The following is a 57671-nucleotide window of genomic DNA, read 5'->3' as shown; positions in this document are numbered from 1 at the left end:
AAACAAAAAAGCCTGCAAATGTTTAATTTGCAGGCTTTTGTATGTTTTGACTTTTAGATGTGTAGCCCGTAGGGGAATCGAACCCCTGTTTCAAGAATGAAAATCTTGCGTCCTAACCCCTAGACGAACGGGCCGCTTTCTGTTTCGGTGTGCAAATATAGAAAGTTTTCTAAATCTGTCAAAATTTTATCGGAATTTTTATTCATTTTTTTCCAAATAGATCGCAAAACTCTCTAAAATAGCTATATTTAGACTCATTGAAAAAGTAACCAACATGACTAATTTAAAAAAAATTAAAAATCCATTACTCTATGCAGGCCTTGGCATGGCTCTTTTTAGCCAAGCAGCATATGCTCAAAAATCGAGCTCAATTGCAGATCAGCTGCAACTCACCTGGCAAGTCAAGGAGGGCCAAAATATCCGTAAAAACCCTGTCTCAACAATCATTCTGAAAAATATGGGCAAAAGCGCAATACAGCTTAACGATTGGAGCCTCTGGTTTAATTTTATCCGATCTATTGATCCTGATAAAGTAGATAATAGATTTGCCATTGACCACAGGAATGGCGACCTATTTCAGGTTAGTTTTAAGAAAAACAATTTTTTATTAAATGCACAGGACACCATCCATATTGATTTTACAACAACGGGATTAGTCAATTATACCGACGGACCAATCGGTTTATACATAAAAAATAGCAAAACCGGGATTTCAACAGATATTCGGAACTATACAGCAGTGAAAACCGCTCCTCAATCCGAGGCCGAAAAAAATAATTACTGGTCCTATAAATATGACCTAAACCAACTTACCAAGGGGGTCGAAGCACAGCGCATTATCCCCCTACCAAGTCATATTAACATCAACGATAACACAAAATTTAATGTAGCGGCCGGTACAAAAATATTTGTTGCCAGCGAATTTTCTTCAGAAGGGAATTTTCTGACAGATTTTCTGAACAATTACACGGGAATCAAGCTGTCCCCTTCCTCGGCAAAAGAGGATGGAATTGTTATCTTCAAAGCAAATGATCTAAAACCTGAATCCTATCGGTTAAATGTTAATACAAAGGGTATACACATAGAGGCATCGGATAAAGCCGGTGCATTTTATGCCATACAATCGTTAAAATCACTGATCAATCATCAACAATGGAGTAAAACCACGAAATCAATTGCCTTACCACATGCGAGCATAGAAGATAGCCCGCGCTATGGATACCGTGGTTTTATGCTGGATGCGGCCCGTAATTTTCATAGCAAGGCAGAAGTTTTACGTATTTTGGATCTGATGGCAGCCTACAAATTGAATAAGTTCCATTTCCACTTTATCGATGACGAAGGTTGGCGACTGGAAATCCCTTCTTTGCCCGAACTAACCGCTGTAGGAGCAAACCGTACTGCTAATTTTGAGGATGGTAAAGGAATTCAACCTGCCTACGGTTCTGGGGCAACGGCAAAAGCGCATCAATTCTACACCGTAGCTGATTATATCGAAATCTTACAATATGCACAGGCAAGACATATTGACGTAATTCCTGAAGTTGAAACTCCGGGGCATGCCCGCGCGGCGATCAAAGCGATGCGTGCCCGTTATGCTCACTACACCAAAGCGGGTGACAAACAGAAAGCTGAAGAGTTCCTATTGGATGATGCAGACGACAAATCGGTTTATAACTCTGCGCAGAACTGGAATGATAATGTGATGAACCCAGCCCTGCCTTCAACGTATCATTTCCTGAGCAAAGTAGTCGATGAAATCAAAGCTATCCATGAAAAAGCCGGAGTCCCGTTGAAAATGATCGATTTGGGAGGTGATGAAACACCGAGTGGTGTCTGGGAAAAATCACCCAAAATCCTTGCTTTCATGAAAGAGAATAATATCAGTAATGTCCTGGATGTATGGCCACTATACATTGCCAAAATAAATCAACTTGTCCAAAGTAAAGATCTGACTATGTCGGGATGGGAAGAGATGGGTATGCGTAACAAAGGGAAAGGAATGGAAGTTAACGCTGAATTGGGTAAATCCGGCATCCATCTCAATGTATGGAATAACCTTCCGGGACAGGGACAGGAAGATTTAGCTTACCGCTTAGCAAATGCAGGTTATAAAGTTGTGTATACAAGTGCGGCTAACAACTACCTGGATATGTCATGGGATCGTGATTTTGCGGATCCGGGTCATAGCTGGGTGGGTACTGTAAACTTGAACAGAACCTATTCTTTCTCACCGGAAAACTTCTTCATCAACCTTCGTAAAGATGACACCGGAAAAGATCTCGTAAAAGAAGCTTATACCAACAAGGAGCAACTCACGGCTGAAGGAAAGAAAAACCTGCTCGGCATTAAGGGTGCACTCTGGGCAGAAAAAGTATCGACAGATCAACGGCTTGAGGAGATGATATTCCCTCGGCTTATCGCCATTGCCGATCGTGCCTGGGCGCAGGAACAAGCTTGGGAAAAAGGCAATGCTTATGATGAAGCAACCTATCGTAAGTCGTATACAGCCTTTATTAAGAAATTAGGCGAGGATGAATTAAAGAAACTGGATATTATTAATGGGGGTTATACCTATCGCCTTCCGAAGCTTGGAATTAAAAAAGAGGGCAACCAGTTGTATATCAATACAGATTATCCCGGATTCAAAGTCTATTATACAGACAATGGAAGCACGCCGACATTGAAGTCAAAAGAAGTAAATGGCGCAATTCCTTTTCAAGTGGGCAAGAAATATCTATTCAAGGTCTTTGATGCCAAAGGTAGATCAGGAGACGTTATTGCATATTAAAAACTGGGCTGGATTATTAACAATAAAATAGTGATATCCAATTTACTTAAGCTCGTCGGTGAAATAGCACAGGCTGATAGCAGTTCTAAAACTGAAAAATGGATGATTTCTAATAGAAATCATCCATTTTTCAGTTTTAGTATGGAATACTATCCGCTTAAAACTTATAGCTTAACGAAACAGCCGCATTTCTCGGGTCAATCTGATTGATAAAACCGCCTCGGAAATACGAGTTCAAGCCAATCTCATTAGTGATATTGTTAACAAAAACTCTTGCATCAAACCTACGCCATTTATAACCTACCTGTGCATTTAAAGTTGTATAAGCTGGCATATTGAAAGGCCTTTCTCCATAATATTCACCGTGGCCCTGTGGTTTCAAACTGTATTCATTCACAGGACGGTCTCCAACATAGTAGACACCAGCACTTAAACTCAGGTTCCTCAAGGCGCCTTGGTTAAACACATACTGCACCCATGCATTGGCTGTATGCTTCGGTGCGTTCATTGGCGCTGACCCATTCATATAAGATGGAGAATTTTTATAACGAGCGTCCAAATATGCGTAACCTAACATCACTGTAAGATTTTCCAATACACGGCCGTTTAATTCTGCTTCAATACCATCCCTAATTAAATCTCCAGCTTTGAAATAAAGTCCCGTCGGTTGATTTTCAGTATTATACTCAGCATTCGTTAAATCGGACGTATAAATGTGAAAATAAGTCAAATTAAATCGTAGTCTGTTGCCTAGCCAATCAGACTTAATCCCGCCTTCAAATTGCTCTGTTTTAGATGCACCAGCTGTGGTGCCATCAACGAGCGGACTAGCTGCACTTCTTAAATTTGTCGCATTGGTATAAGATCCAAAGATATTGAAGTTTTCAAAAGGAGTCACAATCACTCCTGCCATTGGATTCCATGCAGATTCTCTTTTATTGCCGTTTGATGTAAAGTCTTGTGTTATTATTTCAGAATAGCGTAGACCTAAAACCGCTTTAATATATTTATTGAATTCTATCACGTCCTGTGCCATAAAACCAATGGATGAATAATAGTTTCTAACCGGTGTTTTGGCCTCAAAAGATACTTTCTTTCCTGTATGTTCATTTCCCAAAGAATCTGTATAAGTGACGTTGGTCAAATCGTTGGCCCAATCTCCATAAATATCAATAATATCAATAGTACCTGCTGCCAAGGCTGACTGGTCTGCTTTTTTTAGGAGAACTTTATCCTCCAACAGGCCCAGCTTCGTACCAAATGAAGTTGTTGTTGCATCAGCAATACGGTAATCAACCCCCGCCTGCACCAGATGCTTTACCTTACCGGTATAAAGATCTTTTCCGATCAGGTCAAATTGAAAAGTTTTGTTCTTGTCATCTCTCAAACTCTTACTCATCTTTCTAGAAAAAGTATCAAATTTTTTCGCATCATCTTCGATAAGTGTGGCTGAAGTCGTCAAGTTATCGACCTGATAAGATGATGTCGCAATTGAGGCGCGGATGCTCCAACGATCGCTCAATTCATGATTGATCTGCCCCATAAAGCTTTTCATTTCGGTATTTACATTATCAGAATTCATACCCAGGAATTTATTATTGGGTATGACGTACAGTGCGTTGATACTCTGCGAAGAGTTTAAGTTAACAGCCGAATTGACCGGTGTACGGTTATCATTAAAGTAATCTCCTTCTAAAGTAATCGTTGTTCTGTCTGTCGGTTTCCAAGCCAATGAGGGGTTTAGATACACACGGTTGGCCGAAAGTCCTTTTCTGAAACTATCACTTCTTTCATAGGCGCCGTCCATACGAAAAGCAACAGTCTCCTTTTTATCCAACACAGTCTGAAAATCAAATGTCGGACGGAATTGACCCCAGCTCCCTACGCGTACTCCAACTTCGCCAGCGTTGGTAAAATTAGGCGTTTTGGTCACCACATTGATCACCCCTCCGGCATTCCCAAGGTCAGTAATAACACCCTGTGTTACCGCTGCGGATCCTTTGATCATCTGGATAGACTCTACCCCCTGCATGTCCACAACGCCGGAAGCGGTCTGAAACTGAGAATCCATACGTACCCCATTTTTCAAAACTGGCACACCTCTGAAACCCCGTGTAGATAGCGATTCTTTAACGCCGCCGTATGAACCGAAAAGCGTAACACCCGGAATATTTCTTACAGCATCTGTCAACGTTAATATCCCCTGATCTTGAATTACTTTATTTGATATCACCGATATACTCTGAATCTGATCGGAAGGTTTTAAAGGCATACGGGTGATCATCTCAAGTCCCTTTGGCTTTTTATTCCGCTCACCAAACACCTCCACTTCATCTATAGCCTGCTCATTGCTCACCAACACCACCGGTTTTATGACCCCCTCACGGCTAGTGGAGCTAAATACATAATCAACCGAAGTTGTTTGATATCCTAAATAGGTAAAACGGATTACCGCATTCTGATCGACACCCTGAAGTCTAAAATGACCTCTGTGATCTGTCCGTACGGTTTTATCGCCAATTGAAACGGTTACTGAGCTTAATGGATTGTTGTTTGCATCAACAACCTTTCCTTTTACGATCCCTGAAGTTTGACCATATACAGCGCTTCCGATTAAAAATGTAGAGGCAAGTGCAAGTAAGTGTTTGTCCATGTTAATAATTTTGGGTAATTATTTTTAATTATTCTAAATAATGAAGCAAAGATATAAAAACTTGTTTATTTAGAATAATTAAAAACAAAAAACTCTGAACCACTTATGATTCAGAGCTTTCCTAATATTAACTCAGATTATTTAGTCAAATTTCCATCGTACAAAAGCTTCTATCGCTTCGTAGTTAGCCAGACCTAATCTATCATATAACGACGCGGTATCACTCGTACGGTCTTCTGCACGTACCCAAAATTCACGTGGGTCATCACCCGGGAATACAGGTAGATCTTTTTGGGATTGGTGTTTGAAGATCGCTAAGCGCTTGCGGTACACCTCTTGTGGTGATAGGGGAACGGCCATTTCAATCTCATGGATTGGGTATTCATGCCATGCGCCTCTGTACAACCATAACCAACAGTCTTTTGTCCACTCGTCAGTTTTGCTCAATCTTTTCAAAGCTTCGAACAAAATATCGAAACATACTTTATGTGTACCATGTGGGTCGGCAAAATCTCCCGCTGCAAATACTTGGTGCGGTTTTACCTGACGTAACAATTCCATTGTTTGTTGAATATCATCTTCAAACGATACTTCCTTCGCAAATTTTTGTCTATCATAGAATGGAAGATCCTGGAAGTGAATATTTTCATCTGGCAATCCGACTAAACGAGCTCCGGCAATGGCTTCTCCTTTACGGATCAATGCCTTTATTTTGCGAACAAGTTCGGTATCGATCTGATTTGGTTTTTTCGTTGCAAAGATTGCTCTTTCTTCATCATAAATCTGATTGATCTGAGCGGCCTCCGCTTTCGCACCGATTTGATTTGCCAGATCCTCCGCAAACTCCAGGTAACGTACTACATCATCATCCCATACAGCCGTATTACCACAAGTCTGATATGCAACATGCACATTGTGCCCTTGATCTGCCAAACGGATAAATGTTCCGCCCATGGAGATGACATCGTCATCTGGGTGTGGAGAAAATACAATCACATTCTTCTTAGCCGGATTGGCACGCTCCGGACGTTGTGAATCATCTACGTTAGGTTTACCACCCGGCCATCCTGTAATCGTGTGCTGAAGTTCATTAAAAATACGGATATTGATGTTATAAGCAGGACCGGTTTCAGTCACCAGTTTTGCCATGCCATGGGCATTATAGTCTTCGTCAGTAAGTTTCAAAATCGGCTTATTGATCTCTAAGGCCAACCAAACAACTGCCTTTTTAATTAAAGACGGTGTCCAGGTAACATCTTCGGCTAACCATGGAAGATCAAAACGTGTCAGCAACGACGCTGCTGCCTCATCCAAAATGAACTCGACATTATCCGACAGTTGAAGATATGTAGCCGGAATCTCTGCTGAAATCTCGCCTTCAACAGCTTTTTTGATGATCTCCGCTTTTGTTTCAGTCCATGCCATCAGAATGATCTCACGTGCTTTGAAAATTGTACCTACCCCCATTGTAATGGCTTTTCTTGGCACATTTTCTTTTCCACCAAAAGCGCGAGAGGCATCACGACGTGTCAGATCATCTAAGGTTACAATACGAGTACCGGAGTTGGGCGCAGACCCCGGTTCGTTAAAACCAATGTGTCCGGTACGACCAATACCTAGCAATTGAATATCTAAACCTCCAGCAGCTGTAATCTTTTGCTCGTATCCCTCACAAAATGCATTGACTTGATCAGGTGCCAGGGTACCATCAGGAATATTTACATTCGCCTTATCAATATCCACGTGATCGAACAAGTTTTTGTTCATAAAGGTCACATAGCTCTGATCGGCGTCAGGTTGCATGGGGTAATATTCGTCAAGATTGAAGGTAATCACGTTCTTAAAGCTTAAACCTTCTTCTTTGTGCAAGCGAATCAGTTCTTGATAGACCTTCACCGGTGTGGCACCAGTGGCAAGACCCAGAACAGCTTTTTCACCTTTCTCTTGCTTTGCACGAATAATGTCAGCAATACGATTTGCAACGTTTTTCGAAGCTGAATTTTGATCTGGATAGACGCTTACGGGGACTTTCTCGAAGCGTGTTTCTTCCAATAAATTTAATCTAGCCATTTTATGGATTATTGATAAACGTGAATTACAAATTTATGAAATTAGTGAGTTAAGTTGAAGTAAAATTTTAATAAAGTACCTTGTTCTTAACAATATTTTAAATAAAACCTTTTAGCCTTAAATTTAGCATCTAAAACAGGCTAAATTTTATTCAAAATAGCTACTGCTTCCAATAAAGTAACGTCCTGTTTGGCGAAACAAACGCGCAAAACTTGTTGATCTGTAGCCTGTTTATAGAATGCGGAGAGCGGGATTGTCGCTATTTTATGATACGTTGTCAAATAACGGGCAAAATCAAATTCTTTCTCCTGGCTGATTGTACTATAATCCAGATTCAGAAAATAGGTACCTTCACAGGGCAGTACTTTAAAACGGGATTCCTTCAAACCATTTTTGAGCAAGTCTCTTTTTTTCTCAAAAAAACCAGCGAGACCTTCGACGTAGGCAATATCTTTTAAATATTCCGCAATCGCAATTTGCATTGGTGTATTGACGCTGAACACGTTAAACTGATGAATCTTTCGAAATTCTCGTGTCAGCATGGCCGGAGCTACACAGTACCCAATCTTCCAGCCTGTCGTATGCAACAGTTTTCCGAAAGAAGCAACAACAAAACTCCGTTCGCGCAAGGTCGGAATACTCAAAACTGATTGCGGCTCAACTCCATCAAAGACTAGATGTTCATAGACTTCATCGCTGAGCAGCAGCGTGTCCGTACCTTGCAGAAGTTTGCCAAGTTTATTCAATTCTTCATTTCCGAGAACTTTCCCTGTAGGATTATTCGGATTATTGATAATCACCAGTCGTGTTTTTTCGTTGATCAACGTAGCCACATAATCCCAGTCAATCTGAAAATCCGGTGCCAATAATCGAACCGGAATAACCTTACCTCCAAACAATTCGATCGTTGGGGCATAACTATCGTATGCCGGTTCGAATATAATCACTTCATCTCCAGCCCCGACCACTGTTGCTATCGCTGTAAAGATGGCCTGGGTTCCCCCGGCTGTTATCGTGAGTTCCTCCGAAGGATCTACATCCACATTATATACAGCCTTGTATTTATTTACGATCGCCTCTCGCAGACTTTGTGCACCGATCATCGGCGCGTACTGATTATGTCCTTTTTTCATCGCCGCAGCAACCAATTGGGTAAGCCTGGGATCCGTTTCAAAGTCCGGGAATCCCTGTGAAAGGTTCAGGGCCTGCTCCGCATTGGCAAGCGCGGTCATCTGGGTAAAGATCGATGTACCGACGTGTGGAAGTTTAGCTATTAGGTTGAAGTTCATTTTTTGACATTTTATTAATCTACCAAATTAGTGGATTTTCTTATATTTGTAAATATATAGAAGAATAGCAACATGATAAAATACATCACACTACTTTTTTTGGTTCTTCCCCTCTTTGGTTCAGCTCAGAAAAAAGAATTGACCAAACAGGAATACATTGCCCGTGTTAAAGCAGCACCTGATTCTATTTCAACCTTAGTTGATTTGCGTCGTGTAGGCGGCTACGATCCTGTTTATACGGAGCTGCAGGAGCTTTATAATACTTTGAGTGCCAATGTAAAAAACTCCAACGAAGGAAAAGAATTTCAGGAATATTTAAATGCGCTGGAGACGGTTCAGATCGGAAAAGTCGCACCTGCTTTTACGCAAAACGATACAACAGGCAATCCTGTACAGCTATCCGATTTTAAAGGCAAGTATGTACTGCTTGATTTCTGGGCTTCCTGGTGTCCCGATTGCCGCGTTGAAAGCCCGGATCTTGTTAAAACATACGAGCAGTTCAAAGGAGACAAGTTTGAAATCCTTGGCATATCTTTTGACAAGGACCACAACTCCTGGATCAAGGCCATTCACGCAGATAAACTACACTGGAGACATGTTTCTGACTTAAAACGCTGGCAAAATGATGTCGGCACATTATACGCAGTAAAGTCTATCCCTCAAAATGTACTGATTAACCCCAATGGAAAAATCATTGCAAAGAACTTGCATGGTGATGCTTTACGTGAAAAGCTAAAAGAAGTATTGAAGTAGGTTTTCGATATAGATGGTTACTGTCACCTTCAAAGTGAGCATCAGAAATGAGGCTATAGGGGAATAAGAGCCGTATCAAAAAAGAATAGGTGCCTGATTTTTGGGGACCTATTCTTTTTTTTCTAGGTTTTAGCAAATCAGCCAAATAAGGCGCTAAAAATATCCTCCAGTTTAGCTACTGGCCGAATGGCAATATTATATTTTTTGGCATCCAGTCCTTTGGTATTAAACTTGGAAATAAAGATTCCATCAAAACCCAGCTTCTCAGCTTCCTGGATACGTTGTTCAATCCGGTTGACGGCTCTGATTTCTCCCGACAAACCCACCTCGCCGGCAAAAGTCAGGTTGCTCCGTATCGGAATATCTTGCTGAGATGAGATAATCGCAACGACAACTGCCAGATCAATAGCGGGATCTTCGACCCGCAGCCCGCCGGCAATGTTCAAAAATACATCCTGTGCACTTAAACGAAAACCAAATCGCTTTTCCAATACTGCTAACAGCATGTTTAATCGCTTTGTATCGTAACCTGTAGACGAGCGTTGAGCTGTACCAAATGCCGAATTGCTCACCAAAGCCTGCACCTCGATCATCATAGGCCGCATCCCCTCAAGCATGGCCGCAATGGAAACTCCACTCACGGGCTCATCACGTTGTGAAATCATGATTTCGGACGGATTGGACACCTCCCGCAATCCGGAACCCTGCATTTCATATATACCCAATTCCGAAGCGGACCCAAACCTATTTTTGACAGCACGTAAAATACGATAAACATGATGACGATCGCCCTCAAATTGTAGTACGGTATCAACCATATGTTCCAATACTTTCGGTCCGGCTATAGAACCATCTTTGGTAATATGCCCTACAATAAATACGGGAGTACTGGTTTCTTTCGCGAACCGGAGTAATTCGGCGGTACATTCCCGTACCTGAGAAACCGACCCCGGTGCCGATTCAATCTGTGATGAATGCAGCGTTTGGATGGAATCGATGACAATAACATTAGGCTGTACGGTCTCAATCTGCTTGAAAATATTTTGTGTGGATGTTTCCGTCAGAATATAACAATTGGCTTTAGAGGACTGTGACAACCTTTCTGCACGCATCTTGATCTGTTGTTCGCTCTCCTCTCCGGAAATATAGAGCGTTTTGACCTGTGGAATGGACAAAGCGAGCTGCAACATCAAGGTGGACTTTCCTATTCCGGGCTCACCACCGATCAACACCAAGGAACCTGGAACTATGCCGCCGCCTAATACACGGTTGAACTCCTGATCGGGGGTAATAATACGGGATTCATCCTGATACACAATCTCATGGATGATTGCCGCCTTATTTGTCCTTTTTGTATTTCCGGTTGTTGTTGTGCTTCGCCATTCAGGAACTTTTGAGCTACTTTTTTCAACTACCTCCTCAACAAAACTATTCCATTGTTTGCACGAAGGACACTGTCCCATCCATTTGGGAGCCTCATAGCCACAGTTTTGACAGAAATATGCGGATTTTGTTTTTGCCATTCTACGAAATTACAAATTTCCATCCATTACCCTATTCTTCATTTTCTTTTAAAATCCGTAGGAAATTCAGTCCCATAATCTTCGCAACATCTCCTTTGTTGTATCCTCTTTCCAAAAGTCCCTTTGTCAATAAAGGAAATTTAGAAACATCTTCTAAGCCCTGAGGTGATGATTCGATGCCGTCAAAATCCGATCCAACTGCAACATGATCAATACCTACTTTCCTGACCAGGTAATCAATATGATCCAATAATTTGGATAATGGTGCGTCGGCTTCGTGCTTGGCTTCCTTTGACAACTGATCATACATGCTCCAGGTATTCTGCGTTGTATCCGCGTTCTTGCCAACTTGTCGCCCGTAGATCTGCTTCAATCTCTTCTCATAATCCGGATCTAAAAAACCAGAGTAAAAGTTCACACCGATCACACCGCCATTTTTCTTCAACGCTTCTAATTGTTCATCTTTCAGGTTTCGGAAATGTGGACATAAACGATAGGCATTACTATGCGACACCAATATCGGCTTACGGGAAACCGCAAGGACATCATAAAAAGTCTGCTCGCCACCGTGGGAGAGATCGACTAGCATGCCAAGTTCATTCATTTTTTTAATGATTGCTTTCCCATGATCCGTTAATCCTTTTGCCTTCGAATCCATCTTTTTGGACTCCATCGCAGCGCAGCTTGCCCAGGGTAGATTATAGTTCCAGGTCAAGGTCAGATATTTCGCGCCACGTTCATGGAACCTGACCAGATTATCAATACTGCCCTCAATCATATTACCGCCCTCCACACCGACAATTGCAGCAATTTTTCCAGTTTTTAGAATTGCGTCGATATCACCCACTGATTTAGCCAAGGCAATAGCTCCCGCATTAGCCGCTACCATTTTCTCCAGCGCATCTATCTGAGCATTGGCATGCTCGAATGCTCCGGTCTTCCATTTCGCATCATCGGACCAAACAGCAAATACTTGTACATCTACTCCACCTTCCTTTAGCCGTGGTAAATCCGTGGCACCGGAATTCAGACGCTGACCGATATCTTTTCCCGGAAAAATAGATTCATAGATCACATCATTATGCCCATCAACAACAACCATGTCTGCATGAATTTGCTTATAATCCTGACTATGGGCCAAGTGGTTTAAGGACAACATGCATAAGCCCATAAGCACTAATTTTTTTGTCATTTTTTCACCTCATTGATTGTTTCGTAAATCGCATCCTGAATCCGGCTGCGGATATTGAGATCCAACAATTTGGTACTGACCTGCGGGTGTACCCGATTGGATAGAAAGATATAGATCAGCTGGTTTTGCGGATCTATCCAGATACAGGTACCTGTGTACCCCGTGTGTCCGAAGACAGTGCTATTGGCTAATTTAGATGGATATTCATTTTTCGGATTTGGATCCCAGCGGTCGAACCCCAGTCCCCTCCGACTTGATGTGGACTGCTTACTGGTAAACTGATCTATCGTTTCAGTCTTAAAATAGCGTTCTCCGCCATATTCACCCCGATTCAGCAACAGCTGTCCATATATCGCCAGATCATTGGCGGTAGCAAATAACCCCGCATGCCCGGCGACTCCCTCCGCCATAGCTGCTCCTTGATCGTGCACATACCCTTCCAATAATGTCCTGCGAAATGAAGTATCCTGCTCCGTAGGTACAATCTGCTCTCTTGAAAATCGTTCCCTGGGAAGATACCCCGCGTGTGTCATTCCTAATGGTCGATAGAAATTTTCCTGAACATAATCCTGCAAGGGTACTGCCGTCTGATGTTCGGCAACTTCCTTCATCACATACATGCTTATGTCGCTATACACATAGTTTCCTGTTGGCTTAACTGGAGACTTTAACATTTCGGGCCACATCACTTCCCGATAGTAATGGTTGAGAATATAACTATTGTCAGCCATCTTAACCTGATGCTGTTGATCTGGACTGGCAACAACATCCCCAGCTTTCAAATATTTATAAAATGGGATAAATGGCGTAAAACCAGCTTCATGCAGCATTACGGAGCGCAATTTGATATCTTTTTTATTCGTATACTTCGCTTGCCACAGATAGTGCCCCATGGTGCTGTCCAGATTAATGATATTACGTTCAGTCAGACGCATAATAACAGGAGTAGTACCCGCGATTTTACTGACAGAGGCCAGATCAAAAATATCACTTGTTTTTGTTGCAATAGCCTTCAAATAGGTATGATAACCGTATGATTTTTCCAATAACACCTGCCCGTCTTTGATAACCATCACGACCGCGCCCGGAGTTGCCTGCTTCTCAATTGCTTCTTGTGCAATGGCATCAATTTTTTTGGTCAATTTACCCAAGTTCAGACTTGAGTTTTCACCAAAACTGTATTGAAGTCGCGTTTGAGCCGTCTTGGCGTTTCCTTCAGTAATGGCTGCTCCACCAAAAATTGACATCGCGGCATTGCGTTGACCGACAGCTGTAAAAGGTGCCAGTAGTTCAATCAAATCGGATTGTGGATGCTCAGACACAGCCTTTTTGCTGCGCTCATGCTCAAAGAAATGGCAGAGCACAACCTTTTTATTGTTCAGGACTGCCTGCTTAAGCTGCGCCAAACAATCTGCATCCAAATCATCTTCCTTGCCAGCTACAATAATCGTATTATAATACTTGATATCTTCGTCAAATTTACTGAAATCAAAAAGTGCTGTATTCGCATAACGCGTCAGCTGATTTATAAACGTAGCATATTTGTCTACATTTGGAACGACGACAGCAATACGCCGTTGATCCAACCCTGTGAGTGGCAGCAGCTGATCTACATTATTAAAAAGTATGGTTTCGTTCTTTATAGTCGACTTATATTGAGCGAACAGGGGGGCAATACAGAATAAACCTGCAAATAATACCCCGAAAAATCGTTTTTTCATTCTGTTTTTATCGTTTTTTAGGTTCTATCAAATAAAAATACGAATAAAATAAAAAAGCCAAGTTCATTCCTTTAAAAAAATCAATTTTGTTACGCTTGTTTTCTAAATCCCCCGGTTAGGGATTTTCGGGATGAGCAAGCATAAATCTTTTTTTTTCTGTAAATTTGGTTAATGCCGGAATTGATTCAAGATAAAACAATATTTTCCCTGTTAGAGGTGAGCAAAAGTATCCAAAAAACGCTTGCTGAGCGTTACAAGAGCTTATATTGGATCAAGGCGGAGATGAATAAACTCAACCACTATACACATTCCGGACATTGTTACCCCGAACTCGTTGAAAAACAGGATGGCAAAATCGTTGCAGAGATCAGATCAACTCTGTGGAAAGCAGATTTCACCCGGATCAACAACAATTTTCTGAAAATTGCCCAAGAACCCTTAAGGGAAGGCATTACGATGTTATTTCAGGCAAGTATTTCCTATGATCCGATGTATGGTTTAAGCTTAAGGATTGTTGATATTGATCCGACTTTTACCTTAGGGGAACTGGAGAAAGAAAAACTGGACAGCATTAGAAAGCTCAAAGAAGAGGGCATTTACGAGGCCAATAAATCTATTCCGTTCCCAATGCTTCCAAAAAGGCTAGCAATTATTTCGGTGGAGACGAGCAAAGGTCTTTCAGATTTTTACAAAATTATAAATCAAAACCCATGGGGCTACAAGTTGGAATGCACACTATTTCCAGCGCTCTTACAGGGTGATAAATCCATTCCCTCCATTATCAATCAACTCGCGGTGATCGCCGATAAAATAGCTGAATTTGACGTGGTCGCCATTATTCGTGGTGGTGGTGGTGAGGTTGGTCTATCAAGCTACAATAATTATTTATTGGCAAAGGCAATAGCGATCTTTCCCATTCCTGTATTGACCGGCATTGGCCATTCTACCAACTATACTGTGAGTGAGATGGTCGCCTATAAAAATGCGATCACACCGAGTGAGCTGGCTGATTTCCTTATTCAAAAATTCCATAATTTTTCTGTCCCAATCGAAAAGGCGGCAGAAGGGATCCAACAGCTGATCTTTACACGGTTTAAGGAGGAGAGAAACTTCCTGTCTCAAATGGCAACGCATATCCAATGGGTCGGAAAACGAGAACTTCAGACTGCGCGCACCAATATTCAGCATATGCAGCACGAGCTGGGTGCGTTGATCAAACTACGCTTTTATGAACATAAAACAGCGTTGGCGCACACCGAACGGATTATCCAGCTTTCTGATCCGCGGCGACTGCTCAAACGGGGGTTTTCCATCACAAAAGTCAATGGCAAGTTACTTCAATCTCTTGATCAGCTATCTCCGGGTGATCTGATCCAGACGATCGTGGAAGATGGCGAAATTATAAGTACTGTAACGGATAAGAAATCGTTTAGCGACAGTTCCGAAAACAGCTAACCGGAACTATATTAAACTGAAAAATTTAAAGAGATAGTATACAATGGAACAAAAATATACGTATACCGATGCCTTCAATGAATTACAAACGATTGTAAAAGAAATTGAAAACGGCACAACAAATATTGATGAGCTTGCTGAGAAAATCAAACGCGCATCCGAGCTTATTGAAGTATGCCGGGCAAAATTGACCGCAACCGAAGATGAAGTGAATCAGTTGTTGCAAAAGATCGCTCCGGCACAGGATGCAGATCCTGATTACCCCTCCTAATATTGATAAGCAACTACTTGTTTATCTCTTCGCAAAACCTCCATGAATTCTCGATGTTGTCTTGTGTTTCCAGTCAAGCCAGCTAAATCATAATAAGATATGCGCTGTATTAAAACATGGGAACTTCAATCAGTAGCAATTTTGCATTGTAATCTGCCGTGATCTCCATTTTTTCCGAATCGTAGATGCCGATAGCATCTCTTCGGGATAATGTTTCGCTGGCCACCTTTACCTTTCCTTCAAGCACAAAAAGGTACATACCATTTCTTTCCGAATGAACAGTATACGAAACTGTATTCCCTTCATCCAGGTCCGCAAGACTGAAATACGCATCCTGATGAATATGAACGGTGTCCGGATCAGAACTATCAGGAGATACAATGGTCGCAAACCTATTATGGCGATCTAAATGCAGGTAAGATTTTTGATCATAACCGGGTGTTAGATTCATTTCATTGGGTATAACCCATATTTGCAGAAATTTGACAAGATCTTTCTGATCACCATTAAACTCTGAGTGCTTCACCCCTTTACCCGCGGACATAATTTGGACTTCTCCTGTTTCAATATTACGGACATTGCCCATACTGTCCTGATGGGAAAGTATCCCCTCCAAAGGTATGCTCACGATTTCCATATTGTCATGGCCATGACGACCAAAACCCTGACCGCCCTCCACCTGATCATCGTTTAATACACGTAATGCTCCAAAGTTTATTTTTTCAGGATCAAAATATTGCCCAAAGCTAAATGAATGGGCACTTTTCAACCAACCAAAATCAACATGGCCGCGATCGTTTTCTCGGTGTATGATCTTTTGCATCTGTTTCTCCCTGTTACATAAATAACTACTAATCAGAGGACAAAACTCATACCAACAAGCTTTTTAGTAAAAAATCTGCCAATTTGACAAAAAAACACCATTAAAGTACTTTGAGTTTACCGGGAGCAACAGCCTGAATAAGTGCCCGGGCGAGGATCCGGTTGGGATCCACTACGGTCATTCCATTATGATCTCTTTCGGGAATGGCCAATGGCAATTCGGCACATCCCAAAATAATCACCTGTGCACCCTGTTTTTTCAAATCATCCATAGCCATTAACAAATCTTCTCTTGCCTTATTGGCTATTGGTGCTGGTTGTGCCTTAATCCCATATTCTTTATCGTAAATCGCATTGTTTACCTTTTCTTTTTGTGCACCTTCAGGTTCTACGATAGGAAATCCTTTTTTCATAAAAGCTTCCCGATACTGGCTGTAAGCCTGCTCACCTGCTGTCGATAGCACACCTATGGTACTCTCTGGATAATTTTCATGAACAAAGCGTACCGTCTCATGGACAATATGGAGCAACTTCAGTTCATTTCCTAAACGGGCCATTTCATCCTGAATAACTGAAAAAATCGGTTCTGCATGCGCTGTATTCGACGGAATTGCCGCAATCGTTGCGCCAGCCTGCTCCAGTTGTTTTAAAACCACGGCTATTGCCTTTCCGGGATTCTCCTTCGATTTATTCAATAAATATGCGGAACGATCCGGAATCAAATTAGGGCAGGAAAACAACAACAGTGGCAAGTGTTCCTGATCGGAACTTGCCACTGTCTCATCTATAATTTTCTTGGCTATATCCAAGCCTGCATAAGGACCAAGCCCTCCTACTATACCAATCATAACACTATTTTTTTATACCTTAGATATAACCAATAGCTCGCGGAATGGTTTGAACAAATTACCATTCGATGGACTGATCCTCGTCCGGAATCTGTGTATTGAGCTGACGCTCCAAAATCAATGAGCCCGAGACCTTGAATTTGATTGCTGTAGTAGAAACGAGGGTATAATCTGTAAATTCGTAATCCACATTATTTATCGTGATATAACGATGCAATAAATAAGGACGGACGGCATCCATCTGTTCAGTAATGGTATAACTTGCATCTTTTTTCACAACAAACTTAATATCGGGATTGTCCGAGCGAAAAGTTACTGTACCTGTCTTAGTGAAGGTTGCATATATCCTATAATTTCGTCGATCTTGTCTCTCTTCATCAATATTCCCTGCATAGAAAAAAACAGTATTTTCGTCCACCACATAGCTTCTAATTTCACTTTTCACGACTGGAGTTTCATTTTCTTGTCCCTCCATCCTAGTTAAGAGGGCAGCTCCCGAATAATTGCCTGAATAAATCGTTGAATGGATTAACCCGAAGTATTGCTTTCTTATAATACTTTCGAGGGTGTCCTTTATAGATTTGTATCAACACTAGCGACCTATAAATTAATCTGTTAAAAGAAAAAAAGTAGCTAGTGAATTGAATGTCTCGTTTTTTAAGGGAATGCACTTTTTACACGTGAGCGGAGCCCTTAAAAGCAAGAATAATGCAATGGTGTTAGGGATAATGATACGGCAAGCATAAGGACAGTGTAGACACAGTGGCAGGAGCGATTCAAGTGCTCGGTACTACAAATAGTGAAAGAAGCAATTGTTACGCTTAAAACCGAAACATATGGAGAAAATTAGGCATTCGGAACTGCCTTTAACGATCACTATTCGATTATTGGGTTTAACAGTTTGCAATATTTACGCTCATTCCAACAATCCGCCTACGAATGCTGAGATGTATGACGCGGATGCCGAGTCAAATAATGCATACTATACCCAAATATAGCTATCACAGCGGCCAGAATGCCGATCAGTAATGCGGAGTCACTCCCAAACGGTTTTAACTTTACTAGTAACATCAGGTTAAAAAATATCAGAATAGCACTGATCACTTTTCCCAGCCGCTCTTCTTTTTGATACCTCTTACCGTAACTAACCCGATAACTATTCATGGATGCCTGTAGCAGCTGGTCGGAAAACTTTGCTGAAGGTGTATCCAAAATCTCCTGTTTCAGTAAATCTGCAAGTGGATCACCCTTTTTCATTTTCTCACGGTTTATCATAAATCTTTCATTTCATTCCCTAATAAACTTCTTAGCGATTGTTCTAGTTTTTCCCGTCCTCTCATCAGCCTCATTTTGACGGCTGACTTTCCAATGTCCAGGATTTTCGCTATTTCTGACGTGCTTTTCTCTCCCAGATAATGAAGTGTAATCGCCGACCTTTCTTCTTCTCCAAGTCTAGAAAGCGCCAGGTCAATATATCTTTTCCTATCTGACTGAATCAGGCCGCCAATTTCTCTCTTTTCGTCGAGCAGATAGCTTTTGGATTCGGAATTTTCAGCCAGTTCTGTCGTTTCTATTCGTTTACTACTTTTTCTAGTCAAAGCTGTATAGTAAACGATTTGATATAGCCAAGTGGAAAACTTAGCCGCACTTCTAAATTTATCCAATGCCCGGAAGGCTTTCATAAACGAATCCTGCACCACTTCTTCCGCATCTTCATTATTTCCGCAAATTTTAATTGCCAATGTATAGGCCAGCTTTTGATAAGTTGACACCAAATAATCAAAGCCCTCACGCTCACCATCCAAGGCTTTTTTTAAGTAATAGTCTTCACCTTTACGGTTTTTTCCGAACAGCATGCGTGTGGCCAAATTATTTATAAGTACTATTACTTAGACTATCAGAAAAAAATATTGGTCACATTGTGACCACTTATCCCTAAATTCAGTCCTATCAGGAAATTAACAAAAACAATTGAAATGGAAACTACATCAGCGGCATTATTTATATCCATCTCCCTTGTCGTATTTGGGATTAGCTATTATTACTTTACCACCAGACATAAAGAACGCATGGAAATCATAGAAAGGGGGCTTTCGCCGGATTATTTTAAAAATCAATCCAAATTTTTGCCAATGCTGCTGGTACTTGGCTTCAGCAGCGTCGGAGTTGCTCTTGGATTGGCCGCGGGTCTAGCCCTAGGTGATCTCTTTCCCACCCAAAAATTTCTGGCTGTCGGGATTTGCATTTTTATGGGGCTCGGCCTCGCACTTATCACGTCTTACTTCGCACTGAAAAGCACTCCGAAAAAAGAATAAAACCACTTTTTTTACAATTAACATTCAGATTTAACAATAACTTATAAAAAATGAAAACATCATTACTGGTATTGCTATGCCTTATTTTTTCGCTGCTTGTCCAAGTTATAGCACTCGCACAGACCAACCAGCAGCAGTTTGATTCTCTCACCAGTGCCCAATTTGCTAAAGATGGCGCAGGTACAGTTGTGTACCTGAGCAGAGGTGACCAAGTGCTTTATCAGAAGGCATTTGGTAAAGCCAACATCGAGCTTGATGTGGCGATGACGCCGGAACACGTATTTCGCCTGGCATCAGTGACCAAGCAGTTTACTGCAGTACTGATCTTGATGCTGCAGGAACAAGGCAAGTTGTCGATCCAAGATGACATCCGCAAATACATCCCGGATTTCCCGGAGAAAAAGAAAGTAATCACGATTGAAGCCTTGTTAACCCATACCTCTGGAGTCGTTAACTATACTGGACTGCCAAGCTTTACTGATGAAATCAAACTAAAGGGCCTAAGTCCTAGACTGCTGGTGGATTTAGTCAAATCGGAACCATTGGACTATGATCCCGGTTCAGACTACAAATATTCCAATTCCGGGTATATCTTGCTGGGCTATATTATAGAACAAATAACAGGAAAAAGCTATGCGGAATTTATCGAAGAAACGATTTTCAAGCCTTTAGGAATGACTCATTCTTATTATGATACCCCGACTAGGATCATATTTGGTAGAGTGTCAGGATATGTCCAGCGAAATGGTGTATACCGTAATGCAGACTATCTAAGCATGAGCCTTCCCTATGCCGCCGGTTCGCTGATGTCAACCGCTGGGGATTTGCAAAAATGGTACAATGGCTTGCATAACTGCAAATTGCTGAAATCAGAGATAATCAGGAAAGCACAAACATCCTTTAAACTGAATGACGGACGTTTGACAGGCTATGGTTACGGATGGGAAACAGGAAACGTCCAAGGAAGTCCTAGCGTTAAGCATGTAGGGGTGGTTAATGGTTTTTTTACTCATGCAGCTTATCTGCCACTGGAAAATCTTTCTATTACGATACTACGGAATTGCGATACCCCCTATGAACCTGATATCCTGGCATCCAAGCTCCTCGCTGTGGCTTTAGGAAAACCATACGACTATAAACCTATTACACTAAAGTCATCTGAACTGGAAGTGTTTCAGGGTGTATATAACATTAAAAATGGTAGAAAACATTCTGTACGGTTGCAAGATGGAAATCTGATGTATTATTATCTGGGTGGGCCAAAAACTCGTTTGGTTCCCAATGGAAAGGATCAGTTTTTGGTGGAAAATAGTCTAAACACGTTCAAATTTACCAGGGATGAAAAAGGTATCGTGGATGGGTTTACGACAAGTGGTACGGGTATGCCTAGCTCGGCTGTCAGAGAAAACACTGCCTTGGAAGCTCAACCGAAAATCAACGTTTCCACGACACAATTAGCGAAATACACCGGAAAGTACCAGTTTAATCCCGGGCCAGTATTTGAAGTGGTCCTGGAAAACAACATCCTTTATGGACAAGTGGGGAACGACAGAAAGGAACTAGTGCCGTTTGACAAACACAAGTTCTACGCCCGGGACTTGGATGCGACTATTGTTTTTAACGTAGATAATAAAGGAACAGCCATTGGTCTGACCAAAATCCAGAACAGTAATATGGTCTCTAAGAAACTCTAACAGCATTATAATTAGACGATACAATTACCGTTTAGACGCCAAACTGCCCAACTTCAAAGATAAGCCACTTGTAAAAATTGGAACTAGATGAGCTGTAGATAAGATAATTGCTTGTTTAACAAAACTCGATGAACTTTTCATAAATGCAGGTGTTGATGATAAACGCTATATTGTTGGCACTTATACCCTTAAAAATTATAGTTTGATGGATTGACTTATCGAGCATCCCGACATAATGAATATCAGAAGTTATTCTCCTGGTTAACAAAGTGCTAAAAACAAAAAAACCTGCAAATTTAACATCTGCAGGTTTTATCTTTTGTAGCCCGTAGGGGAATCGAACCCTACTTGCATTAATCTATTTATCAGTTATTTACAAACCTTCTGTTTCCCTACTCACCGAATAACTCACTGGTTTGATATACGTTTTAGCTGCAAGTGCTGTATATCTAAGATAAGAAAATATTATAAGATTTTCTTGGTTTAAATATTCAAATTGCAAAATATTATAAGGAAAAATTCTTAAAGTTCATACTTTATTTCAAGTAACAATTTTTAGAAATGGAATCAATACTTACCGAATGTATTCGCCACTATAAATAAGGGTTATTTGGTATATTAATTAATTTATAGCCTCGTTTTTTTAAAGATTCCCGTAATTCGATTTCAGGAAGAGTTTTAAATATTATAATACTTAAAGATTGACTTGGTACAATGCCAAAATTTGATAGAGAATCACGAAGACCTTTTTTGAAGAGAATTTTTCTAAATTTTTTCTCGGATTTAATGGCTGGAATTTTTTCACTTCCTGGGAACCAAAAATTAGGATTGAAATTTTTGATTGCTACCATTGGTAAATTGATACCAGCAGCAAACTTTTCCATTTCCCTTTCAGAAACCTTATAGACGAAGTTGCCAACTGCTTCATAAGAGAAACGGTTTTTCCAAATCTTATTTACCAAGCCATATTTTATCTTTTCTAAAACGTTGCTCATAAACAATAAAAAGGGCATTTTCATAATCGGATCTTGCGGTTCGATAATTACAATTCCCTTTTTTGCTACTCGGATCATTTCATAGAGCGCAGCGTAAGGCCGAGGAAAATGATGATAGGTTTCTTTACATAAAATATAGTCTATGCTATTATTTTCGAACGAGAGATTTTCTGCATTTTCAGCAGAGTATTGCTCAACAATACCAACCTCTTTAGATACTGCAAGAAATTCATCACTTATATCGGAGGCAATTACATTTTGGACACCATTCTCGATTAAATAATTCGCGTCATGCCCGTAAGCGTCACCTACGGTCAACCAAGATGCATTCTTATATGTTGTAATGGGTTTGACACATTCAAAAAACTGATTCTGTAACCAATGATTTATTGTTCCCTTATATGTTTTTATTCCATTTAACAAAGCTATCTTCTGTTCTTTTTCGGGGAAGAGATTTGTATACCAATTGGAATGCCTATTATAACTATCTTCTTGAAATGATTCGATATTGTTGTTTGTATTTTCCATAATGTTATTTTACAAAAACGGTTAGCTCATAGTACTTCTCCCAATATTTCCTTAATGATCTTATATAAGATTGGTTTGTGTTGGATTCGCCCGACTATGAACATTCCCTAAATGTTTATCAGCAGATTCTGGAACTAAAAATAATTAAAAAAAAAGCTGCTTTTAGTAATTTAATAAATTCCACACTTTTGTGTAGATAATAAACTGTAAACCTATAATCGGACGAGACAATGTGTAAACCCAAAGTAGGACGATACAATGTGTAAACCCATAATAGGACGATACAAAGGAGCAAGCAGAAGTTGGGCAGAGCCCTACTTTTCTTGCCCCATGCTCAGCAAATGGGGTTTTGAGTATCCTCCGGGGATACTCTATTCGCTTAATAATAGCATTAAGCCTCTTTTTAGTATACTGTCCAGTATACTAAATATGGTTTGAATTTAGCAGCGATAAGCTATATATCTATTAGGCTATATATCCAAATCATTAACTTTATGGTTATATAGCAATTTTGAGCCTTTGCTATTTATTAACAAAAGGCTCAAAATAATTTTTTTAAAAATTTATGCTATCAAAATGGTGATTTCCACATGTATTTCTCAGGAACAGTAGTGATTTTGTCGGCGACAATCTTCTCCAGAATAGGTTCAATATCTATGGTTGCATCGGTAATTCCAACCAAAGTCCCATCTTTTATCCATGCCGAAGGGCCCGTAACTGGTATACCACATAAATATGCATTTAGCAGGTACACTTCGGGGCCTATAAGCTGAGGCGAAGTCCAGCCCTTTTTTCTAGTAGTTAGTTCAGCCTTGTAGTCATAATCAAGCATAAGTCCGACAGATTGGACATGATCACGATACTTTGGCTGCAGTTGTTTCCATTTATCCATCGAAGCCAAGCAGGGAGCACACCAGGTTGCCCAAAAGTCTAGAACGAGCATCTTGTCTGCCGAAAGTTCTCTCAGTGTAATGCTGTCCCTTCCATATATGTCGTTGACGATACGTATAGGTAGGTCCATGATGTCGTCCGATACCTTTTGCCCTGCTTTAAGTGGAGATATGCGATCCATATTTACACTATATTCAAGCAAGGGGTATTTGGCCAGATTAGCATCGGGGTTAAAATGTAATATTTGTCTTCGAATATCATCCTTATCAGTGGTCGTAACGAAATAAGAGATATTCTCTCTTATAATATTTTTGTCTGTGCAAGAGGACATTTTGTTCCTTGATTGTGCAAGAGTTTCTCCATTAAACAAAGAGATAAAGAAAATAATAAAAAATAGTAGTGAAGTGAATCTAATTATTTGAAATATATTCGACAATTTAATACACATTTTGTTAAAGTTCATTCTCATAATATTTATCTATTATTAACGTTCATTTTGCAGGATGCCACTGGCATCAATTTCTGACTGCGGGATAGGCCAGACCCATTTTTTACTATTTGGCGCCAACGAGTATTTCATGCCATCCAATATCCTGGTAAAAGTGACCGGATATTTCCCTTCAAGGTTGAGCCTTCGTGCATCTTCCCATCTGCTTCCGCGCATAAATAATTCTTTTCTTCTTTCAGTCAGAACATAGGTTAATATATCGGATACGTCGGAAAGTTTAAGTTCATGATATGTGTCAGCGTCAGTTCGGTGTTTTCTGAGTAGGTTGATGTCATCTAAAGCCTGCTGATCCATACCCGAGCGGGCCCGACATTCTGTACGGATCAATAATATTTCTTCAACACTCAGGCCTGTGAAGAATTCATTCCCTCCGTAACCACAATATGAACCGGTATAGACTTTCGTTCCGTCTGGCCTTGTAAAAAAATATATTTTCCCCCTGAGATCCTCCGGCTGAATAGATTCGGTGAAAAGTGTGTCTATATTTTGCATTGTAGGCATTATGATTCCCCCAACGGCAGCTGCGGAATAAAAAATAATAGCAGGATTATTTTTTCCATAAGGCTCAAAATAGCTTCCATAGATATCAGTGACTGACCCCGTCAGCTTATTATAATCTATCAGCACCTTTTTCTTTTGCAAAACAATATCTGCATATCGGAGTGCCAGATCAAACTTTCCCTGCTGGAGATAGACCTTTGCCAAAAGTGCCTGCACCGCGGTGGTGCCCGGCATATAGGGGTTGGTATCGTCTACTATTGGAATATTCTCTGCTTCCGTCAGGTCCTTTATTATCTGGTCGTAAACCGCTTTTAATGATGAGCGGTCATATCTGACTGAAACATCATAATCCAGCCGCAGGGGTAAACCTGGAGCCTGTGCAACAGTTGGTTCATTATATGGACTGCAGAACAGCTGCGCGAGCTGATAAAAATTCCATGCACGGTGAAAGCGGGCTGCCACCCTTGCCCTGTTCCTGTCAGTGGTCTCACCCTGACCGGCTGGGGCAGATTCTACATCCAGAGCAAGATTGGCGTACATGATCCTTTCATACGCTAAATCCCAGTCCTTGATATTTCGCTGGGTGCCATAGGGATTGTCCTGCCAGGTATAGGCATACTGATGGAATGGTGTGTACTGTGAGCCGGCAACAAGGTCTGCGGAATTTTTAACATAATATTCGTCCGCTCCAAGGTAAGCCAGATCACTTGAGCTAAAATACATATTATCCCGGCTCAGGATCGCCAGATAATCCTTGGCGGTCTTGGGCACAACCTGATTGGATGTCCGCTTCGCGTCCAGAAAATCTTTTCCGCAGCCTGTCAAAATAATGACAAGGCAAAAAATCAAATAGTTTCTTAAATCTTTCATAGTTTCCTTATCAAAAGTCCAACCTCAGCCCAAAAGCAAAACTTTTTGGCACAACATAATCTGCATTAGGATAATCAGGATCTATGCCGTAATGGTTAGCTTTCCACATTATTCCCAGGTTCCGGGCATATGCATAGAACTGTATATTCTTAAACACCGATTTTGGTAACATAGATACCGGGAGATCATAGGAAAAGCTGAGATCCTGGAGCCGCAGATGGTTGCCGCTGGTCACAAAATTTTCATACTGTTCAAACATGCTGTACATATTATCCGAAGGGTTAGGCGATGTTGCCGGTATGTCTGTCCAGCGTTCGTCCCCCGGGTTTTGCCACCGTTTTAGATAATCCATATGATACTGCAGCCTATATTCTCCGTTGGGAACAGTTGTCGAACGCCTGAATACATGGCCCATTTTCCATGAAATAAGGAAAGACAGACTCAAGTTCTTCCATCGGATCTCATTCCGTAAGGAACCATAAGTGGTCGGAACAGTGACCCCTGTGCCGATGAGGTCTTCAGGCGAAAGACTGTTATAATAATCCACTCCGTTTCTGGTACGTTGTCCATCTATAAACATGAGTACCGTCCCATCTTCAGGATCGAGCGAATATTTAGGTAAAGCATATAAAATATCTTTGCTTTTACCCACTACGGGAAAAGAAGGTGGAAGCAGATAATTGTATAATCCGATATTATTATTTGCTGAATATCGGGTGACTTCATTATGGACGATGTTGAAAAGAAGTGTACTGTTCCAGTTAAAAGCCCCACGGATATTTCGGCTGCTGAGCTGTAAGTCCATTCCTTTTGTTTTCAGGTTCGCATAGTTGACAAGATTCGAGCTTTCAGCAAAGCTTTCCGGATAAATTCCGCTACTGGGTGGTAGTACGCTGGCTCCGATCAGGTCGTTTGCATTTTTTACGTAATAATCGGCGCTTACCGAAATGCGATTATCGAGCAATCGGATATCGAGCCCCATATTAAATGTTTTTACCTGTTCCCAGCGCAGGGATGGATTTCCGATACTTCGCACAATTGCCTGTGGAAGGCCGGTGTTTTCATTGGTCGCAGCATGTTCGATAGTTGGAAGGGAACTTACATTTTTGTTTACATTTCCTGCGATCCCATAAGTTCCCCTTAGGCGTAGATAATCCATGACAGGCAATTTGAACCAGGATTCTTTGGTAAGCTCCCAGCTTGCTCCCATAGACCATAATGGTGTTCCTTTCTGGTTGGTTTTCACTCCGAACAGGTTTGACCCATCCCATCGGAGTGAACCGGACAGAATATATCTGGTTTTATAGGTATAGCTTGCATTTCCAAAATAGGACAGGTAACGGTCTGTAAGCTGCTGTTTTGCAGAAGGAGGGGCAAGGAGTCTTGACCTGCCGCTGGGCCGTATCTTATAATTTTCGGTATAGTTGTAATTGTTGTCCCCGATCATCAAATCGGGATCATAATTATAGAGTGTATAGCCCGGGTCTGTAAGCTGTATCATTTCCCTGATCTCAGCACCTGCCAGTGTGGTTATCTCATGTTCGTCGCTAAATTTCTGTGAGTAGTCCAGCTGTGCGCGTGCAGAATGGCTTCGCGAAAAAGTGGACGGCAGCTCGCGGAATACTCCGCCATAGGGAATAATCCGTGTGCCGTCGGCCTGTGTGAAGCGGTTGACGATATTGCGCGCGTAATAGCTGTCTTTATCATACTCGGCCGTGCTGGATGAGCTGCCCCGGATATATTGATAGGTAGCGTTGATGTTAAAATGCCGGAGAAAATCGTACCTCAGGCCAAGGTTTGCCCTGAGCTCGTCACTGTTTCCCAGCCTGTCCATAAGACCCCGTTCTTCCAGTGGGCGATATTGCCAGTCAAGTAAGCCGTTAGCCCCTGCCTGCTCCACATAAGGCTGTCTGTACTCTTTTATGACAGATGCAGGATTTCCGTTTTCATCAAATAAGCGGGTGTAGGGTGAGAGACCGATATTGGTGGCATTACCCCTGAGATCGTCCAATGTGATCTGATTGTTCTGATTCGCCTGTCTGCTGTACCAAAGTGCTGTGGACAGTTCCAGATGGGGAAATGGCCTGAAGGTATTTTGTAGATTGAGATTTATTCGGTCATTGAAGGCTCCGACTTCGCTGGAGCGGCTTTTGTCATATCCGCCTGACGCATAATAGGTAAAACTTTCGCCTCCTCCACGTGCATTAAGCGCATACTGCTGGTATACGGCGGGCTGGTAGAGATATTTCATCGCTCCCTGGCGAACTTCCGTATTTTTTAAAATGGCTTCCTGCCGGGCAAATTCTTCGGGGCTGAGTGTTCCCTTATCCCGCGCGATCAGCATTTCCACATACGCTGGAAAAGCAGTCTGCTGTGCATTTTCCAGATAATACCCTCCTTTTTCGTATTTCTCTTTTTCGATCGCCATGACAGTCTCAGAGGGTAGACGGTTCCGGCTGTACATCAGGTCGGGTTTTTGGCCAATAGTTACATTGCTATTGATGGAAAGCTGCCCTTTCTGTCCATATTGTCCTTTTTTTGTTGTGATCACGATCACACCATTTCCCGCACGTGCTCCCCATATAGATGCTGCGGCACCGTCTTTCAGGATCGTGATGTTATCAATATCATTCGGATTTATAGAGCTGATATCACCATCATAGGGAAAGTTGTCGACAACAATGAGCGGGCTCGCATCGGACTGTATAGTCGCCAGTCCTCTTACCCGGATGTCGGATGCTTTGGTACCATTTGGTGTGACAAACTGAACTCCGGAGGTGACACCGTCGAGTCGCTGGAGGATGTTGCCACCCACTGAGCGGTTCAGCAGTTTGTTGTCTATAACCGTAAATGATCCGGTGACTCTTTCCTTTGGAATACTGTAGAACCCGGTATTGACGACCTGTACTTCGTCAACTTTTGTAGAGATGGGATATAATACAATAGTTCCTATTTCTGTTTTGCTAGTGATTTTCTGCAACTTAAAACCCAAATAGGAAATTTCTAAAAGATCACCATTTTGTATTCCCTTTATTTCAAAAAGACCATTTATATCACTACTTGTTTGTTTTGAAGTTCTTTTTTCTCCGCTATCCAGAACATAAATCGTCGCTCCAGCAAGTGGTTCACCGTTCTCATTTACAACACGTCCCCGGACTGTTTGTTGTAGAACTTCGTCATAAGCTTTCATGATAGAATTGGCCACCTGTGACTCGTTGACCTTTCCCTTGATAACAATTGACTTGTCTTCTAATATATAATCCAATCCTCTGGGAAGGAGAATCCTGTCCAACACTTCCTTTAGACTTCCGCTGTTTATTTGTATCGTTACAGGAGTAGCACGGCTTACTAATTTATAATCCAACACCAGAAAATCATAACCTGACTGTTTATGGATATTGTCAATGACCTTTTGCAACGAAGTATTTTTCTCGCTGAGACTTATCCGCTGGGCCAGGACATTTGCTTTTACCTGTACCAGAAAGGCTATCATGATGACCATGATCAATTTCATAATCAATAGTATTTTGAGCAAAGCGCGCCAAAATAGCACACCTTTGTGAAAAGCATTTATTTGCATATTTTTGCTTTGGTTTGAGTTTTACAGAATGATTGTCCAAAATTGTTTTTTCCCGTTTTCGGGATCGGTTGGCTCAAATTTCGGCCGGTAGTGCTTCCAACACTGCCGGCTTCCTTTTGTAATCCAACACGCTGGAAATTAACCTGTATCGGATAGCTGTCTTTTCATGTTTAGAAATTTATGTCAATAATTGGATTGTATATCTTTTCAGTGTTGAGCGTTACATCACTGTAATAACGTTGCCGGATACTTTAAAAGTGACCTTGCCGGTTTTTTCCATCAGGTCCAATACCGCACTTATACTTCGTGAACGTGAAACAGTGCCGCCTACGGTAATATACCGGGCAGCATTGCGCTGATAACGGACCTCAACATTATACCATCGTGCCACGGTACGGAACACTTCTTCCAAGGTCTCTCCCCGAAAAACAAAATCACCCTGTTGCCAGCCAATTGCCTGCATGACATCTGCCTCCTCTATTTTCAGATCGCCACTGGTAAAAAGAGAACTCTGCTGTCCCGGTTTCAACAATTGTCCATTGACCAGTACGCCTCCCTCTAGTAATGTTGTCTTGATGGTCTTTTCATTTCTATAGGCCGCAATATTAAATTTTGTCCCGGTTACCTTGACTTCCTGTCCCTGTGAGGATACAATAAATGGCAATTTTGCTGATCTGTTATCCTTATTCTTTATCCGCTGCTCGCTGATTTCAAAATAACCTTCGCCTTCCAAAGAAACCTGTCGCTCATTGGCGGCAAACCTTGATGGAAATGTTAGCCTGGAATCGGCATTGAGCCATACCTTCGAGCCGTCCGGAAGGATGAATGTATAAACCTGTCCTTTTTCTGTAGCTGCAACAATTGAAACCGCCCCATTCACAGGAAGATTAACCGATCCTCTGATCGGACTGCCATCGTTATATGTCAATGATCTACCGATAATGGCTCCAAGCCTTGTACTGTCCAGTATGATCTTACGCCCGTCTGAGAACGTCAGTGTAGCTCCGTTGCTGCCCGGTGCAACATCTTCCTGCTGTTTAGCCAATGTAGTATCATGAACTTTGCCAGAATCCGTCCATTTAAAGAACCACCAGCCCGAAAAAATCAGTAGCAGTGCTGCCGCGATAGAAATATAGTAGAATGATCTTATTCTTGAATTTTTTGGGGTACCTATTCCCAGGTTTTCCCATACACGTCGTTTCCGCTTGGATAGATTGGCCAAAGGCTCCATTTCTGGAGTTTCAGCTGTAATTTTATTAAAATGGCTATTCACTATACGCGCCTCCTCTTCCGAGCACGTTCCGTTTAGGTATCTGTCGACCAGCCGCTTTATTTCATCCTGATTCATTTCCATAAGACGATTCCGTTAATGTAATAGTGTAGTCGTTTGACACCAGTGGATGTTATAGATAAATTGAAATGTTTTATAACATCTTACCTATCCACCAGAGCAATACCATAACCTGTAACCATATATAGCAGGTAAGACGAGAACGCAGTCTTACAATGGCATTATGGATCTGCTGCCTTACCGTACCTTCGGAAAGACTAAGCTGGTCAGCAATCTCCTTGTTACTCAAATACTGCCTTCGACTCAGTTCAAATATCTTTCGCATTTTGGGTGGTAACCCGTCTACTTCCTGTTCTATCCGATGCTGCAATTCACGCTCGATCAGCATGTCATCTGTTGTCCAAGCTCCTTTATGGTAATAATCCTGTAGGCCCGCCAGATAATTATTTTGATGCTTTTGTTTCCTGAATAGATCTACGATTGCATATCGTGCACTTTGATATAGATAGGACCGCACTGATTTAACTGGGGTCTGCGTGCCATTCTCATAGAAGGCCAAAAAGATTTCCTGGGTCACATCCTCTGCCTGATCCGAATCCCGGAGCATTTTGCGAACAAAAGAATAAATAACAGCAAAGTACCGATCATAAAGTTCGGCAAAAGAGTTCCTATCTCCCTGAAACATCTGCTCAACAAGTTCATTATCACTATATGACCTATACCTTGACTTCTTCAATAATTATTGATTAGTAATCTATTTTAAATTTAGTAAAATCGCTGAAACTATAAGGAGCCATCTTGCACAGTGGCAGCAATTATGTACATAGACGGATAAGATTGCCGGATGTTATAGATTATTAAAAAATTTATAGATTAATTAGTATAAGCTTGGTTCTATTCTGGAGCAAATTATAAAAAACAGAAGAATGTGTCATGATCCCGCAGTGCGTTAAACCCGATTTGAAAAAGACCGAGAAAATCTAGATTTTCCCCTCTTTTTGTACAGAAAGAGATTTTTAGTTACATTAGATCTATGTCAGCAAATTACTTTAAGGCAAGAAAAACACTTGATTTCAAGCCACATCCTTTCTCAATCGGAACTATAAAAGGAGTTCCTAGTGGATATGAAGACAATCATTTTCTTTTAAAGATCTATGGCTTAAAACGGGAGGTATTGGGCGACTACTATCAGTACCATCTGGAATATTACCTTTCCGGTAGAAACCGTTCAGAAAAGGAGTTCTTTTCCCATGTATGGCATATCGCTTCCGATAGGATTGATTATTTTAAAGGCCAGAGTCCCTATTCTTCTAAGCATCCGCTCTATGTTTCAAATATCGGAAAGCTGAATGAATTTCTGGATTTTCTTGCACCATTGGACAAATGGAACATCAGGCCAAATGATTTACTGATAAAAGAGAAGGACGGAGAGATCATGAAATTGCGAGCAGAACTGGAAACCCTGCAAAAGAAACTGGCCGATCTTGAAAAATACGAGGTATCCGTCAAACCAATGGTACAGGACGAGCATCTTCCAACTTTTATCGACCTGCTCCAACAGATGAAAAACCTGACGCTTCCTAATGGGAGGAAATTACTTATCAGTGACCACGAAAGCCCTTATTACAAAATGGTCTCGAAATATTTCGTCTATAATGGCAAAGATATACCGGTCAATACCGTCCGGAATTATTTTGTACAGAAAGATCCAAAAGACTCCATGAAAGGCGTAAAAATCCCCGCAGACAAAAAACTGTTCCAGATAATACCCATAAAACAGGATTAATAGCGATCCTGTTCGACTGCTAAACATGACCATCGGACTCCACTGGTCATCCAGACTGTCCTCCCAGCATCCAATTTTGTACCAGTGGCAAGGCACAAATGCCGAGCCCGCATTGTTCACAAAATTGGTATGCTTATGGTATTTGACATCCTGACAAAAGAAGACTTACAGCAGTTCAAGAAAGAACTGTTCGAAGAGATTAGACAGGTTTTAAAAAGAGAAAATCTAGGAAATAGCGCAGACAAGGAATGGCTCCGCAGCAGGGAGGTCAGAAAGAAACTGGACATATCTCCCGGAACCTTGCAGAACCTACGGATCACGGGCATCCTACCCTTTAAAAAGATCGGGGGCAGTATGTATTATCGCAGCAGTGATGTCAATAAAATGATGGAAGGAGGTAATGGCAATGGATAACAACATGCAGGATCATTACTTTAGCTCATATTTGGAGCAAACTACAAAAGACAGCAGGTTGCTTCCATCACATATCGGACTGCTCCTGGCAATGTTCTATTATCACCAGAAAGAACGTCCCGGGGATTTCTTTCATTCCAGCCGTAAAAAGCTGATGCATTTTTCACGTATAAAGTCCATTGCGACCTATCATAAATGCCTTTCCGATCTGGTACTTTATGGCTACGTGGACTACATTCCCTCCTGGCATCCGACAAAGGCAAGCAGATTTCGGTTTATCGTCGACAATAATTCCGATCGTAATGGCTAGACCCGATGAAAATACACGGTCTGTTCGCTTCCCGGTGGAAGTGGATGGCCGTCTGGCTCTGCTCTCCCGTAAACTGGGCAGGACCAAGCGGCAATTGGTGATGGAGATGGTCGATTATTTTTACAGGAGCAAAAAAGACCCTGCTGACCTGAATGATGAGGTACTGAAAAAAGAACTCTCCAGTGGGGTAAGCCGTATACTTTCCTTTATCCGAAAACAGGAGACCGACCTATTGGTCCCCCTGTATTCCATGCTGGACGAACTTGGTGCTGTCACCAAACAGCAATCCGGTCTAATTGACCTGATTTCCGATGAACAGCAGCAGGCATCAGAATTTCTAAAGGCAAATACGGAATATCTTGGGAGTCTGGACAAAGTCCTTAAAAAGATATTTCTGGGCATTACACAGAGGCAGGAACTAAAGGATGATTTCAGAAGGATCCTTGAACATTACATTGCCCAGCGGGAAACACTGGGATGGCCGGTATCTGCAGCAAAAAAAGAGGAACTGGCAAGACAGGTCAGGGAAGCACTGGATAAACTTTAGCCGTTATGTATATCAATATCACGGATTCCGAAACAGGGAATAGCAAAGGAAGCTGTAGCGATCTTGTCGCCTATCTGGAAAAGGAAAACCGGCTGGCCTATAATAAAAAACAGGAACACTGGTTCAATGGTGAGCGGAATGACATTAGACCCCATGAGGTGCGCATTGGGATTGATGGCAATATTGCCAAATTGGGCCGGGAGGACAGTAAGTTCTTCCTGCTCAATATCAGTCCCAGCAGAAAAGAGATTGATTTCCTGCTCGCTACTTATGGCGAGGATGGCGCAAGAGAAAAATTAAAGGAATATGCTGCACGGATCATGGATGAATATGCCCGAAATTTTAAACGTCCGGGAATAGAAAACAACAAGGATCTGTTATGGTTCGCCAAACTGGAGAACTACCGCTACTATAGCCACAAGGACAAGGAGGTCAAGAATGGCACGAGAAAAGTGGGGCAACGAAAGGAAGGTCCACAGATGCACATTCAGGTCATTGTAAGCCGAAAAGACATCACCAACCGTATCAAACTGAGCCCACAGAACAGATCCCGGGGCAGGAATGTGGAACATTCCAAAAAGCTCGGACAGTTTGACCAGATGGCCTTTAAGCAGTGCGGCGAAACTGTCTTTGACAGGATCTTCGGATTTGATAGAAAATTGAAAGAAACTTTTCAATATGCGAATATCATGAAGAATGGCAATGCGGAACAGAAAGCACGGCTTTATACCTTTGACAGGCTTCTGGAAAGAGAGGCTATCCCAAAAATGGAAGATGGCTGGACAGATCGGATATTTGCTAACCCCGCTCAGGATGGGCCTACCGTACTTGGTGATATATTTTCCTCATTTGCCACAAATGGACTTGGACTCCTGGATATTCTTCTTGATCCTGTTCAGGAGTTTGGCGGTCAGGGAACGGTCACTGATGAGGAAGAAAGAAGAAGAAAACGAAAGAAGAAAAAAAGGGGACTGCGGAGATAAAAACGCTATTCGATTAATTATGAAAGTGGATAGAACAATGATCCAGCATGATATAAAAATTATCTGCCGGATCATTGTTTCGGCTTTCCCCAAGCCATCACGGTTCATTTTTCCGGTAAATGTAGGATAGATATATGGTTTACTGAATATAACCAAAAACTTATATACAGTAAAAGATATAGACACATATCTACGGTTACATATTGCTGGCGATATGGATATCCATCTTCACCGCTTCTGCAAATTTACCCACGATGGCACAAAGGTCAAGGGTATACTAAACGCCCCTACGCACGCATCCCTCGCTGGCGCCCTTGGCCCAATTGTGCCGTCTTGCCTTTTGGTGGCCTAAGCGGTGACAATGGGATGGTGTGTCCCGACCATCCAGCGACAAGGGAGGGGGAGTAAATATGTATTTATCAGAAAGTAATTGCCAATTAATTGGCGTATTATGTGTTTAATGATATCTGATAAAGATTAGAACAGTAATAAGCTATTTTCAGAGAAACAATCGAAAATAATAGAATAAAGGCTGTTATTTTAATTATAGCGAACCACGGCAAAATGCGGTGCGAGGGGAACCAACGAATAAAAATATTAAATGGAGCAAATAAATCGTATATTGGTGTTATTTGCTCCATTTTCACCAATTAAGTTGGCAGCACCAACTTATTAATAACGTAAAGCATGAAAAAATTAAAATCATTATTATTTATCTTATTGATTGGACTGGGAATTTGTAATGCCCAAACCGACAAAAACCACTTTATCGACCTGCCTTCAACCAATCCGGAAACGACTTTTGAGAACGTCTTACAGCTTTTTCTTTCGAGCGATTATTTTGTCCTTTCGGTGGATAAAGGCTCGGGGCTTATACAATGTAAAATCGTTAAGGACGACCGCAAAGTTTTTTCAAGCCTAAAAGTAGATATTCTCGAATACAATCTCCTGATACGAGAAAACCAAGATAAAGGTACACGGATATATATTCAGGCCAACCTTAAACAAAAAATTCGTTCTGCTAGCGTGAATAACGATGGAGTTTACAGTGATGATATCGGGGTAACTAAAAAGCCAAAACATTATGAAGACTTAATAGCATTTCTTAAATCCAATTTAAATTAAATTTTGGAGATAAGGATAGATTTATACCGTCTTTAAGTAATTTTTCCACTCGGATATATTATGGTAAAAAAGTATTCAAAACAAAAGAGATCCAGTTTTTCTCATTTCCAATAGGACCTGCTCACCATCCCGCAGAAAGAATACAGGATATCACGGTTTCCTGACAGAAGGACCTGGGTGCATACTCGCTGTAAGTTGTCCAGTACCTGGTACATTGTCGTGCCCCTTGGACGAAATCCAAATAAAGACGACACTTTCCATTGCTCGAGCATTACGTGCAGATCGATCACCGGAAAACCCGGGAGCTGCGTGAGACGTGGGCCGGCATTCCGCTGTTCGTTGAGCTCCGTCTTCAGCACGATCTGATACCAGCAGAGTGTGTCGGTATCGACCTTTTGCAAATATCCGGGAAGCTTGGTAAGGTAACGTATTTCCAATAAAAGGAGTTCATTTGTGTCATCCTCCATATAGGCCTGATTCATCTGCTGCTCGATTTTTTGCCACTCTCGTCTGAACAATATGGAATATTTTTCCAGTCCCGCGCGTAAACGGGCATAGATCCTGACCGTATTCGGCTCCCTAACGGGACAGACTTTTGCCTCACATATCCGATCCCTCTCGCAGGAAGTTACATGGGCAAGGATGTTCGGTTTCGAATATTTTAGAAATTCAGGATCTTTAGCAAACTTTTTAATCAGTTCCTGATAAACCATGTCAGAAATACCCCCTCCGTGTTCAGAAGATCCTAACGACCGAATAAATCCGATCTGAGATTCAGTTGGCGTGGCCACGTCACAAGCGGCTGAAAGCATTGTGAAGATGCATATACGTACCCAATCCCGATCTTTCGAAGAAAAATGCTCAGTCTCGAGTCTCTCTGCCAACAGTTTTGCCGTACCATAATAAAAATTGAGCAATGCATCCCTAGGTTCAGATTCCAGGAGTAAAAGATAAGGATCCAGCACACTGCGAGCAATCGAGTCTATCCAGTCAATATGATCGAGTCTGGAAATAACCTTTTCCCGCAGGTAGAGAAACCTCTCCTCAAGCCTTGCCCGGTCCATGTTTCTCATCCGTTCGAGCGTCTCTTTATAATATCTGTCCTTGTTAGATTCGTCCCAGTCTTTTTCAAGGATTTTAAAAGGAAAATAATAAAGGATCTTTTCGAGCGAGTTCCGGCTCCGTTTTCTCTTGCCTTTGAAATAATAGGTCAGCAGATTGACACAGGATGAAAAAAAATCCATACCTGAAAAGGATCGGGTATGGATCCGCTCGACCATGTCCCGGATGTGGATCGAAGTTTCCTTGGCAAGTTCTGCGATATAGTACGTTGTGGATAGCGGAGTGTCCGGTGGGTCGGCTTCCCAGAAATAGAATTTTTTACCATCGATTTTCAGGCCGGGTACCATCGTATCTTCAAAGAAGATGTCCAGACTGACATATTCGCCGGGAATGAGGTTCTGTACAAGAGTTTGCTTGCCCTGCCAGAAGAGCTTACATTCACCCGCCAGACTCTCTCCGGTAAAATGTTCGCCGAACTGGAAGTCAATGTTTCCTTCAAGCTGGATGTTCAATGTCAATACGGGCCTATTGGGAATTGAAAAGAGGCTGACATTCTTTTTCACGGTGTATCTGGAAAAGCGGAAATGGCAAGATGAGTCGTAGGCGGAGAGTGTCTCAATAATACAGCTGTCGGATACCTGTTTGGAATCGGCAACCTGATACCGCTCAAATGCGGTCATCTCCCAAGGCCCGAGAGCGAAGGGAGGCGGCACGGCTTTTTCGCCCAGATCAACAAAAATATAATTGGCATACATCATCTGATTAGCTCCATTGTTCCAACCTTACCTAAATTGATTATCCGGCGCACCTTCCTTAGCTAACGTCTATTACAGACAAGATAACAAAAAATAACATTTCATGAAGTGCTTTTAAGGATCCCCCACAAAAATTCGAGGTTGTAAAACTCAGTATTCCGGTACCACTTTGTCGCAACCTCATAACATTTAGCTAAAATTCGATAAGCTTTTAGGATTAAAAAATTGGATAGACATACCATGCAAAAAACATTTGTTGCCCTACCAGGGAAGATACATATTTCGATAAAAGCCACCTTTTAGGTGGCTTTGCTATGCTATTTATTTAAAAGTCTTTTAATATCTTCTTCCGTTTCTGGTTTTGCAAAATAGAAATTAGAATTATGATATATCGGACCAAAACTGTTGTCTTTTCCGTGATGGATTAAAGTAGGCTGTTTTAAGAAAAAGGATTTAGGCACTTTAAAAAAATCGGATAGTTTTTTTGCATCATCCTCGGTTACATCTGATTTGCCTTCACGATATCCTAAGTAGACTTCTTTTTCTATTCCTGTTTCTTTTAGAATTTCCTCAATCACTCTCCCCTGTAATTCTTCAAGTTCAATCAATTCTGTCTTTGTCATATACTAAATTATAGTTTACTAATCAGTAAATTTATAACTTATCTTTGAGTTTCGATAAAAAATCTTCAACCCTTTTATTCGCAACTTCTAATTCCTGTTTTAGATCTTTGATGGTTTGGCTATACTCCTCTATTCGAAGATCCTTTTCCGCCAATAACTTTTCGAAAATATCTTTGAAAGTGTCATCTCTATAATAATTCGTGTTTTTATTTATTGGACCGAAGCTATTGTCTTTGCCATAATGAATAAATTTTGAATCGTCTGAAAAGAAATATTCAGGCTCTATATCATAAACTTTAGAAAGTTGAATAGCACGGTCAAATGTCAGTTTTGTCTGACCAGATTCGAGTTTGCTATAAGCAGCTTGGCTCATGCCAAGCTTTTCAGCAACAAAATCCTGACTCCAATTATTTTCATCTCTTATAATTTTCAACTTTATGTGTCCCGACATGATATTCAAAAATTTATAACCATATCAAATATATATAAATAAAATGAATTGTTATATAATATTTTCGAATATAATTAACCGAGACTTATGAGTAATTTTGATTAATGATTTTTAATACAGTTTAATTTTGTGGGTTGTATTATAGGAATTTAGTAAATTTGAAAACTTAATGTCTAGATTTAGACAGAGTTTTCCTACAAATAATCTCGTTCACGAAACCGACTAACTTCATAGAACACGAGAGAAGGATAGGAAAGCGCTGTCCCTCACCATATTTTTTATGGCTAAGGGGGTGGCGTCCTATCTTGATTCGTGTTCGGGCCTTTAGTCGGTGCCCCGTGAACGGTCAAGTGGGATGTTCACTCCCTTAGTCGTTTCACAGGAGGAACCCCGTTTGGCAAATTATAATTATAAATAAGCCAACGGTTAATGAAAAAGCAATTCTTCAAAAACATAATTTCCGCCCCTGAGTAAGCAATTAGCCGTTTAACGGCTTCCACTTTCCTACACTACGGAGGCGCCCCTGTGTATAGTTTTTTTTAAAACTAATTATGAACGTTATAAACCTATTTACAAATGAAGCTATTTTACAGCTACATGGAGCGCCTGTGCGTTTATATAATACACTATATATCCCTATGTCTATCTATAACGCCTGCCATATTAAGACATAAACTGGTATATGTCCGGCAGGTATTTTTATTACCGGTATTTTGTTTCATAATGTTTAGTAATGCCCCTGCGCAGTCCCAAGATACACTTGGGGCTGATGCCGGGCTAACGGACATAAAGCCACTGCAGATCGGCGACAAGATCCCTGAGGAACTGTGGCATCTTCCTCTGCAGATTGTAAATCACCCGGATGGGAAAGATACTATTACCTTGAATGATTATCGGGACAAAGAATTTATAATTTTGGATTTCTGGGCGACATGGTGTGCTCCGTGCATAAAAGAATTGCCCAGTCTCTTAGAACTAAAGGATAGTATCGACTGTAAGATTATCCCCTTATCCGATGAGCCTACCGATAAAATTGAACGTTTTTTAACCAATAACCCGATGTTTCGGCAATCTGAATTTTATAAGTATGAAAGGGGAAGCATCATTGACAAAGGTTTCAAAAGAGCCAGTATTCCTCATACGGTAGTCATCCATGAAGGCAAAGTTATATCCTTCACCCTCCCCAATCTTATCTCCGTAAAAAAGCTTGCAGATCAGGCAGCCGGAAAATCCGGTGCTATTCCCATGAAAGTGGAGCTTAAGAACAGTAAGGATGATTTATTGACACTTGTTCTCGACAGGGATAAAAAGATCGGACTTGGCGGATTCTCAGTGATGTTTGGCCCTATCGAGGGAATTGTTCCCGGGGTCCGCTGGGAACCTGAACTTCAAACAGGAGGGGCAAGATTTCAGATTGCAAATTATCCCTTGCTTTCGGTGATGGCTTTAGCTACAGGTCAGGGACACATATTCCTCAGAAATCCCAATAGGATCCTTATTCGGGAAAAAGGCGGCATCCGCCCGATCAATACCGCTGAGTGGGACTGGTTAAAACATACCCGACTCTGCTATGAAAGCTTTTACCCCTGTGTTCAAACTTATGAAAAAGCAACGGAAGACCTCAAAGGTAATCTACTGTCCTATCGAAATATAGATTGCAGGATCGAAGATGTTTCCTCAGAAGTGACAGAGCTAACGAGGAGCCAAAAGACTGGACACCCCAAAACAAAATTCTGCTATAGTGTTGGAGAAATTGCGTTTGTCCTGAATCAGGCCCCAGGCCGCATACCTGTAAGTTACCCGGAGAACCTGTCAAACGAACAGGTATACCTTGGGATAGAACTAAGTTCTGCCTCTCCCGATATGTTGGATAAATTGCTATCCGAGCAGGGCTGGTCAAAAGAGTTGATTACAACCAGAGAGAAACACTTGATTATAACCAAAAAAGACTGATTATGATGAAACAAATCGCAATATTATTACTATTTCTCTTTTGGACAATATCGGGCTTTTGCCAGTCCCGGTTAATCGAAGGGAAGATTCTTGACAGCTTAACCCGACGCCCATTGCCGGGAGTCACAATAAACCATGGTCCGTTGAGCACGACGTCGGACAGTAACGGATATTTTAGTTTTGAGAGTAAAAATGTTAGGGAAAATATCATTTTCCATCATGTAGGCTATAAAAAGATAACAAAGAGGCTTATGGATGACTATTCTTTGATTCTTTTGCCACAATCCCAGCAGCAACTTGATGAGGTTGTCGTTTCTACGGGGTATCAGACATTTGATAAAAATACCAGTACTGGTTCATATGTAAGTATTCCGAAGGAAAGGATCGCCAATATGCCACAGGAAGATTTTATGAGCAGGTTGGATGGATTGTCAAGTGGGCTCCTGCTGAGCCGGCCTGCCAATGGAAATGAACAGAACAGCTCTTTTTCCATACGGGGACTGAGCACACTGGGCGGAGTATCAATGAGCAAGCCCTTGATTGTTGTTGACGGATTCCCCTATGAAGGTGATCCCAGTGCGATAAACCCAAATGATATTGAGGGTATTTCTATCCTAAAGGATGCATCAGCCTCTGCAATCTGGGGCGTGCGGGCAGGAAATGGCGTTGTCGTGGTCACGACCAAAACTGGACACCGAAAAAGTAGGCTCAGGGTTCAGGTAAATTCCCTTACTACCCTCACTGAACGCCCGCAGAACAGGTCAATTCCTAGGATCAGCAGTGCGGATTATATACAGGTAGAAAAATTTCTTTATGAAAATGGGAAATATAACGCGGTACTGAACAACAAAACCACAAGGCCCGCTGTCACACCTGTGGTAGAACTTTTGTACCAGCATGGACAGGGAAATATCTCCGATAGTGAACTGGAGGCAAAACTGGAAAATTTGGGACAGATTGATGTATATGATCAACTTGATAAGTTCGTTTACCGTAAAATGTTTAAGCAACAGACCTCAGCAAGTATCTCATGGGGAGGCGATAATGCATCCAATTATTTTAGCGCAGGATACGATAAAAATAGTACTGGCCTACGGCAGAATGCAACAGGACGGATAAGTTTCAGGAATCAGTTTGACATAAACCTAACCCCAGCGCTAAACCTGAACGTAGCTATGCAGATGGCCCAGATGAAAACGGCAAACAATAATAGGGGAATGGACATGCTCAATTCAAATATCTCGATGTATCCATATCTTGAATTAATGGATTCAGATGGGAATTATGCAAGCATGCCCTACCAATACCGCAAAGCATTTCTGGATACGTTATATGCCGGCCATCTGCTGGACTGGTCATTCAGGCCTCTTCAGGAGATCAATGTAGCAGATAACACTTCCCGCAATACGGAAGTTATGGTAACCGGAGATATTTCATATCGGATATGGAAAGGGATAAAGCTGTCCGCCAGATACCAATATGGCCGCCAGGAACATATCCAGCAAAGTATATACGATAAGGGTACATTTTACGCAAGGGACCTGATCAACCGCTTTTCGCAGATAAAGGATGGGGAGATAAATTATATTATTCCCAATGCGGCGATAAAAGATGGACTAAATACGCTGGGTGAAAACCATTCTTTACGCTTTCAGATCGACGTGGACCAAAAGATCGGTGATTTTGCCGCCCTGCGGATGATCCTCGGTAACGAGGGCAGGGTAATAAACAGCGATGGGAACAGTTATCGAAACTATGGTTATGAGCGGGAATTCAATAACCTTCCTGCACTGGATTATACATCCGTATACCCAATTATTGCTGGTCTTTCCGGTTCCAGCAGGATCCCTTTTTCCGATGCAATTTATGGTACAAGGACAAGATTTCTCTCTTACTACCTCAATACTGATGTCACTTTTTTTGAGCGGTATAGTTTAAGCCTAAGCGCACGCCGGGACGCATCCAATCTTTTTGGCGTCCGTACTTCCCAAAGATGGAATCCTCTGTGGTCTGTCGGTGGAGCATGGTCAATCCATAGGGAAAAATGGGCTTTTATGGACAGATTTCAGGACCTAAGGTTGAGAATGACCTACGGAAAGAGTGGCAATATCAATCCGGGGCTTAGCGGAAGAACCGTAATTGTCTACAATAGTATTCGGAGTAGCCTCAATAGGCTACAGTATGCGCGGGTACGGAATCCTCCCGATGAAAATCTTCGATGGGAAACAGTATCAACTGTAAACTTAGGAATAGATATGGGGTTAAAGGCCGTACCAATATCACTCTCTATCGAGGGGTATATTAAAGACAGTAAGGACCTTTTTGCGTTAATGTCGTCAGATCCCACGATTGGATTTGGTAGCCTGACCAAAAACAGCGCAACAATGCAGAACAGGGGACTGGAGATAACCGTTGCGGGGCACTATAGTATTGGAAAAGTCGCAATGCGGTCCAGTTTCAACAACACGCTGAACGCATCAAAGATCACATCCTATTATTATAAGAGAACTAGCGATTCGGATGTCCTTGGAGGGGCAACTTCACTGACACCGGTGGAAGGCTATCCTGCCTTTGCTGTGTTTGCCTATAAATGGGGAGGGCTGAACCCCGAAAACGGAGTGCCCCAAGGGTTTCTGGGAGGCGAAATTTCTAGAGATTATAGTGCTATCCGTCAGCAGAGCAGGCTGGAAGAATTGAAGTACATGGGCACGGCCGTTCCTAGATTCTTTGGGGGGCTGACACAGGATTTCAACTGGAGAGCATTGGATGTATCGCTATTGCTGAGCTGGCGGTTCGGTCACGTTTTCCGTCGGCCCGCAATAAATTATTCGGACATGGTAAACAGTGGCAGTATTCTTCAAGCAGAGTATTATGACCGCTGGCAGATAAAAGGTGATGAAGACCGGACAGATGTTCCGGCATTTGTATATCCCGCCAATTCAGCCGCTGATCTGTTTTACCAGAATGCTGAAATAAATGTTGAAAAAGGGGATGTTTTAAGGTTGCAGCACATCAGGTTAGGATACAGACCCTTTTCGGGAGGTATATGGAAGGACGTAAAAGTTACCGCTATGGTAAATAATGTCGGGATACTATGGAAGGCCAGTAAAAACGTACTGGATCCGGATTATTCGCTCATGCCACCATCCCGTTCCTATAGTATTGGTGTTAACTGGAATTTTTAATCAGAAAAAAAATGAAAAAATTGATTTACTTAATTGTGCTGTGTCTGTTTTCCTGCAACGATTTTTTGGATGAGAAAGCCGATATTTCATGGAAGGAACCCAAGACACTTGATGACCTCCAGGCACTGCTCAACGATGAGAACAATATAAATGGGTTTCTACCTTCTTTAGGGGACATAGCATCGGATTATTATTATCTATCCGAACAGAACTTTAATTCCAGAAGTGAAAATGCAAGGTTACTCTATAGCTGGAACCAAGCAGCCCTTACGGATAACACCTGGACTTTTTCCATGTCCCAGATATTTTATTTCAATCTAGTTCTGGATAATATATATAAGGTATCACTCGGAAGCATGTCAGAAAATGACCGGAAACGGATCAAGGGAAGTGCGGCTTTCCTGCGGGCAATGACCTATTTCCAGTTGGCCACGATCTATTCACCTCAATTTAAAAAAGGTATAAACGACAACGAAATGACAATTCCGATCAAAAAGACTCCAGATATCGGTGAGGCAATCGTGTTCTCGAGATTGGGAGAGCTTTACGATTTTATTGAAACTGATCTGAGGACAGCTGTTGAATTGCTTCCAGAAAAGCAGGAGATCAGCACAAGGCCAACACGCCTTGCCGCAAAAACACTGTTCAGCAGGTTTTATCTCAGTCTGGGAAATTGGGAACGGGCATCTTTTTATGCGGGAGAAGCGATGAAGGGAAATGTGGTACTGCTTAACTTTAAAGATCTTCCCATAAACTCCCAGCAGCCTTTTGAACGCTTTAACGGAGAGACTCTCTTTTATTCTACCATATCAGGCAATGAAAGTATCTTTGCTCCCTCAATAGCAAATGTACCGCAGGATCTTTTTGATCTTTATGGAGATGGAGATTTGAGAAAGACAGCTTTTTTTACAGTTTCAGGGGCTAAAATAACATTCAAGGGAAGTTATACCGGCATGAACAATTCCACTCTATTTGGAGGGGTGACCTCTGGAGAGCTATATCTAAATTACGCAGAATCGTTGATCAGATCGGATCGAATAAATGAAGGCCTGGATGTCCTCAATACCTTGTTAAAAAATCGTTATGCAGAAAACTCATTTTTACTTTATTCCGGACTCAGTAGAGCTGCTGCGATAGATCTTTTAAAAAGGGAGAGGTTAAAAGAGCTCTGTTTCAAAGGAGGGATCCGATGGATGGACTTAAAGCGTTATGCAGCCCTGAATTCAGAACCCTTAGTTATAACAAGGCGGATTGGGGATAAGAACTATCAGTTAGACCTTTCGAAAAATGAAACACCTTTCAAAATCCCTATTGGAGTAGGTAAATAAAGAAGCCCCCTTTTCTAAAATAACCGATCATATCCCAATAGCTCGGATATGATCGGTTAGAATTAAGTTCATTCAACAATCTGTTTTAAAGAATGAATCGGTACTGGTCTTTGTGATCAATTTTTGAAATACACATCTTCTGCCGGCGCCTGTTTGTTGATCTGGTTAATCAAGCTTGAGGTCAATTGAGGATGACCGTCTCCACGGTCCTCGGCCATCACTGCACAGACATCCTCGGTCCCTGAACATAATTCCTCAGGATTTCCCGTGAAAGGTTGATAACTTGTCTCCAGTGTAGGGTTAGCAGATGGCGAGGTGAGTTCCCATGCCGTTATTGCTTTTTTCTGTAACGGTTCCTTTTTGTTTTCGAGGGCTTTCGCTATAACCCCCGCTGAAACAGTGATACCCAGTATCACTAGCATCAGGGTCATGATCTTTCTCATGATGGTTTCTTTATGTAATTAATGCACTCCGGTTTTGCCTCACAGTTATGCGATTGAGGGATCCTGTTTATTGGCCTACCGGTCTCCTTGAAACCAATGGGCCGCATTAACCGTGAACAGCGCGAATTTATTGGCGTACCATATTCTCTGAACATGAATTTTGGGCAAAACCACTCCAAATATCGCAGTGACGCGAATCCCCCGCCATATCGGTATTATACGGAACAGCTCTGCGATCCTCACTGAGAGACCAGTTGTCTTATTTCTCATTATTTTTGTAGTCCTGTTCATAGTATATCTTTTATCCCTTTATTCTTGCATCTCCTGAGATATGTTCGCCTAGAAAATATCTGGCAGAAACCTTTAATACAAAGTTCAGGTTTGAGCAGAGCCCAGAAAAGGAAAAAACAGACAACTTTTGGCCGTTTTTTATCAAAAATGTCCGTTTATTCCCTTTTTTGGTAACAAAAGAGATACATTAGGAATGATTTAGATGAGTTTAGCGGTGTCCTTCATTTCTGTAATAGCTGCGATAGGTGCGTGAAAAGCTGCCAAGATCCGTATAGCCGACCATGGAACATACTTCTTTTTTGGCCAGCCCCTGTTCATTGATGAGCTTCCGGGCTTTTTCCATTCGGAGCCTGACACAATAGTCATAGGGTGTTGTTCCAAATATGACCCTGAACTTTCTGCGAAAAGTTTTATCACTCATCGGTAGATCCTGTAGCTGTGACTGGATATCAATTTCCGGATCTGCAAAATTTTTCAATATATATAATCCTGCCAGATAGATCCTGTCCAGTCCCGAGATGACCAGCATTTCATGGTAGCATTTTAAGACCATTGCGATCTTTTTGCGCATTTTCAGCTTGACGATCTCGATGTTCGGATCATTGAAGTCTAGTATTTCACCGAGTTCTTTTCCCAGCATTCTATCGATCCTCAGTCTAGGCAGGATACTGAACTGCCTATCGGAACGTGCAATTTCCCTTAACGCTTCCCATAATACTCTGTACGGACGGACAATTCTTTCTGCCCAATCCGGATCAAAGGAAATCACCAGTGCTTTTACCACAGATCCTTTTATGATATCCGTCCCATATACCTCTGGCCTGCTGTGAGAAGGGTAAAAGCTGTTCTCGGTAGCCGTGATAACTTCGGTACCTTCACCGGTCAAAAATCTAAGATTTCCCTGTATCGTAAATAAAAGGAACAACCTATCTTGGTCTACCTTAAACCGGAGGCTGAAAGCTTCTTCCGTACGGAGCTGGATCAGTTCAATATGGTATTTTTTGAAAAGCAGCTTCCCACGAAGGACTTCTGCCTCTGGAAAAGAATACCTTAAGGACGATGTTGCTGACCTTAAAACACTTTCGGTCCAGTCTGCCGGACAGCTGTTCACATCAAGTACAGAAAGGTGCACACTGGGAAATATGATATCAAAATGGTCCGTCATAAACGCAAAAAAATAATTGCTTCCTGTTTTATTTGGGCTGATTTAGGAGCGTGAAATACATTAAATGTAGGATGTTACATTTCACATTTGCAAATTTTTTCGATAAACAGACATTTGACCAATATAAGTTGCACGATTTCCTCGATATCTGACTTTTTCATGCAGCCTTTCTGCTGACCTAATAACTCCCCGCTTCGTTTTCAGCAGCAAATTGGCTAGCTTTAGAAAGCTGTAAGTACCAATTAGCACGATGACGTGTCATTTAAATATTTGTAAATAGACAAACATTATTGAGGCAAGTATATTAGGTCATAACCCGAACCTTTATACTATTGATAGACAAAAAGCAATTTCTATGGGGATCAATAAGAAATGTAGGGAAACAGGAAAGGTGATATTTGCTTCCTGGATTGAGGCCCGGCTCGTCATGCTCGACCTTAAGTGGAACTACCTTTTCAAAAGGGACAGAACAGGCCGTCGCATCAAGCACCGGCAGGGACGTCCCATACAACGACGGGCATATTTCTGTACATATTGCAGGGGCTACCACCTGACCAAATGGGAAAAATCAAATTTCAACTCCTATACCGAGAAAAAATGGAGAAGGGATAAAGGGGAAGAAAACCGGGAAATATAGATTGTCCACCAAAGTCTATTGTTCGCTCCGGTGGTTTCAGCAATAGTCAGAACGACCCGATAATAAAACGGCCACCCTTTTAGGGCAGCCGCTTAAGGATTAGTTTATGGGGATTGTTTGAAAAACAATATCAAATTACGCATTTCAAGGAAGTTTTCAAAACCCGAAATCAACAGCTTTCTATTTTCCCAGCTCCTTAATGAAGCCTACAATTTCGGAAAGGGATTTGCTTCCCAGTCCATCCATTTCTGCAAGCTTCTCATACGAACAGGCCATCAGTTCAGCTACTGTCATTATCCCGTGCTTTTGGAGAACCCCCACGGTCTTGGCACTGATCTCCTGCCGGAAATAGTAAAGCTCGCTTTCAAGGATCATCTCATGGATATAACTGTTGTCCCCAAAAATCCGCTGCAGTTTCATGGAAAGGTTCCGAAGCGAGGTATAATCCATCTTTCGAAGGTCGATCCTCGTTTTAACACCATCTAGATAGATATCAATTTCATGTTCTTTCATGATTTCAGACTATTTGGTTATGAATTAATGGCTATCTGTTCTGACCGTCGTCCTGTTCAAAAATCAGCATTCAAATTAGGTAAACTTGAATAATAATTCCAAATTTATTCGACCAACTCCCGATTGACCATGTTCAAACATTTAATACACTCGATTACTTAAACTTATGAGATAGATTTTTCTCAACAGAATCTATTTAAAAATCCCCATTGATAAATTCTCTATTCCTAGTGGTGGATGAATAAACAAACAGTCGTTCAACAATGAGAATAGAACTTGGGCAAGTATGGAAAGAAAAGATATAACTGAAATTTTACATTTTCAACTGTAGCTTAGCTAATATTTTTTTCGTCCCTTTATATGAATTTTATAAACTATACTAGTAATATCAATAATGAGGAGAAAACTAACTATTCTACTTTTTAGCGTCTTGTTTTTAATAGTTGCGTCTTGCAGTCGTAATGAACCATTTGACCCAAAACCTCAACCAGAACCGGAACCCCTTATAGAATACGCCTGTCCAAAGGCAGACGATATTTATAAAATCTATCCGGATACTTTTTTTGTAAATCCAACAGGCTTATATATAATACATGAGAATAAGCCAATAAAGTTGACATACACGGATGAATTTAGCACTACATTTGCATTATTTACCTGTGAAGGCAAGTTTGATAATCGCAATATGACAGTGAATAGTCCACTTTCCTGGAAGATTAAAACAGCTGATCAAGAACCTCGGGAGGTAGTTTATGCCAATCAAGGGGTTATCCAAATCAAGCAAGTACTCTTACCGAAAGACATTGATCGTATCTTGACGTTTAAAGAAGGAGAAAAAATGGAATATAGCGTTTCCCTGTTAAATTTCAAGGAAGATGTCATCCAGACAAGTAAAATTACTTTTATATATAAAAAGGATCTACAACCGTAATCTGAAAAGGAAGCTGCCTTTTATGAAGCTTCCTTTTTGGGAATTTATGCGATATCTCATCCTTGATGCTTTGCCTTCATGAAAGTAAATGCCTGAGGGGTACATAGCTCAGCGATTTTAGCTTGATTTGCAGGTAGCGGTTTATTCTCCATTCTTCTTTCTAATCTGTCCATATCCACGGCAACCCTGTTATCCAATAACTTCGCATAATGCTGTGTGGTTTTGATATCAGTATGACCGAGCATTTTGGAAACTGTTTCTATCGGCACACTATTGGCAAGCGTAACAGAAGTGGCGAACGTATGGCGTGATTTGTGGAACGTGAGTTCTTTTGTAATCTCACACAGATCAGCTATTTCCTTTAGATAACTGTTCATTTTCTGATTACTCAGAACAGGAAGTACCATATCCTTTGACACACATGGTGGATAGTCACGATACCGTTCAATGATCTCAAGTGCCTTGGGAAGCAGTGGAATATTGGATGATGTTTCAGTTTTCTCCCTATTGGTAAAGATCCAGAGCTTTCCATCCACACCCTCGGCAATGTCTGTCCATTTTAATTTCTTTACATCCGCATAGGAAAGTCCGGTGTAACAACAAAAAACAAAGATATCACGAACATGGGCCAGCCTTGGTATCTTGAACAACTTTTCCGCTATCCTTCTAAGTTCCGCATCTGTTAGAAATTCCTTCTCTTTAGCTTTGGCCTTGATCTTATAGAATGCAAATGGATCGTCCGTTATCCATCTGTGTGCAATACAGATCTTGATAATCTTTCGCAGGTGTTTCATGTATTTTGCTGCCGACACGGCAGAACAGCCCATCGTGGCACGCAGAAAGAATTCGTAGCTTATGACAAAGGCATGGTCAATCTTTCTTGTGTCGATATCTGCTAGTCTAAATTCTTTCTCCAGGTAGCCTTCAATATGTGAGAGCGAGGTTTTATACCCTTTAAGTGTATTGGGTTTGAACCCATTGCCGAGCAATGCTTCCATCTGCATATTATGTTCTCTAAAAACATCAAGGAATTGCTTTCGCTTGATATCCTTTCCCTGATATTTCAGTTTGATGGATTCCGCTGTAATTTCCTCCGCGGCAGCTATCATAGCAGTATGGATTGTACTTACTTTGCTGACTAGGGCATCAAGATAGCTATTAAGGGTCTTGATAGCTTCTGTTGTGCCTTTCACACGGCTGGCTTTAGAGTTCCATTTCGACGGATCGCATTCCCGTCCTGTGGAGACTTCTTTTGGGATACCATCTACGGTAATCCGCATGTAGATTGGTTTGGGGCCGTTAACATAATTTTTTGGTTTCTTCAAGTAGAAGAGCAAGGAATAATTTGTGCTCATGACAACATCATTTAAGTGAAACAAAATTAGCCTTGCAACGAAAACGGATCAAGATGTTTAAATTATGAACACATTGACAATCAAACTTTTAAATATATTTCAGTGAGTAGTCAACTCCAAGAAAATGACTCACTGAATGACTCACTTTTTTATTGGGAATTATTATAGGTTTTGTAGATACTGAAAAACAAAAAAGCCTGCAAATGTTTAATTTGCAGGCTTTTGTATGTTTTGACTTTTAGATGTGTAGCCCGTAGGGGAATCGAACCCCTGTTTCAAGAATGAAAATCTTGCGTCCTAACCCCTAGACGAACGGGCCATTTTTATGCAACTCCAAAAGTTTTGTTGTTTTTGGAGTTGCAAATATAGGCCTTAAAATCATTTATACAAAAATAATTTTAAATATTTTTTAGATGAGGTCAAAACCGATATCACGACGGAAATACTTTCCTTCAAAATAGATCCTTCCGGCATCAGCTGTAGCCTGTTGAAGCGCTTCAAAAAGCGAATCCTGTAATGTGGTTACCGCGATCACACGTCCGCCGGCAGTAACAACCTTGCCGTCCTGTTCCTTCGTTCCCGCCTGGAATACAATCGACTCCTTAACATTCTCTATATTCGCGATCTCCTTTCCAGATTCATACGCTCCTGGATAACCTCCTGCCACTAACATAACTGTAACCGCGGTCTTTGGAGAAACGGTATAAGAGCGTTGATCCAAATTTCCTTGTGCGACGCCTTCCAACAGATCCAGCAGATCAGATTCGATACGAGGCAATACGGATTCTGTTTCAGGGTCTCCCATACGCACATTATATTCAATTACATAGGGTTCACCATCAACATTCATCAAACCGATGAAAATAAAACCCTTGTAGGGAATACCATCTTTCTTCAGCCCTTCAACAGTTGGTTTGATGATACGTTCTTCTACTTTATTCAAAAATGTTTCGTCGGCAAAAGGAACCGGAGAAATGGAGCCCATTCCACCTGTATTTAGACCTGTATCACCTTCTCCAATACGTTTGTAATCTTTTGCAGAAGGTAGTACCTTATAAGAGTTTCCATCCGTTAGGACAAATACCGAGAGTTCAATTCCTTTTAAAAATTCCTCCACCACCACTACGCGACTTGCCTCTCCGAATTTGGAATCTGCAATCATTGCTTTCAGTTCGGCTTTCGCATCTTCAAGTGTTTCACAGATCAACACACCTTTTCCGGCTGCTAAACCATCGGCCTTAAGCACAATCGGTAACTTCTGGCTCTCCAGATAAACCAATCCTTCAGCAAGCGAGTCGGCATCAAAAGAACGGGAAGCGGCGGTAGGCACGCCATGGCGGTCCATAAACTGCTTCGAAAAATCTTTCGAACCTTCTAATTGTGCACCTTCCTGCTGTGGGCCTATAACAGGAATATTTTTTAAATCTTCCCGGTTCAAAAAATAATCATGAATACCTTTTACCAAAGGCTCTTCTGGTCCCACCAACACCATTTGTATCGCATTTTCCAAAACAAAGGATGCGATAGCTTCAAAATCAGTAACTTTAATATTTACATTTTGGCCATATGCTCCGGTACCAGCGTTTCCTGGAGCAATAAACAATTGATCTAAACGTGGACTTTTCGACAGTTTATAGGCGAAGGCGGATTCACGACCTCCTGAACCGATTATTAGGATATTCATAGCACAAAGATATTTTTTTTATGCTAATTTTCAGACATAAGATCGTTCAAAAACGGATTTTATATTTATTTTCCAACTCAAAAGCGTCCCCATCCCAGTAATAGAAATTGCCGGATCTCTTTCATGCGATAATATTTTGATTTATAAGTTGATTAAAGGGAAAATATTTTCTAATTTTCAAGAAACATTAGTCATATGTATGCTCGCTTATTGCTGTTAATCAATTGCCTTCTGCTTCCTTTTCTGGCCTCCGCTCAAATTGATCAGACCATACAGAAATTGGATACCTATCACGAAAGTCATGTTACGGAAAAAATTTATCTACACCTGGACAAAAATGACTATTCAGCGGGAGAAAATATCTGGTTCAAACTGTATTGTACCACGGCACCATTTAATTACCTGAGCAATATCAGCAAGATTGCGAATATCGAATTGATCTCGCCGACAAATAGCATTATCAAAAGCATTAAAATCCCCCTCACATTGGGCCTTGGCATCGGTGATTTTAGTCTATCGGACACACTCGTGGAGGGCTCGTACCGGATCAGAGCATACACCCGCTGGATGCAAAACGATTCCATCTCCAATTTCTATGAGCGGATTGTACCGATTACCAATGGTCGGGCAGACAATGTCATTACTCAAAGCACTCTCCTTCAAAATGGAACTGAAAATCTCTTCCAGATCAACTTAAAGACAATTCAGGGCGCGCCGCTAATAAACAGCAGCGTGAGCTATACCCTCCAACAGGATGGCCTAAAAGAAAAAACCGGGCGCTTAAAATCCAATGAAAATGGAACAATAGCTCTTGAGCTCAAAGATAATTTTAAGGGCGGAACATTATCCTTACAATTTTTATCATCAGATAAAAGACGGGTATTAAAGAATTTTACAATTCCAGATCCCAACCAACGGAACAGTATCCAGATTTTCCCTGAAAGTGGTGAGCTCGTAAACAATATTCTGAGCAAAACCGGGGTTAAAGTACTTACACCCGCCGGACTGGGCCTGAAGTCCAAAATCAAAATCGGAGAGGAAAACCAGGCTCCCATCATCGAATTTGAAACAAATGACCTCGGCATGGGCAGTATGCCGCTTATTTTAAGCACAGGAAAAAAATATATTGCCACGGCTGTATTCCCGGACGGAAATTCGGTGAGCACCTCTCTGCCTCAGGTAGCTGCCTCAGGCTACGTACTCACTGTCAACTCAGGTTTAAAAGATAAAATCGCCGCGCAATTATCGGCGACAGATGACCTCGTAACGGGTAAAGAAGTCTACCTCATTGCACAATACAATGGATTTGTTTTACATGCTGTTAAACAAAAGTTAAACGGGCCGGAAATATTATTCAACATTCCAAAACAGGACCTTCCTTCGGGAGTAATCCAATTATCAGTTCTGAATGAACACCTGGTTCCGATCATCGAAAGGCTCGTATTTAGTTACAATGCTCCAAAAACAATATTGCCAATAACCTTACAATTGAACAAGCCAACATTTACAACACGGGATCAGGTAATCGCAAATCTTTCGGTTAAGGAAGGTAGCAGTGATACTTCAAAAATAGCCGCACTCTCAGCTTCGGTAATCAACCTCAATAAGTCCGATTCTGCTACAGCGCAATATCATTCTTCGATTGTCTCCGAGCTGCTCTTAAAATCCGATCTCAGGGGCTTTATAGAACGTCCAAATTATTACTTTGAAGATCTGAACAATATTAAGTTCAATGAACTTGACAACCTTATGCTGATCCAGGGCTGGCGTAAGCTAGATTGGAAAAATTATCTTAATACGACGAATAATGCGTACCTTCCGGAGAAGAGCCTCGCAGTCTCGGGCACTGTTAAAAAAACCGGACGAAAGGCACTTGTTCCGAATGCAAAAGTTACTTTAGTCCCCACGAGCAATATGATGCTAAGTATAGATACGCTGACAGATAGTGATGGTAGATTTGCCTTTGATAACCTATTTTTTGCGGATAGTATCAAGTTTATTGTCACCGGGAATGGTCAAAAAGAGAAGAATAGAGTCGATATACTTGTTGACAATCCCCCTTCTCCCGCTGTCAAGGAAAGTAAAGACAAGCCACTGATGCAGAATGACATCAATACCAAGCTAATCAACCAGCTCAAGGATAATCAGCAATTTCTGGCCGAACTTGAAGCTGCCGGTATTATTCAAAAAAGCATCAAACTGGAAGAAGTTCAGGTCAACAGGGTCAGAGCCAATAAAGCAGATAAAAATTCAAGAAACCTCAATGGCCCCGGCAATGCAGATCAGGTGATTACGGCCGAGGACCTATCTACCTGTGCGACCCTAGAGCAATGCCTTGCGGGGAGACTAGTGGGAGTTATTTTCCAAAACGGAGTTCCTTACAGTACCCGATCGATGGGATTAAATGGCGGCAGTCCCATGCAGGTAGTGCTAGACGGCATGTATATTGAGCCTGACCAGATTAGTATGATCAACGTCCCGGATATCGCGAGCATCGAAGTGCTGAGAAGCGCTGGAAACACCGCCATTTATGGGATGTATGGCGGCAACGGTGTATTGGTAATCACCAGTAAATCTGGCGATGCGATGTTATCCACCTATACGCCAACAGGAATAATTACCATTTTACCCAAAGGTCTGCATGTGAATCGCAACTTTTTCAAACCACAATATAATAGCACACAGAAACAGGTGCTTAATCGTGACCTGAGAACAACAATCGCCTGGGAACCAAATCTGGTAACAGCTAAAAACGGAGAAGCCAAATTTGATTTCTATACTTCGGATGAACCCGGAACATATAAAATCACGATTGAAGGAATTGACATGGAGGGAAAAATTGCACACCTAGAATATTTAATGGAAGTAAAGCCACAATAGCAAGCCGAACAAACCGTTATACATTTAAATAAACTCATTATGGAGCATATCAAAACCCAAGTAGAAGACCATATTTTAAGCATTTTTCTGGATCGAGGAAAGTCAAACGCTATCGATACGCTATTACTGAAAGAGCTGATAGAGACGTTGGAGATAAATCGGGAAAACGACGCCGTTCACGGCGCAATTCTTATTGGTAAAGAGAACTTTTTCAGTGCGGGGCTTGATCTCATCACCTTATTTGGCTATAATGAGGATCAAATCAGGGAATTTTGGAATCTTTTTTTGGAGGCTACCTCGCTATTGGCGTCATTTCCAAAACCAATCGCTGCGGCCATATCCGGTCATAGTCCTGCCGGAGGCTGCGTATTTGCCCTATGCTGCGATTATAGGATCATGGCCGAGGGTAATTTTGTCATCGGGCTCAATGAAATACCCGTTGGGTTGATTGTTCCCGAAAGCATTTTTCAACTGTATGCTTTTTGGATTGGAAAACGGACTGCGTATCAAAACCTGCTTGAGGGAAAACTCTTAACTCCAGATGAAGCCAAAGCACAAGGTTTAGTGGATGATGTCGTTCCGGCAAACATGCTTTTTAATACCGCAGCAAAGAAAATAAAACAGATCTCACAGTTTAATCAAAAGACCTGGCAGACCTCCAAACTGAACTTCAGAAAAGAAATAATTCTTAAATTGCGCGAGAATAGAGAAGAAACTATTCAAGAAATCCTCGTCCAATGGTGGCTGCCTTCGACAAGGTCAATATTAAAGTCGATCATAGATAACTTGACTTCAAAAAAATAGTATTAAAAAAAATAAAAACAACATGAGAAATCTCTTTTTCTTTGTTCTGGTCTGTATCTCGATAGGTGTATTCTCCTGTAGAAACAATAAAAAGGAAGACAAGGCCGTAAAAATTGCCCAAGATTCTATCCCCTTAGATACGATAAGCAAACCCGACACGCTCGAAAAGGAAGTCAAAAAAGAGGATACAGAAACATTAGAGCAAGTTTTGGAAAAAATAGCCAAAGCGTATATTGATCAAGACAGCAAAACAATCAATAATTATATACATCCCAAATTAGGTATCTATATCATCTATCGCCCGGGGGCACTGGACTCGTATGTGCACCAAAACAATTTTAGCTTTGCCAAACCGGTGCCAGAGTATCACTCGTATGAAAAACTGAGTTACAAAGGACCTTTAAAAGCTGGAAAGCTTCCCGTTTTTGACTGCGGCACAATGAAATGGGATAAACTCGGTTTTTTTTATGACAAAAAATCCCGCCCAAATGAACTGTCACAAACAGCCAAGTTTATGAATGAGATTTTAGACGCAAAAATTACGGGTAACGAATTAAAACGATTAAGAAATATAGAAATCAGAAGTTATCGCGCGATAATGACCTCCAATGAAAGCGAAGAACCATTTGTTTTTCACATAACCAAAGAAGGTGAAAAATGGTACATTACTGTCATTGATCGCGCATATGCGGGTTGTGATGCCTAAAAGATTTTTTTATATTTAGCCATATTTTACAATAATGGAAAATTTAGATAAAGACATACAAAAGAAAATCGACGATTGGTTAACCTCAAGTTATGATGTGGAAACAAGAGGTGCGGTTCAGAAGTTAATAGATGATCAGGCAGAAACGGAACTGATTGATTCATTCTACAAGGATCTCGAGTTTGGAACTGGAGGATTAAGAGGAATTATGGGCGTTGGCTCCAATCGCATGAATAAATACACGATTGGAAAAGCGACACAGGGCTTATCGAACTATCTTAAAAAGCAATTTCCTGATCAGGAAATCAAGGTAGCCGTAGCATACGATAGCCGTAACAACTCGCAATCTTTTGGCCACCTTGTAGCCCAGGTATTTGCTGCAAATGGAATAAAGGTTTATCTCTTTGACGAATTACGTCCTACACCAATGTTATCTTTTGCCATCCGCCATTTTGGTTGCCAGAGCGGCGTCATGTTAACGGCTTCACATAACCCGAAGGAATACAATGGTTATAAAGCCTATTGGAACGACGGCTCGCAATTGACTGCCCCACATGATGAAAATGTGATCGATGAAGTCAATGCAATCGCCTCTGTAAAGGATATTCAGTTTGAAGGAAATAGCCAAAATATTATCCCTGTCGGTGAAGAAATTGACCAGATTTATATTGATGCCAATAAGGCATTGAGCATACACCCCGAGGCGATGCGGGAACAGAAAGACTTAAAAATAGTCTATTCTCCGATCCATGGTACAGGAATTACAATTGTACCCAAAATGCTCGCATCATGGGGTTTTGAAAACGTTACGGTAGTCACCGAGCAGGCAACACCGGATGGAAATTTCCCAACGGTGATCTATCCAAATCCGGAGGAAGAGGATGCCATGGCCTTGGCGAAGAAAAAAGGCGAAGAGATTGACGCGGATCTCGTTTTGGCCACTGACCCCGATGCTGACCGTGTCGGAATCGCCGTTAAAAACAGCCGGGGACAATTTCAGTTACTCAATGGTAATCAGATCGGCAGTTTGCTAATCTACTATGTATTGAGTGCAAAAAGTGACCTACAACAATTGGGACAAAACCCATATATCGTTAAAACAATTGTAACCAGCAACCTTCAGGCTGATATTGCCGATCATTATCATGTAACGCATTATGAAACCCTTACTGGCTTTAA

General features: G+C 41.4%; 46 protein-coding genes and 2 tRNA genes (1 of these 48 only partly in view). 21 read left to right on the top strand and 27 right to left on the bottom strand.

Going from position 1 to position 57671, the window contains the following annotated elements; genetic code table 11:
• Nucleotides 1-62: 62 nt before the first annotated feature.
• Nucleotides 63-134 (bottom strand) — tRNA-Glu (locus G6053_RS00540).
• 140 nt (nt 135-274) lie between these two features.
• On the opposite strand from G6053_RS00540, the gene G6053_RS00535 reads away from it, so the two are divergent.
• A complete protein-coding gene (locus G6053_RS00535) occupies nt 275-2791 on the top strand; it encodes a family 20 glycosylhydrolase (protein ID WP_165305189.1) in 2517 nt (838 codons plus the stop codon).
• A gap of 157 nt (nt 2792-2948) precedes the next feature.
• Here the strand turns inward: G6053_RS00535 and G6053_RS00530 are convergent, their stop codons facing one another.
• From G6053_RS00530 to G6053_RS00520, 3 genes are all read right to left on the bottom strand, one after another.
• Nucleotides 2949-5444, bottom strand: coding sequence for a TonB-dependent siderophore receptor (locus G6053_RS00530; RefSeq protein ID WP_165305188.1), 2496 nt, complete (start codon nt 5442-5444; stop codon nt 2949-2951).
• 141 nt (nt 5445-5585) lie between these two features.
• Entirely contained in the window at nt 5586-7514 is a 1929-nt protein-coding gene (nagB, locus tag G6053_RS00525) for a glucosamine-6-phosphate deaminase (RefSeq protein ID WP_165305187.1), read from the bottom strand.
• A gap of 140 nt (nt 7515-7654) precedes the next feature.
• Nucleotides 7655-8803: a methionine aminotransferase gene (locus G6053_RS00520; protein ID WP_165305186.1), complete on the bottom strand. Its 1149-nt coding sequence runs from the start codon at nt 8801-8803 to the stop codon at nt 7655-7657.
• Between the two features lie 72 nt (nt 8804-8875).
• Between G6053_RS00520 and G6053_RS00515 the strand changes: the two genes are divergently transcribed.
• Entirely contained in the window at nt 8876-9556 is a 681-nt protein-coding gene (locus G6053_RS00515; RefSeq protein ID WP_165305185.1) for a TlpA disulfide reductase family protein, read from the top strand.
• A 137-nt stretch (nt 9557-9693) separates the two neighbouring features.
• Here the strand turns inward: G6053_RS00515 and radA are convergent, their stop codons facing one another.
• The 3 genes from radA to G6053_RS00500 are packed head-to-tail and all read right to left on the bottom strand — an operon-like array spanning nt 9694 to nt 13992.
• Nucleotides 9694-11079: a DNA repair protein RadA gene (gene radA / locus G6053_RS00510; protein ID WP_165305184.1), complete on the bottom strand. Its 1386-nt coding sequence runs from the start codon at nt 11077-11079 to the stop codon at nt 9694-9696.
• A 31-nt stretch (nt 11080-11110) separates the two neighbouring features.
• Nucleotides 11111-12271 (bottom strand): dipeptidase, encoded by a 1161-nt coding sequence (locus G6053_RS00505; RefSeq protein ID WP_165305183.1) that lies wholly within the window; start codon nt 12269-12271, stop codon nt 11111-11113.
• The gene (locus tag G6053_RS00500) at nt 12268-13992 is read right to left on the bottom strand and encodes a serine hydrolase (protein WP_165305182.1); all 1725 of its coding nucleotides are present in this window, start codon (nt 13990-13992) and stop codon (nt 12268-12270) included. The genes G6053_RS00505 and G6053_RS00500 overlap by 4 nt, the downstream gene beginning before the upstream one ends.
• Before the next feature lie 171 nt (nt 13993-14163).
• Here G6053_RS00500 and xseA point away from each other — a divergent pair, with 171 nt between their 5' ends.
• Together xseA and xseB are read left to right on the top strand one after the other, a co-directional pair.
• Nucleotides 14164-15447 carry an exodeoxyribonuclease VII large subunit gene (xseA, locus tag G6053_RS00495; protein ID WP_165305181.1) on the top strand — a complete coding sequence of 428 codons (1284 nt, stop codon included), beginning with the start codon at nt 14164-14166 and terminating at the stop codon, nt 15445-15447.
• 43 nt (nt 15448-15490) lie between these two features.
• Nucleotides 15491-15718, top strand: a complete 228-nt coding sequence (gene xseB, locus G6053_RS00490) for an exodeoxyribonuclease VII small subunit (RefSeq protein ID WP_108635350.1) — start codon at nt 15491-15493, stop codon at nt 15716-15718.
• Nucleotides 15719-15827: 109 nt separating this feature from the next.
• On the opposite strand, the gene G6053_RS00485 is transcribed toward xseB, so the two are convergent.
• The 5 genes from G6053_RS00485 to G6053_RS00465 all read right to left on the bottom strand — a co-directional run bounded on the left by G6053_RS00485 (nt 15828) and on the right by G6053_RS00465 (nt 19244).
• The gene (locus tag G6053_RS00485) at nt 15828-16541 is read right to left on the bottom strand and encodes a pirin family protein (protein ID WP_165305180.1); all 714 of its coding nucleotides are present in this window, start codon (nt 16539-16541) and stop codon (nt 15828-15830) included.
• A gap of 100 nt (nt 16542-16641) precedes the next feature.
• Entirely contained in the window at nt 16642-17388 is a 747-nt protein-coding gene (locus G6053_RS00480; protein ID WP_165305179.1) for an amino acid racemase, read from the bottom strand.
• Nucleotides 17389-17446: 58 nt separating this feature from the next.
• A complete protein-coding gene (locus G6053_RS00475; protein WP_277603218.1) occupies nt 17447-17905 on the bottom strand; it encodes a DUF4361 domain-containing protein in 459 nt (152 codons plus the stop codon).
• Nucleotides 17906-18321: 416 nt separating this feature from the next.
• Nucleotides 18322-18645 carry a hypothetical protein gene (locus G6053_RS00470; protein WP_146191088.1) on the bottom strand — a complete coding sequence of 108 codons (324 nt, stop codon included), beginning with the start codon at nt 18643-18645 and terminating at the stop codon, nt 18322-18324.
• Nucleotides 18646-18659: 14 nt separating this feature from the next.
• Nucleotides 18660-19244, bottom strand: coding sequence for an RNA polymerase sigma factor (locus tag G6053_RS00465; RefSeq protein ID WP_108635359.1), 585 nt, complete (start codon nt 19242-19244; stop codon nt 18660-18662).
• Nucleotides 19245-19364: 120 nt separating this feature from the next.
• Here G6053_RS00465 and G6053_RS00460 point away from each other — a divergent pair, with 120 nt between their 5' ends.
• Both G6053_RS00460 and G6053_RS00455 read left to right on the top strand, forming a co-directional pair.
• Entirely contained in the window at nt 19365-19703 is a 339-nt protein-coding gene (locus G6053_RS00460; protein ID WP_165305177.1) for a DUF6249 domain-containing protein, read from the top strand.
• A gap of 50 nt (nt 19704-19753) precedes the next feature.
• Nucleotides 19754-21397: a serine hydrolase gene (locus G6053_RS00455; RefSeq protein WP_165305176.1), complete on the top strand. Its 1644-nt coding sequence runs from the start codon at nt 19754-19756 to the stop codon at nt 21395-21397.
• 593 nt (nt 21398-21990) lie between these two features.
• Here G6053_RS00455 and G6053_RS00450 read toward each other — a convergent pair.
• From G6053_RS00450 to G6053_RS00425, 6 genes are all read right to left on the bottom strand, one after another.
• Nucleotides 21991-22920, bottom strand: coding sequence for a class I SAM-dependent methyltransferase (locus G6053_RS00450; RefSeq protein ID WP_165305175.1), 930 nt, complete (start codon nt 22918-22920; stop codon nt 21991-21993).
• Between the two features lie 571 nt (nt 22921-23491).
• Nucleotides 23492-24142, bottom strand: coding sequence for a thioredoxin-like domain-containing protein (locus G6053_RS00445; RefSeq protein WP_165305174.1), 651 nt, complete (start codon nt 24140-24142; stop codon nt 23492-23494).
• A 153-nt stretch (nt 24143-24295) separates the two neighbouring features.
• Nucleotides 24296-25690, bottom strand: coding sequence for a RagB/SusD family nutrient uptake outer membrane protein (locus tag G6053_RS00440; RefSeq protein ID WP_165305173.1), 1395 nt, complete (start codon nt 25688-25690; stop codon nt 24296-24298).
• Nucleotides 25691-25700: 10 nt separating this feature from the next.
• Nucleotides 25701-29204: a SusC/RagA family TonB-linked outer membrane protein gene (locus G6053_RS00435; protein WP_165305172.1), complete on the bottom strand. Its 3504-nt coding sequence runs from the start codon at nt 29202-29204 to the stop codon at nt 25701-25703.
• 286 nt (nt 29205-29490) lie between these two features.
• Nucleotides 29491-30624 (bottom strand): FecR domain-containing protein, encoded by a 1134-nt coding sequence (locus tag G6053_RS00430; RefSeq protein WP_165305171.1) that lies wholly within the window; start codon nt 30622-30624, stop codon nt 29491-29493.
• Between the two features lie 70 nt (nt 30625-30694).
• Nucleotides 30695-31297 carry an RNA polymerase sigma factor gene (locus G6053_RS00425; protein ID WP_165305170.1) on the bottom strand — a complete coding sequence of 201 codons (603 nt, stop codon included), beginning with the start codon at nt 31295-31297 and terminating at the stop codon, nt 30695-30697.
• Between the two features lie 297 nt (nt 31298-31594).
• Between G6053_RS00425 and G6053_RS00420 the strand changes: the two genes are divergently transcribed.
• From G6053_RS00420 to G6053_RS00395, 6 genes are all read left to right on the top strand, one after another.
• Nucleotides 31595-32347: a hypothetical protein gene (locus G6053_RS00420; protein ID WP_165305169.1), complete on the top strand. Its 753-nt coding sequence runs from the start codon at nt 31595-31597 to the stop codon at nt 32345-32347.
• 135 nt (nt 32348-32482) lie between these two features.
• A complete protein-coding gene (locus tag G6053_RS00415; RefSeq protein WP_165305168.1) occupies nt 32483-32761 on the top strand; it encodes a helix-turn-helix domain-containing protein in 279 nt (92 codons plus the stop codon).
• Nucleotides 32748-33071 (top strand): hypothetical protein, encoded by a 324-nt coding sequence (locus tag G6053_RS00410; RefSeq protein ID WP_206531842.1) that lies wholly within the window; start codon nt 32748-32750, stop codon nt 33069-33071. Before G6053_RS00415 ends, G6053_RS00410 begins: the two co-directional genes overlap by 14 nt.
• Entirely contained in the window at nt 33064-33618 is a 555-nt protein-coding gene (locus tag G6053_RS00405; RefSeq protein ID WP_165305167.1) for a BfmA/BtgA family mobilization protein, read from the top strand. Before G6053_RS00410 ends, G6053_RS00405 begins: the two co-directional genes overlap by 8 nt.
• Before the next feature lie 5 nt (nt 33619-33623).
• Complete coding sequence (locus G6053_RS00400) at nt 33624-34601, top strand: DUF5712 family protein (protein WP_165305166.1); 978 nt, start codon at nt 33624-33626, stop codon at nt 34599-34601.
• A 687-nt stretch (nt 34602-35288) separates the two neighbouring features.
• Nucleotides 35289-35726, top strand: a complete 438-nt coding sequence (locus G6053_RS00395) for a hypothetical protein (protein WP_165305165.1) — start codon at nt 35289-35291, stop codon at nt 35724-35726.
• A gap of 101 nt (nt 35727-35827) precedes the next feature.
• On the opposite strand, the gene G6053_RS00390 is transcribed toward G6053_RS00395, so the two are convergent.
• The 3 genes from G6053_RS00390 to G6053_RS00380 form a co-directional block, all read right to left on the bottom strand.
• On the bottom strand, nt 35828-37546 hold the full coding sequence (locus G6053_RS00390) for a hypothetical protein (RefSeq protein WP_165305164.1): 1719 nt from the start codon (nt 37544-37546) through the stop codon (nt 35828-35830).
• Nucleotides 37547-37860: 314 nt separating this feature from the next.
• Nucleotides 37861-38166, bottom strand: coding sequence for a hypothetical protein (locus tag G6053_RS00385; RefSeq protein WP_165305163.1), 306 nt, complete (start codon nt 38164-38166; stop codon nt 37861-37863).
• A gap of 31 nt (nt 38167-38197) precedes the next feature.
• Nucleotides 38198-38599, bottom strand: coding sequence for a helix-turn-helix transcriptional regulator (locus tag G6053_RS00380; protein WP_165305162.1), 402 nt, complete (start codon nt 38597-38599; stop codon nt 38198-38200).
• A gap of 741 nt (nt 38600-39340) precedes the next feature.
• Between G6053_RS00380 and G6053_RS00375 the strand changes: the two genes are divergently transcribed.
• Genes G6053_RS00375 through G6053_RS00365 form a run of 3 tightly spaced genes read left to right on the top strand, consistent with a single transcriptional unit; the run spans nt 39341 to nt 45083 of the window.
• The gene (locus G6053_RS00375; protein WP_165305161.1) at nt 39341-40570 is read left to right on the top strand and encodes a TlpA disulfide reductase family protein; all 1230 of its coding nucleotides are present in this window, start codon (nt 39341-39343) and stop codon (nt 40568-40570) included.
• A 2-nt stretch (nt 40571-40572) separates the two neighbouring features.
• The gene (locus G6053_RS00370; protein WP_165305160.1) at nt 40573-43755 is read left to right on the top strand and encodes a SusC/RagA family TonB-linked outer membrane protein; all 3183 of its coding nucleotides are present in this window, start codon (nt 40573-40575) and stop codon (nt 43753-43755) included.
• Nucleotides 43756-43766: 11 nt separating this feature from the next.
• Nucleotides 43767-45083, top strand: coding sequence for a RagB/SusD family nutrient uptake outer membrane protein (locus G6053_RS00365; RefSeq protein ID WP_165305159.1), 1317 nt, complete (start codon nt 43767-43769; stop codon nt 45081-45083).
• A gap of 116 nt (nt 45084-45199) precedes the next feature.
• Here G6053_RS00365 and G6053_RS00360 read toward each other — a convergent pair whose 3' ends face one another.
• Entirely contained in the window at nt 45200-45526 is a 327-nt protein-coding gene (locus G6053_RS00360; RefSeq protein WP_165305158.1) for a hypothetical protein, read from the bottom strand.
• A 499-nt stretch (nt 45527-46025) separates the two neighbouring features.
• On the bottom strand, nt 46026-46982 hold the full coding sequence (locus G6053_RS00355; RefSeq protein ID WP_165305157.1) for a helix-turn-helix transcriptional regulator: 957 nt from the start codon (nt 46980-46982) through the stop codon (nt 46026-46028).
• Between the two features lie 355 nt (nt 46983-47337).
• Between G6053_RS00355 and G6053_RS00350 the strand changes: the two genes are divergently transcribed.
• Complete coding sequence (locus G6053_RS00350) at nt 47338-47619, top strand: hypothetical protein (RefSeq protein ID WP_165305156.1); 282 nt, start codon at nt 47338-47340, stop codon at nt 47617-47619.
• A 180-nt stretch (nt 47620-47799) separates the two neighbouring features.
• Here G6053_RS00350 and G6053_RS00345 read toward each other — a convergent pair whose 3' ends face one another.
• Nucleotides 47800-48132, bottom strand: a complete 333-nt coding sequence (locus G6053_RS00345; protein WP_165305155.1) for a DNA-directed RNA polymerase subunit alpha C-terminal domain-containing protein — start codon at nt 48130-48132, stop codon at nt 47800-47802.
• A gap of 394 nt (nt 48133-48526) precedes the next feature.
• Between G6053_RS00345 and G6053_RS00340 the strand changes: the two genes are divergently transcribed.
• Nucleotides 48527-49063, top strand: a complete 537-nt coding sequence (locus G6053_RS00340; RefSeq protein WP_165305154.1) for a hypothetical protein — start codon at nt 48527-48529, stop codon at nt 49061-49063.
• A gap of 56 nt (nt 49064-49119) precedes the next feature.
• Here G6053_RS00340 and G6053_RS00335 read toward each other — a convergent pair whose 3' ends face one another.
• The 3 genes from G6053_RS00335 to purD all read right to left on the bottom strand — a co-directional run bounded on the left by G6053_RS00335 (nt 49120) and on the right by purD (nt 52102).
• Entirely contained in the window at nt 49120-50418 is a 1299-nt protein-coding gene (locus G6053_RS00335) for a site-specific integrase (protein ID WP_165305153.1), read from the bottom strand.
• Between the two features lie 247 nt (nt 50419-50665).
• A tRNA-Glu gene (locus G6053_RS00330) sits at nt 50666-50737 on the bottom strand.
• Nucleotides 50738-50827: 90 nt separating this feature from the next.
• The gene (purD, locus tag G6053_RS00325) at nt 50828-52102 is read right to left on the bottom strand and encodes a phosphoribosylamine--glycine ligase (RefSeq protein ID WP_108635362.1); all 1275 of its coding nucleotides are present in this window, start codon (nt 52100-52102) and stop codon (nt 50828-50830) included.
• Nucleotides 52103-52297: 195 nt separating this feature from the next.
• Between purD and G6053_RS00320 the strand changes: the two genes are divergently transcribed.
• The 4 genes in view from G6053_RS00320 to G6053_RS00305 are tightly spaced (at most 39 nt apart) and all read left to right on the top strand, a layout consistent with a single transcriptional unit that may run on beyond the window.
• Nucleotides 52298-54982 (top strand): carboxypeptidase-like regulatory domain-containing protein, encoded by a 2685-nt coding sequence (locus tag G6053_RS00320; RefSeq protein WP_165305152.1) that lies wholly within the window; start codon nt 52298-52300, stop codon nt 54980-54982.
• Nucleotides 54983-55021: 39 nt separating this feature from the next.
• Nucleotides 55022-55786 (top strand): enoyl-CoA hydratase/isomerase family protein, encoded by a 765-nt coding sequence (locus tag G6053_RS00315; RefSeq protein ID WP_108635364.1) that lies wholly within the window; start codon nt 55022-55024, stop codon nt 55784-55786.
• Between the two features lie 22 nt (nt 55787-55808).
• On the top strand, nt 55809-56492 hold the full coding sequence (locus G6053_RS00310; RefSeq protein ID WP_165305151.1) for a hypothetical protein: 684 nt from the start codon (nt 55809-55811) through the stop codon (nt 56490-56492).
• Between the two features lie 34 nt (nt 56493-56526).
• On the top strand, nt 56527-57671 hold the 5' portion of the coding sequence (locus tag G6053_RS00305) for a phospho-sugar mutase (RefSeq protein WP_165305150.1). 592 nt of this gene lie beyond the right edge of the window; only the first 1145 of its 1737 coding nucleotides appear in the window; it begins with the start codon at nt 56527-56529; its stop codon lies off the right edge, out of view.

Source organism: Sphingobacterium sp. DR205, assembly GCF_011064245.1.
Classification (GTDB): domain Bacteria; phylum Bacteroidota; class Bacteroidia; order Sphingobacteriales; family Sphingobacteriaceae; genus Sphingobacterium; species Sphingobacterium athyrii.
This window is presented reverse-complemented; position numbering and strand designations above follow the sequence as displayed.

Coding starts and splice junctions, on each gene's coding strand:
- G6053_RS00370 (WP_165305160.1), top strand. CDS start 40,573: ATGATGAAACAAATCGCAATATTATTACTATTTCTCTTTTGGACAATA.
- G6053_RS00350 (WP_165305156.1), top strand. CDS start 47,338: ATGGGGATCAATAAGAAATGTAGGGAAACAGGAAAGGTGATATTTGCT.
- xseA (WP_165305181.1), top strand. CDS start 14,164: ATGCCGGAATTGATTCAAGATAAAACAATATTTTCCCTGTTAGAGGTG.
- radA (WP_165305184.1), bottom strand. CDS start 11,079: ATGGCAAAAACAAAATCCGCATATTTCTGTCAAAACTGTGGCTATGAG.
- purD (WP_108635362.1), bottom strand. CDS start 52,102: ATGAATATCCTAATAATCGGTTCAGGAGGTCGTGAATCCGCCTTCGCC.
- G6053_RS00410 (WP_206531842.1), top strand. CDS start 32,748: ATGGCAATGGATAACAACATGCAGGATCATTACTTTAGCTCATATTTG.
- G6053_RS00450 (WP_165305175.1), bottom strand. CDS start 22,920: ATGGAAAATACAAACAACAATATCGAATCATTTCAAGAAGATAGTTAT.
- G6053_RS00515 (WP_165305185.1), top strand. CDS start 8,876: ATGATAAAATACATCACACTACTTTTTTTGGTTCTTCCCCTCTTTGGT.
- G6053_RS00505 (WP_165305183.1), bottom strand. CDS start 12,271: ATGACAAAAAAATTAGTGCTTATGGGCTTATGCATGTTGTCCTTAAAC.
- G6053_RS00440 (WP_165305173.1), bottom strand. CDS start 25,690: ATGAAAGATTTAAGAAACTATTTGATTTTTTGCCTTGTCATTATTTTG.
- G6053_RS00435 (WP_165305172.1), bottom strand. CDS start 29,204: ATGAAATTGATCATGGTCATCATGATAGCCTTTCTGGTACAGGTAAAA.
- G6053_RS00310 (WP_165305151.1), top strand. CDS start 55,809: ATGAGAAATCTCTTTTTCTTTGTTCTGGTCTGTATCTCGATAGGTGTA.
- G6053_RS00400 (WP_165305166.1), top strand. CDS start 33,624: ATGTATATCAATATCACGGATTCCGAAACAGGGAATAGCAAAGGAAGC.
- G6053_RS00390 (WP_165305164.1), bottom strand. CDS start 37,546: ATGATGTATGCCAATTATATTTTTGTTGATCTGGGCGAAAAAGCCGTG.
- xseB (WP_108635350.1), top strand. CDS start 15,491: ATGGAACAAAAATATACGTATACCGATGCCTTCAATGAATTACAAACG.
- G6053_RS00355 (WP_165305157.1), bottom strand. CDS start 46,982: ATGACGGACCATTTTGATATCATATTTCCCAGTGTGCACCTTTCTGTA.
- G6053_RS00385 (WP_165305163.1), bottom strand. CDS start 38,166: ATGACAAAGACAGAATTGATTGAACTTGAAGAATTACAGGGGAGAGTG.
- G6053_RS00405 (WP_165305167.1), top strand. CDS start 33,064: ATGGCTAGACCCGATGAAAATACACGGTCTGTTCGCTTCCCGGTGGAA.
- G6053_RS00335 (WP_165305153.1), bottom strand. CDS start 50,418: ATGAGCACAAATTATTCCTTGCTCTTCTACTTGAAGAAACCAAAAAAT.
- G6053_RS00320 (WP_165305152.1), top strand. CDS start 52,298: ATGTATGCTCGCTTATTGCTGTTAATCAATTGCCTTCTGCTTCCTTTT.
- G6053_RS00480 (WP_165305179.1), bottom strand. CDS start 17,388: ATGATTGGTATAGTAGGAGGGCTTGGTCCTTATGCAGGCTTGGATATA.
- G6053_RS00365 (WP_165305159.1), top strand. CDS start 43,767: ATGAAAAAATTGATTTACTTAATTGTGCTGTGTCTGTTTTCCTGCAAC.
- G6053_RS00460 (WP_165305177.1), top strand. CDS start 19,365: ATGGAAACTACATCAGCGGCATTATTTATATCCATCTCCCTTGTCGTA.
- G6053_RS00395 (WP_165305165.1), top strand. CDS start 35,289: ATGAAAAAATTAAAATCATTATTATTTATCTTATTGATTGGACTGGGA.
- G6053_RS00455 (WP_165305176.1), top strand. CDS start 19,754: ATGAAAACATCATTACTGGTATTGCTATGCCTTATTTTTTCGCTGCTT.
- G6053_RS00485 (WP_165305180.1), bottom strand. CDS start 16,541: ATGCAAAAGATCATACACCGAGAAAACGATCGCGGCCATGTTGATTTT.
- nagB (WP_165305187.1), bottom strand. CDS start 7,514: ATGGCTAGATTAAATTTATTGGAAGAAACACGCTTCGAGAAAGTCCCC.
- G6053_RS00535 (WP_165305189.1), top strand. CDS start 275: ATGACTAATTTAAAAAAAATTAAAAATCCATTACTCTATGCAGGCCTT.
- G6053_RS00345 (WP_165305155.1), bottom strand. CDS start 48,132: ATGAAAGAACATGAAATTGATATCTATCTAGATGGTGTTAAAACGAGG.
- G6053_RS00445 (WP_165305174.1), bottom strand. CDS start 24,142: ATGTCCTCTTGCACAGACAAAAATATTATAAGAGAGAATATCTCTTAT.
- G6053_RS00520 (WP_165305186.1), bottom strand. CDS start 8,803: ATGAACTTCAACCTAATAGCTAAACTTCCACACGTCGGTACATCGATC.
- G6053_RS00465 (WP_108635359.1), bottom strand. CDS start 19,244: ATGCTGTTCGGAAAAAACCGTAAAGGTGAAGACTATTACTTAAAAAAA.
- G6053_RS00415 (WP_165305168.1), top strand. CDS start 32,483: ATGGTATTTGACATCCTGACAAAAGAAGACTTACAGCAGTTCAAGAAA.
- G6053_RS00375 (WP_165305161.1), top strand. CDS start 39,341: ATGTTTAGTAATGCCCCTGCGCAGTCCCAAGATACACTTGGGGCTGAT.
- G6053_RS00470 (WP_146191088.1), bottom strand. CDS start 18,645: ATGAAAAAGGGTGATCCACTTGCAGATTTACTGAAACAGGAGATTTTG.
- G6053_RS00430 (WP_165305171.1), bottom strand. CDS start 30,624: ATGGAAATGAATCAGGATGAAATAAAGCGGCTGGTCGACAGATACCTA.
- G6053_RS00500 (WP_165305182.1), bottom strand. CDS start 13,992: ATGAAAAAACGATTTTTCGGGGTATTATTTGCAGGTTTATTCTGTATT.
- G6053_RS00360 (WP_165305158.1), bottom strand. CDS start 45,526: ATGAGAAAGATCATGACCCTGATGCTAGTGATACTGGGTATCACTGTT.
- G6053_RS00530 (WP_165305188.1), bottom strand. CDS start 5,444: ATGGACAAACACTTACTTGCACTTGCCTCTACATTTTTAATCGGAAGC.
- G6053_RS00315 (WP_108635364.1), top strand. CDS start 55,022: ATGGAGCATATCAAAACCCAAGTAGAAGACCATATTTTAAGCATTTTT.
- G6053_RS00340 (WP_165305154.1), top strand. CDS start 48,527: ATGAGGAGAAAACTAACTATTCTACTTTTTAGCGTCTTGTTTTTAATA.
- G6053_RS00420 (WP_165305169.1), top strand. CDS start 31,595: ATGTCAGCAAATTACTTTAAGGCAAGAAAAACACTTGATTTCAAGCCA.